This is a genomic window from Nannocystis pusilla (assembly GCF_020073745.1).
Lineage (GTDB): Bacteria > Myxococcota_A > Polyangia > Nannocystales > Nannocystaceae > Nannocystis > Nannocystis radixulma.
Genome location: NZ_JAIRAU010000013.1, coordinates 1 through 47,752, shown reverse-complemented (window position 1 = coordinate 47,752; position 47,752 = coordinate 1). Strand labels below are relative to the sequence as shown.

Annotated in this window: 35 protein-coding genes and 2 pseudogenes; 15 read left to right on the top strand and 22 right to left on the bottom strand. The window is 71.7% G+C overall.

Annotation, left to right across the window (positions count from 1 at the left end):
* The 4 genes and pseudogenes from K7C98_RS13260 to K7C98_RS13245 form a co-directional block, all read right to left on the bottom strand.
* Positions 1 to 3,113, bottom strand: a pseudogene (locus tag K7C98_RS13260) (hypothetical protein); the annotation flags it as partial.
* 11 nt (positions 3,114 to 3,124) lie between these two features.
* Positions 3,125 to 4,531 carry an MBOAT family O-acyltransferase gene (locus K7C98_RS13255; protein ID WP_224191999.1) on the bottom strand — a complete coding sequence of 469 codons (1,407 nt, stop codon included), beginning with the start codon at positions 4,529 to 4,531 and terminating at the stop codon, positions 3,125 to 3,127.
* A 7-nt stretch (positions 4,532 to 4,538) separates the two neighbouring features.
* Positions 4,539 to 5,036: a hypothetical protein gene (locus K7C98_RS13250; RefSeq protein WP_224191998.1), complete on the bottom strand. Its 498-nt coding sequence runs from the start codon at positions 5,034 to 5,036 to the stop codon at positions 4,539 to 4,541.
* A 357-nt stretch (positions 5,037 to 5,393) separates the two neighbouring features.
* A complete protein-coding gene (locus K7C98_RS13245) occupies positions 5,394 to 6,764 on the bottom strand; it encodes a hypothetical protein (protein WP_224191997.1) in 1,371 nt (456 codons plus the stop codon).
* A 77-nt stretch (positions 6,765 to 6,841) separates the two neighbouring features.
* Between K7C98_RS13245 and K7C98_RS13240 the strand changes: the two genes are divergently transcribed.
* The 3 genes from K7C98_RS13240 to K7C98_RS13230 all read left to right on the top strand — a co-directional run bounded on the left by K7C98_RS13240 (position 6,842) and on the right by K7C98_RS13230 (position 10,365).
* Positions 6,842 to 7,741 carry a LysR family transcriptional regulator gene (locus tag K7C98_RS13240; protein WP_224191996.1) on the top strand — a complete coding sequence of 300 codons (900 nt, stop codon included), beginning with the start codon at positions 6,842 to 6,844 and terminating at the stop codon, positions 7,739 to 7,741.
* Positions 7,742 to 7,950: 209 nt separating this feature from the next.
* Positions 7,951 to 8,595: a hypothetical protein gene (locus K7C98_RS13235; protein ID WP_224191995.1), complete on the top strand. Its 645-nt coding sequence runs from the start codon at positions 7,951 to 7,953 to the stop codon at positions 8,593 to 8,595.
* A gap of 150 nt (positions 8,596 to 8,745) precedes the next feature.
* Positions 8,746 to 10,365: a right-handed parallel beta-helix repeat-containing protein gene (locus K7C98_RS13230; protein ID WP_224191994.1), complete on the top strand. Its 1,620-nt coding sequence runs from the start codon at positions 8,746 to 8,748 to the stop codon at positions 10,363 to 10,365.
* Between the two features lie 153 nt (positions 10,366 to 10,518).
* On the opposite strand, the gene K7C98_RS13225 is transcribed toward K7C98_RS13230, so the two are convergent.
* From K7C98_RS13225 to K7C98_RS13175, 11 genes are all read right to left on the bottom strand, one after another.
* Positions 10,519 to 11,238, bottom strand: a complete 720-nt coding sequence (locus K7C98_RS13225) for a hypothetical protein (protein ID WP_224191993.1) — start codon at positions 11,236 to 11,238, stop codon at positions 10,519 to 10,521.
* A 219-nt stretch (positions 11,239 to 11,457) separates the two neighbouring features.
* Positions 11,458 to 12,228, bottom strand: a complete 771-nt coding sequence (locus K7C98_RS13220; protein WP_224191992.1) for an SDR family NAD(P)-dependent oxidoreductase — start codon at positions 12,226 to 12,228, stop codon at positions 11,458 to 11,460.
* A 14-nt stretch (positions 12,229 to 12,242) separates the two neighbouring features.
* Positions 12,243 to 13,541, bottom strand: a complete 1,299-nt coding sequence (locus K7C98_RS13215; RefSeq protein ID WP_346660281.1) for a family 1 glycosylhydrolase — start codon at positions 13,539 to 13,541, stop codon at positions 12,243 to 12,245.
* Positions 13,542 to 13,693: 152 nt separating this feature from the next.
* The gene (locus K7C98_RS13210) at positions 13,694 to 16,333 is read right to left on the bottom strand and encodes a DNA-directed RNA polymerase subunit alpha C-terminal domain-containing protein (RefSeq protein WP_224191990.1); all 2,640 of its coding nucleotides are present in this window, start codon (positions 16,331 to 16,333) and stop codon (positions 13,694 to 13,696) included.
* A gap of 62 nt (positions 16,334 to 16,395) precedes the next feature.
* The gene (locus K7C98_RS13205; protein WP_224191989.1) at positions 16,396 to 17,019 is read right to left on the bottom strand and encodes a class I SAM-dependent methyltransferase; all 624 of its coding nucleotides are present in this window, start codon (positions 17,017 to 17,019) and stop codon (positions 16,396 to 16,398) included.
* A gap of 98 nt (positions 17,020 to 17,117) precedes the next feature.
* Positions 17,118 to 18,419 (bottom strand): GON domain-containing protein, encoded by a 1,302-nt coding sequence (locus tag K7C98_RS13200; RefSeq protein WP_224191988.1) that lies wholly within the window; start codon positions 18,417 to 18,419, stop codon positions 17,118 to 17,120.
* Positions 18,420 to 18,581: 162 nt separating this feature from the next.
* Positions 18,582 to 18,932, bottom strand: coding sequence for a hypothetical protein (locus tag K7C98_RS13195; RefSeq protein WP_224191987.1), 351 nt, complete (start codon positions 18,930 to 18,932; stop codon positions 18,582 to 18,584).
* A gap of 149 nt (positions 18,933 to 19,081) precedes the next feature.
* The gene (locus tag K7C98_RS13190; RefSeq protein WP_224191986.1) at positions 19,082 to 19,495 is read right to left on the bottom strand and encodes a DoxX family protein; all 414 of its coding nucleotides are present in this window, start codon (positions 19,493 to 19,495) and stop codon (positions 19,082 to 19,084) included.
* Between the two features lie 408 nt (positions 19,496 to 19,903).
* Positions 19,904 to 20,572, bottom strand: a complete 669-nt coding sequence (locus K7C98_RS13185) for a nitroreductase (protein WP_263429466.1) — start codon at positions 20,570 to 20,572, stop codon at positions 19,904 to 19,906.
* Positions 20,573 to 20,875: 303 nt separating this feature from the next.
* Positions 20,876 to 21,628: an alpha/beta fold hydrolase gene (locus tag K7C98_RS13180; protein ID WP_224191985.1), complete on the bottom strand. Its 753-nt coding sequence runs from the start codon at positions 21,626 to 21,628 to the stop codon at positions 20,876 to 20,878.
* 662 nt (positions 21,629 to 22,290) lie between these two features.
* Positions 22,291 to 23,079 carry a hypothetical protein gene (locus K7C98_RS13175; RefSeq protein ID WP_224191984.1) on the bottom strand — a complete coding sequence of 263 codons (789 nt, stop codon included), beginning with the start codon at positions 23,077 to 23,079 and terminating at the stop codon, positions 22,291 to 22,293.
* A gap of 349 nt (positions 23,080 to 23,428) precedes the next feature.
* Here K7C98_RS13175 and K7C98_RS13170 point away from each other — a divergent pair, with 349 nt between their 5' ends.
* Positions 23,429 to 25,378 (top strand): CotH kinase family protein, encoded by a 1,950-nt coding sequence (locus tag K7C98_RS13170; protein WP_224191983.1) that lies wholly within the window; start codon positions 23,429 to 23,431, stop codon positions 25,376 to 25,378.
* A gap of 48 nt (positions 25,379 to 25,426) precedes the next feature.
* On the opposite strand, the gene K7C98_RS13165 is transcribed toward K7C98_RS13170, so the two are convergent.
* Positions 25,427 to 26,401, bottom strand: coding sequence for a hypothetical protein (locus tag K7C98_RS13165; protein WP_224191982.1), 975 nt, complete (start codon positions 26,399 to 26,401; stop codon positions 25,427 to 25,429).
* A gap of 305 nt (positions 26,402 to 26,706) precedes the next feature.
* Here K7C98_RS13165 and tgt point away from each other — a divergent pair, with 305 nt between their 5' ends.
* The 4 genes from tgt (at position 26,707) to K7C98_RS13145 (ending at position 31,450) form a co-directional block, all read left to right on the top strand.
* Entirely contained in the window at positions 26,707 to 27,852 is a 1,146-nt protein-coding gene (gene tgt, locus K7C98_RS13160) for a tRNA guanosine(34) transglycosylase Tgt (protein ID WP_224191981.1), read from the top strand.
* Complete coding sequence (locus K7C98_RS13155) at positions 27,849 to 28,652, top strand: MnmC family methyltransferase (RefSeq protein ID WP_224191980.1); 804 nt, start codon at positions 27,849 to 27,851, stop codon at positions 28,650 to 28,652. Before tgt ends, K7C98_RS13155 begins: the two co-directional genes overlap by 4 nt.
* A gap of 73 nt (positions 28,653 to 28,725) precedes the next feature.
* Positions 28,726 to 30,660 carry an IgGFc-binding protein gene (locus K7C98_RS13150; RefSeq protein WP_224191979.1) on the top strand — a complete coding sequence of 645 codons (1,935 nt, stop codon included), beginning with the start codon at positions 28,726 to 28,728 and terminating at the stop codon, positions 30,658 to 30,660.
* A gap of 175 nt (positions 30,661 to 30,835) precedes the next feature.
* Positions 30,836 to 31,450 (top strand): RNA polymerase sigma factor, encoded by a 615-nt coding sequence (locus tag K7C98_RS13145; protein ID WP_224191978.1) that lies wholly within the window; start codon positions 30,836 to 30,838, stop codon positions 31,448 to 31,450.
* 91 nt (positions 31,451 to 31,541) lie between these two features.
* Here K7C98_RS13145 and K7C98_RS13140 read toward each other — a convergent pair whose 3' ends face one another.
* Together K7C98_RS13140 and K7C98_RS13135 are read right to left on the bottom strand one after the other, a co-directional pair.
* Positions 31,542 to 32,507 carry an ADYC domain-containing protein gene (locus tag K7C98_RS13140; RefSeq protein WP_224191977.1) on the bottom strand — a complete coding sequence of 322 codons (966 nt, stop codon included), beginning with the start codon at positions 32,505 to 32,507 and terminating at the stop codon, positions 31,542 to 31,544.
* Between the two features lie 2 nt (positions 32,508 to 32,509).
* Positions 32,510 to 35,680, bottom strand: a complete 3,171-nt coding sequence (locus tag K7C98_RS13135; protein WP_224191976.1) for a serine/threonine-protein kinase — start codon at positions 35,678 to 35,680, stop codon at positions 32,510 to 32,512.
* A 659-nt stretch (positions 35,681 to 36,339) separates the two neighbouring features.
* Here K7C98_RS13135 and K7C98_RS13130 point away from each other — a divergent pair.
* A complete protein-coding gene (locus K7C98_RS13130; RefSeq protein ID WP_224191975.1) occupies positions 36,340 to 36,723 on the top strand; it encodes a four-helix bundle copper-binding protein in 384 nt (127 codons plus the stop codon).
* A gap of 73 nt (positions 36,724 to 36,796) precedes the next feature.
* Here K7C98_RS13130 and K7C98_RS13125 read toward each other — a convergent pair whose 3' ends face one another.
* On the bottom strand, positions 36,797 to 38,257 hold the full coding sequence (locus K7C98_RS13125) for a tetratricopeptide repeat protein (protein ID WP_224191974.1): 1,461 nt from the start codon (positions 38,255 to 38,257) through the stop codon (positions 36,797 to 36,799).
* Positions 38,258 to 38,540: 283 nt separating this feature from the next.
* Here K7C98_RS13125 and K7C98_RS13120 point away from each other — a divergent pair, with 283 nt between their 5' ends.
* From K7C98_RS13120 to K7C98_RS13105, 4 genes are all read left to right on the top strand, one after another.
* Positions 38,541 to 40,031 carry an FG-GAP-like repeat-containing protein gene (locus tag K7C98_RS13120; protein WP_224191973.1) on the top strand — a complete coding sequence of 497 codons (1,491 nt, stop codon included), beginning with the start codon at positions 38,541 to 38,543 and terminating at the stop codon, positions 40,029 to 40,031.
* A gap of 120 nt (positions 40,032 to 40,151) precedes the next feature.
* Positions 40,152 to 41,174 (top strand): MYXO-CTERM sorting domain-containing protein, encoded by a 1,023-nt coding sequence (locus K7C98_RS13115; RefSeq protein ID WP_224191972.1) that lies wholly within the window; start codon positions 40,152 to 40,154, stop codon positions 41,172 to 41,174.
* Between the two features lie 335 nt (positions 41,175 to 41,509).
* Entirely contained in the window at positions 41,510 to 42,958 is a 1,449-nt protein-coding gene (locus K7C98_RS13110) for an amidohydrolase family protein (protein ID WP_431312832.1), read from the top strand.
* Between the two features lie 469 nt (positions 42,959 to 43,427).
* A complete protein-coding gene (locus K7C98_RS13105; RefSeq protein ID WP_224191970.1) occupies positions 43,428 to 44,684 on the top strand; it encodes a DUF1552 domain-containing protein in 1,257 nt (418 codons plus the stop codon).
* 3 nt (positions 44,685 to 44,687) lie between these two features.
* Here the strand turns inward: K7C98_RS13105 and K7C98_RS13100 are convergent, their stop codons facing one another.
* Both K7C98_RS13100 and K7C98_RS13095 read right to left on the bottom strand, forming a co-directional pair.
* Positions 44,688 to 44,885, bottom strand: a complete 198-nt coding sequence (locus K7C98_RS13100) for a ferredoxin (protein ID WP_224191969.1) — start codon at positions 44,883 to 44,885, stop codon at positions 44,688 to 44,690.
* 36 nt (positions 44,886 to 44,921) lie between these two features.
* Positions 44,922 to 46,121 (bottom strand): cytochrome P450, encoded by a 1,200-nt coding sequence (locus tag K7C98_RS13095; protein WP_224191968.1) that lies wholly within the window; start codon positions 46,119 to 46,121, stop codon positions 44,922 to 44,924.
* A 157-nt stretch (positions 46,122 to 46,278) separates the two neighbouring features.
* On the opposite strand from K7C98_RS13095, the gene K7C98_RS13090 reads away from it, so the two are divergent.
* Positions 46,279 to 46,860 (top strand): TetR/AcrR family transcriptional regulator, encoded by a 582-nt coding sequence (locus tag K7C98_RS13090; RefSeq protein WP_224191967.1) that lies wholly within the window; start codon positions 46,279 to 46,281, stop codon positions 46,858 to 46,860.
* A 170-nt stretch (positions 46,861 to 47,030) separates the two neighbouring features.
* Complete coding sequence (locus K7C98_RS13085; RefSeq protein WP_224191966.1) at positions 47,031 to 47,330, top strand: hypothetical protein; 300 nt, start codon at positions 47,031 to 47,033, stop codon at positions 47,328 to 47,330.
* Between the two features lie 9 nt (positions 47,331 to 47,339).
* Here the strand turns inward: K7C98_RS13085 and K7C98_RS13080 are convergent.
* Positions 47,340 to 47,752 (bottom strand): annotated as a pseudogene (locus K7C98_RS13080) (hypothetical protein); the annotation flags it as partial.

Sequence of the window (47,752 nt, the reverse complement as noted above, 5' to 3'; positions counted from 1 at the left end):
CCGCTCGCGCCCGGCTTGCCGCGATCGACGAACAGGCGCAGGTGGCCGCGTTCGTACCGCACCTGCACCGTCTCGCGATCGATCGCCGGGAGGGCCGCGACGGCGAGCGGCCGGGCAGTGAACACGCCCGCCAGGAGCTGCGCCGCGGCCTGGTTTCCGGCCTTCTTCTTGCGGCGGCGGGCGTCGTCGCGGAGGTGCCGCGGGGTCGTCGCCTGGGCGTACGCGGCGACCATCGGGTACGCCATCGACGCCAGCGTCTCGCCGGTGAGGTCGATGCCCCAGGTCGAGCCGTGGTGCTGCCGGCGCTTGCGACTCCACGGCTGGTTGCCCCACGCGGAGTGGTCGAGGTGCTCGCGGAGCAGCCGGTCGCTCGGGCGCAGCACCGGGAAGCCGAGCCGCTGGGCCAGGGCGATGAACTGGGCCGCCTCGCGCGGCGCGGCCCGCATCGCGTCGCGGCGCCGCGAGCCGAGCGACGTGGTGTCGATGAACACGATCAGCATGCCGGTGTCGCGGCGGATGGCGTCGAGCTCGGCGAGCCGCGCGAGCTGCTCGGCCTCGGTCGGGGTGTCGCGGAGGAAGCGATCGGCGAGCCCGTAGACCTCGAGGAAGGCGACGTCGAACGGCAGCCCCTGCTCCTCGGACAGCGCGATGGTCTCGGCCATCTGCGCCAGCGATGCGCCGGGCGAGGTGCGTTGATAGAGGTCGAAGCCGACGCGGTCGCGATAGCCGAGCTCGGACACCAGCTCGTGCTCGATGCGGCGGCCGATCGAGTACTCGCCGAGGATGTCGTGGTACGCGCTCTTCGACGAGCCGATGATGACGCCGAGGTAGGGCCCGCGCCGCGGCTGGCGTTGCCACCGCGCGGGCAGGTGCTCGTGCGGCCGCATCCGCGCCTGCACCAGCGGAGCGAGCTTGGAGCCGATCCGGTCGCGCCCGGGCAGCTTGGCCGCGTTGCCGCCGAAGTGACTGACCTTGGTCACGCCGAGCAGGCCGTCGTCGATTCGATAGAGGCGCGAGCGGGCGTGCTCGACGTAGAACAGCGAGGCGCTGGCCTGATCGAGCGCCATGCTCCCCTGGTGATAGTTCGACACCAGCGAGTCGGAGCTCTCGTTGTACATCAGGTACGACTGGCCGTAGACCTCGGGCTTGATCCACGGATAGATCTTGCGCTTCTCGAGGTCGAGGAAGCGCAGGTGCACGTTCTCGGTCAGGCCGACCACCGGATGCCGCTGCGCCTCCTCGACCTGGACGAGGAGGCCGCGGTAGCGCTCGACGTAGGCGATGTCGGCGATCTTGTCGAAGCGGATGTCGTCGAACGCGTGGGGGAACCGCTTCTTCTTCTCCTTCGGCAGCAGGTCGGCGCCGCTGTTGGCGAACACGCGGTCGAGGGCGATCCGCCCCTCTTTCTTGGGGAGCCGGCCGGCGTAGATCTGGTTGTTGGCGGCGACGATGAAGACCCGCCCGTCCTTGGCGAGCGCGAAGGTCCGGCCGCGGACGACCTGGGTCTCGGCCGCGAGCGGGTAGGCCCGGGTCTTCCCGCTGCTGGGGTCGTAGGCGCGCAGCTCGTGGGCGGCCAGCAGCCACACGCGCCCGCCGTGGCAGCGCAGCGCGGCCGCTCCGCGCGCGGTCGGTGCGTCGATCGTGCGCACCGCCCCGCGCTCCAGCACCCGCAAGCGGCGCCGCGGACCGTCGAGGAAGTACACCGCGTCGCCGAGGATGCAGGGCTGGCGCGGCTGGTCGAGGCGAGCGTCGGCGGCGGGGCCGTCGTCCGCGCCGGCCTCGCCGGGCTTGCCCGCGAGCAGCTCGGTCGTCTCGAGCGCGCCGCGGAGCCGCCGCAGCACGTGGTTGCCGGTGTCGGCGACGATGATCTCGCGCGGGTCGTGGCGCACCGCGAGCCCGTCCGGGTGATCGAACAGCGCCTGCCAGCTCGCGCCCTCGGCGTAGCCGGTGTCGACGCGGCCGACGAGCGTCTCGTGCGGGCCCTCGGTGCGGATCATCTCGAGCGGGCTCGGACGGCTCGCCAGCGGCACGTCGAGCGCCTGCAGCAGGTTGAGCGCGAGCAGGCGATTGCCCGCGGGCCCCAGATGGCAGTGATCGAGGAACAGGTCGGGGACGAACAGCGGGTGGTCGAGCTGGACCAGCGACGCCGGCGCGCCCGAGTCGTGGATCCGCTCGGCGAGGGCCGCGTAGCGGCCGCCGATCTCCTCCTCGCCGGCGACATCGGCGACGAAGGTGTCGCGCAGCGGCGTGGTGAAGAACACGGCCCTGCGCCCGCGGGTCCGCAGGCGCGCGAGCACGCGGTCGAGCGCCTGGATCTGCAGCGAGGTCGCGTCGAGCTGGCTGACGCGGTAGTGCTCGGCGATCCGCGCCGCGCCCTCGTCGGCGCGAGGCTGCTGCTCGTCGTCGCTGCGCGGCACGATTACGCGCTCGCCGAGCCGCGCGAGCGCCCGATCGAGGTCGACATCCCGCTTGTGGCGCACGATCGGCAGCCACGGTCGCAGCTCGGCCGCGAGCCACGCGAGCGGCGAGACCGCCAGCCGCGTGACGTCGCCGCGCTGCGCGTCGGCGCCGCCGAGCTCGCACAGCCACGGCCGCGTGCAGTCGGCCTCGTCGGCGTAGTGGCGCGAGAAGTGGCGCAGGTTGAGCTCGATCACCAGCGGCACTTTGCCGCGCGGGTCCTCGCGATCGAGCTCGGCGACGATCCGCTCGACGTCGGCCGGCAGCAGGCCGTCGAGCGCGACCTGATGGAAGCGGACCGCGCCCTTCGGCCCGGCGGGGGCGGCCTGCTCGCTGCGCAGGTAGTCGAGGACGCGGTGGTGCTGCCAGTCGCCGACGCGGCCGGCCATGACGTCGCCGACGAGCACCGAGTCGCCGAGCAGCAACCACCCGGCGGGGTCGGCGGCGGCGTCGGCCACGATCCGCCGTGCGTCCGCCGCCGACAGCGGCGACGCGTCGTCCGGCTCGATGTCGCGGAGCGCGAGCGCCAGCACGCCATCGACGAGCGCGAGCAGCAGCGCCAGGGCCACGAGCACGTGCCGGGGTCGGGCGAGGCGAGGCGACGCGTCCGCGATCCTCCCGTCGATCCATGCTGCCGCGCGATCTTTGCCGGACACCTCGTGCTCCTCTAGAACTGGAAGTAGATGAAGTCGCCGCCGCCCTCCTTGCCGAGGAGGATGCAGGCGAGGATCACCGCGGCGTAGAAGACCAGGGACAGCGACGAGTCGCCGTGGATCCGGGCGAGCAGGGCGTGGCGGCGATCGAGCGCCTGCACGCCGACGAAGCCGAAGAACAGGGCGAGGAACCCGAGGTGCGCCGGCTGGAGCGCGCGCGGGTCGAGGTGGCCGATCGCGGCGAACATCCGCCCCGCGTCGGCCAGCGTGTGGGCGCGGAACAGGACCCAGCCGGCGATCACGAGGTGCAGGGTGCAGAACCACGCGAGCGGCCCCATGGCCCGGCCGAATCGCGGCAGGGCGGCGAGCCGGGCCAGGCGCGGGCGCGCCAGCGCGTGCACGAGCAGGAGCAGCCCGTGGTACAGCCCCCACACCACGAAGGCCCAGGCCGCGCCGTGCCACAGGCCGGACAGGAGCATCGTGATCGTCAGGTTGGCGAGCGCCCGCCCCCGCGAGCCGCGGTTGCCCCCGAGCGGGATATAGACATAGTCGCGGAACCACTCCGAGAGGGAGATGTGCCAGCGGCGCCAGAACTCGCTGATGTTGCGCGAGAGGTACGGCCGGTCGAAGTTCATCATCAGGTCGACGCCGAAGATCCGCGCCGACCCGCGGGCGATCTCCGAGTAGGCGGAGAAGTCGCAGTAGATCTGCAGCGTGAACGCGTAGGCGGCGATCAGGGCGCTCCAGCCGTCGTAGGCGTCGGGGGCGGCGAACACCCGATCCGAGATCGCCGCGCAGTGGTCGGCGATCACGACCTTCTTGAACATGCCCCAGCCGATCATCTGCAGGCCGGAGACGAGGTTGTCGACGCGGAACCGGCGGGTCGCGGCGTGATCGAACTGGGCCAGCAAATGGCCGGCGCGCTCGATCGGTCCTGCGATCAATTGCGGGAAGAACGAGACGAACAGGAAGAACCGCAGGAGCGACGCCGTCGGCTGGATCTGCCGGCGGTACACGTCGATCGTGTAGCTCATCGTCTGGAACGTGTAGAACGAGATCCCCGCCGGCAGCACGATGTCGAGGCGGAGGTCGGCGAAGTCGCGGCCCAGCAGCGCGCCGGCGCTGTCGAGGAAGAAGTTGGCGTACTTGAAGTAGCCGAGCAGCCCGAGGTTGGTGGCGAGGCTGAACAGCAGCCAGCGCCGGCGCGTCGCCGCGTCCTCGGTGCGGGCGATCTTCAGGGCCGCGGTGTAGTCGACCAGCGCCGAGAGGAAGATGAGCCCGAGCAGCGGGACGCTGAACGCGCCGTAGAACACCACGCTCGCCGCGACCAGGACCAGGAGGCGGCCGCGATACCCGAGCCCGAAGAACAGGATCGCGGTCGCCGCCAGGAGCAGCGCGTATTCGAGGGAGTTGAAGGCCATGGGGCGCTCAGGGCTCGGCCTTCGCCGGAGCGGGCCGCGCCGCCTCCGGCTCCACGATCACCGCGGTCCGCGGCGGCGGGCGGTCCGGCGGCGTCGGAGCCTCGTCGTCCTCGTCGACGTCCTCGTCGTCCTCGGTCCCCTCGCGATCGGAGTGCGCCGAGGGCGTCGCGGCGACGCGGGTCGGGTGGCCCTGGCTGCGCGTCGCGACCGACGGGCAGACCACCTGGGCCGCGTTGACGTCGAAGGCGATCCGCGCGACCCACAACGCGGGCAGCAACAGGGCCGCGACGACGACGACGACGCGCGTGGTCCCGCGGCGCTCGAACGGGCCGGGGGCGGCGGCGGCCGGCGGGGCCGCCGAGGGCGGGTGTTCGGCCAGCGTCGCGGTCATGCGCGCGTACGCGTCCGCCAGCTCCTCCGCGACCACCACGGTCTGCGAAGCCGGCTCGGTCAACACGAAATGTCCGGTGTCGGATCGTTGCAGGTGCAGCAGGGGAGGCGTCATGAGTAAGGCAGAGTCGTAAGTGAGGACCTCCCGGTAGTCGCGCCGACAACGCCGCGAGGGAGGTGTCGAACGCGTAACATATTTCCCTGCCGTCTGCGAAGTCGCGGCCAGGGCGACACGTGCGGGCCAGAGGACCCGCCGCGGCCGTTCCCGCCCGCAGAGGCGCGCCTGCCGTTCTCTCGGCCGCGTCATGCTTGTCTGTCTCTTGCGGTGCCTGCGCGATCGCGGGGTCTCTCACTCGAGATGGACACCGGGGGAGACCGGAGACGGAGACTTCGTCGAGCCGCGGAGGGCGAGGACGAGCAGGCTGACGCGGCGTCGCCGTCGCGCCGCCGATTCGTCTCCGCCGCGGGCCGCTCAGGGATCGGGGACGATGAACACGCCGGCCAGGCACATCTCGTTGTTCGTGCCCCAGCCCGGCAGCACCGGATCGGTCGCGCTGCGGGTGTCGTAATCGCAGGTGATCCGCAGCTTCGAATTCAGGGTGAGCGGGAGCGGCTCGTCGTAGAAGTAATAGAGCTGCCAGCCGAAGTCCCACCGCTGGACGTCGGCGGCGCACCGCGGGCCGGCGTCGCCCTCGATGAGCTCGACCCGCTGCTTTCGCCCGTATTGATGCATGTGCGGGAAGATCCCCAGCAGCTCGCCCGTCTGGGCGCCCGAGCCCAGCAGGATCTGGGCGGGCTCGAAGTCGAAGCTGTACTTCACCGACTCCTCGCCCGGCGCCAGCTGGACCGGGTCGCCGGTGGCGAGGCTGTTGAGCAGGTCGTCGGGCAAGTAGAAGTGACCCTCGCGCTCGACGCTGTCCTCGTAGCGGACGTGCACGGACGTCTTGTCCTCGACGCCGGCGAGCGCGTCGTCGGTGAGGTTGTAGTGGACCTGCACGATCATCCAGTCGCGGTCGGAGATCCGGTAGCCGGTGCCCTCGGGCAGGCGGCTGATGCCCTGGCCGGGGGCCCACGACACGGGGATCCCGCGCGGCTGCACGCCGTCGCCGGCGGCGCCGAAGCACGGCCAGCCGTCGCGATCGGGCGACTCGGCGTCGAGGGCCTCGATGAGCTCCTTGTTCTTCACGCCGCCGGCCCCGGGCGCCTCCGGATCGACGATCACGACCAGCACGTGATGGATCATCTCCGGCACGCCGGGCTCGACGCTGTAGCCGGTGAGGAAGCGATCGCCGGTCAGGCCGGTGTCGACGCGGAAGCAGCGATACTCGTCGAAGGCGGCGACGTCGGTGCCCTCGGCCTCCGGCACGAAGCTCGGGGTCTCGTAGGTGACGGCGTCCTGCAACACCTCGACCTCCGGGGCGGTGAGGTCGGTGCGCGGCTGGCCCTCGGGCGCGTCCGCGTCGGCCCACGCGCGGATCGTCTCGATCTCCTCCGGCGCGAGCGCGCGTGAGCCCTCGAAGCTGCCGCAGCTGCCGTCGTCGGTCACCAGCCACGGCGGCATCGTCCGCGCCGCGACGGCCGCCGCCGATGCGCCGGCCCACTGCTTCGCCTCGGCGTAATCGTCGAGCGCGAACGGGCCGATCCCGCCGGCTTGATGACAGGTGACGCAGCGCGAATAGAAGATCGGGGCGACGTCCTGCCAATAGGTGACGAGCGCGTCCTCGTCCGTATCGTCGGTCGTCGCGCCCTCGTCGCCCTCGCCCCCGCCGCAAGCGACGGCGAGGGTCAACAATGCAATGCACCACGGGGCCGCGCCGCCCCGACCGTTCACGCGTGATCTCATGGCCTGTGCTCCGCACAGAGCATGGCCGCAGGTCGGCTTCGCAGCGACGGACATTTATGCTAAACCGTTTTCCGCCGATGGACATCGACACGCCGACCTGGGACGACCTGCGCGTGCTGCTGGCGGTGCACCGCCACGGCAGCTTCCTCGCCGCCGGGCGGGTGCTCGGCGCGTCGACCTCGACCGTGGCCCGCCGCATCGAGGCGCTCGAGTCTGCGCTCGGGAGCACCCTGGTGCACCGCAGCAGCGCGGGGACGTCGATCGAGCCGGACGCGCTGAAGCTGGTGGCGCTGGCCGAGGAGCTCGAGCACGGGCTGCAGGCGGTGCGACGCGACGCGGGCGGGCGCGACTCGAAGCTCGCCGGCACGGTGCGGCTGTCGGTCGGCGACGGGTTCGTGCGCGCGGTGACCCAGGGGCTGGTGGAGTTCCGCCGCAAGCACCCCGAGACCTGCATCGAGCTGATGGCGGAGTCGCGTCTGGCCGACCTCGCCCGCCGCGAGGCCGACATCGGCCTGCGGACCACGCGGACCGAGTCGCAGGTGCTCGTCGAGCGCCGCCTCGGGGCGCTGCGCCTCGGGCTCTACGCGTCGCAGTCGTACGTCGAGCGCCGGCTCCGCGGGGCCCGGCTGCGCCCCGGCGACTTCGAACGCCACGACTTCGTCGGCCACAGCGGCCCGGCGCCGCGCCAGAGACAGACGGAGGAGTGGCTGGTCGCGCGCGGGGCGAAGCGCTTCCCGTTCCGCTCGAACTCGATGCTGGCGATCGTCGAGGCGACCGAGCGCGGGCAGGGGATCACGATGCTGGCGGAGGTCGTCGGCCGCGAGCTCGACCGCGTGGTCCGGATCGAGGTCGACGACCCATTGCCGTCGGTGGACGTATGGCTGGTGTATCACCGCGAGCTGCGCCAGGTGCCGCGGATCCGGGCGGTCGTGGCCGCCCTCGAGGCGCTGTTTCACGAGCGCGTCGGCGCCGGCTGAGCCGGGGCATGCGCCGATCACCATCGGCGAGTCGTCGGCGAGCCCGCGCGTCACGGGCGCGGCGAGGAGGACGGCTGAATGCTCGATTCGCGGTCATGGATGGATGAGGCGAAATCGCAGCGCCCAATTGGCAATTGGCATGACAGACGGAGCATGATCCTCCATCGCGGACCTCGCGGCACCTGCTGCGTGCGGTCACCATCGGGTCCATGCATTCGCGTCGATCTATCATCCTCACCCTCGCCCTCGCCGCCTGCGGCGATTCCGGGGGAGACTCCACCGGCGGCGTCGTCACCGCGAGCACGACCGAGCCCGGGACGACCGCGCCCGGGACGACGGGCCCCGGCACGACCGGCGCGAGCACCACCGACGAACCGACGACGACGGACGCGACGAGCACGACCGGCAGCGGCGAGGATCTCGACATGCGGCCCGAGGACTTCACGTGCATTCTCGAGTGGGACAAGGTCCGCAAGTTTCGCATCACCAATTTGCTCGGGCACCTCGACGAGGCGCTGGCGGTGGCCGAGAACCCCGCGGGCGGCGTCTATCCGGTCGGGACGGTGATCCAGCTGATCCCCGGCGAGGCGATGGTCAAGCGCGCCCCGGGCTTCGCGCCGGACAACGCCGACTGGGAGTTCTTCGCGCTCGAGACCGCGGCGGCCGGCACGACGATCATGGCCCGCGGCACGACCGACGTGGTCAACGGATTCGGCGGCAACTGCTTCGACTGTCACGCCAAGGCCGCGCCGCAGTGGGACCGGCTGTGCGAGGAGGGCCACGGCTGCGACCCGCTGCCGTTCACGCCAGAGCAGATCGAGATGGTTCAGCAGAGCGATCCGCGCTGCCCGTGACGGCCATCCTCGAGGGCCACGGTCGCGCACGCGGGGCGGCGCGCGGCCGCTCCCTCGCTCCGTCCGGCGTGAATCTCCGCCCGCGGCCTGGAGTATCGTGGTCGGGAGACCCTATCGAGATCCGCGGTCCTCGGGTGTAACGTCGCGAGAATGCGTGACAGATTACACCTGACGATCGCGCTCATCCTGCTCGGGCTCGCGCCGAAGAGCGCGCTCGCCGAGACGTTCGAGGTGGGCCCGGGAAAGCCGTACGCCACGATCCAGGACACGTTGGAGCTGCTGCAACCCGGCGATGTCGTCGAGGTCCAGGGCGATCACACGTACCCCGGGGACCTGTGGTTCCGCGAGGAGCACAGCGGCACGAGCGACGCCCCCGTGACCGTGCGCGGGATCCGGGTCAACGGCAAGCGGCCGATCATCGCGGGCGTGGGGACCGAGCAGTGGCACGACATGATCGTGCTGTTCCAGGTGAGCAACTTCGTGTTCGAGGGCTTCGAGATCGTGGGCGACGGCGATACGGCCCACACCGGCCTGGTCCACAAGGGCGACAACGTGACGCTGCGCGATCTGGTGGTGCACGGCGTCGGCAGCCACGGGCTCCTCGGCACCGACTTCGACTCCGGGTCGCTGCTGCTCGAGCGCAGCGAGTTCTACGACAACGGCTTCGAGCTCTACGATCACCAGATCTACATGGCGACCGACGAATCCGTGTACCCCGGCTCCGTCTTTCGCATGCAGTTCTGCTACGTGCACGACGGCGCCGGCGGCAACAACGTCAAGTCGCGGGCGGAGCGCAACGAGATCTACCACAACTGGATCGAGGGCGCGGTCTACCACGAGCTCGACCTGATCGGCCCGGACGGTCAGGACGAGGACCTGGCGCGCGAGGACTCCGACGTGGTGGGGAACGTGCTCATCAAGCGCTCGGAGTGGCGGATCGCCCGGATCGGCGGCGACGGCACGGGCAACACGAAGGGCCGCTATCGCTTCGTCAACAACACGATGGTCCTCGGCGAGTCGTCGGACGTGGCGATCGGGCTGCAATTCACGGTCGAGAGCCTCGAGCTGCACAACAACGTGATCGTGCGCCTGGGCGGGGCCGGGGGCGAGCTGTACAATCACAACGATCCGGAGGGGCCGGAGCCGCTGATCTTCGGCAGCAATAATTGGGTGCAAGAGGGGCTGACGGCCGTGCCCGCGACGCTCACCGGGACGATCGTGGGCGCAGATCCGGGGTTCGTCGACGCGGCGGGGTGGGACTTTCGTCCGCGCGACGATTCGCCGCTCCTCGAAGCGGGCGCGACCGCGACGGCCCTCGACGTGGCGCCGTTCGTCGATCCGCTGCTGTTGCCGGACCACGTTCCCCCCGCCCGCGCGCTCGGCACCGAGGGCCCACGCCCGCAGGACGCGACGCCGGACATCGGGGCGTACGAGCTCGGCTCGGGCGCGGAGCCGGGCGAGTCGACGTCCGACTCGGGCGAGGAGACGTCGGACTCGGGCGAGGGGCCGACGTCGGGCGATGAGCCGACGTCGGGGGATGAGCCGACGTCGGGCGAGGAGCCGACGTCGGGCCCGGGCGAGGAACCGACGTCGGACGGGGGGGAGGAGCCGGGGCCGAGCGAGACGGACGGCGTGTCCGCCGGCAGCGACGGCGCCACCGGCGGCGACGGCGGCGACGGCTGCAGCTGCGACACGGGCCGTTCGCCGACGGCGCCCGGCTTGCTGTTGATGGTGGGCGTCGGCGTGCTGGCGCGGCGGCGCCGCCGCTGAGGCCAATCATGCTCCCGTGGAGCGCCGCTTTCGCCCGAGGGCGGGGAAGGGGTCCACGGGGCGGATGCAGCTACAGCGCGCTCTCGACAAAATACGCGTACGGCCGTGCGGTGAATGTTCGGCGTCTGCGCGGAGGGCGGCGTGCCGCTCCGATCATTCGAATCCGCAGCAGCTGTTCATCTTGTCGAAGATCGCGTCGCCCTCGAGGCAGACGCCGTCGGCGGCGCACTGGGCGACCTGCACGTCGTCCTCGAAGCAGGTGCAGGTGTCGTCGATGCACTCGATGAATTGCGTCGGCGCGTCGTCGCAGATGAGGGTGAGCCCGCACGACGTGTCCCCTTCGTCGAGGCCCATCGTGCATGTGCCGCCGCCGCAGTCGAGCAGGGCCTCCAGCTCGTCGCCGCACGGGCCGTCCTTGGTCGGCTCCTCCATGTCGAGGCAGCTGAGCTCCGAGGCGCACTGGACGAGGGCCAGGTTGGCGGGGACGCACTCGGCCTCCATCTCCTGGAACTCCTCGGTGCAGCCGACGACGCACTCCGCCACGGTGACCGTGTCGTCGCACTCGGCCATGCGCTGGCACGCGGCCTCGCAGGCGCTCTGGTGCTCGGGGTCGACGGGTCCGGTGGTGCTCGAGGTGGTGTCGCCCTCGGTGTCCTCGCCGGAGGTCGCGACCGTCGGGTCGTCGTCCCCGCCTTCGGTGGCGGAGGCGCTCGTGGTCGGCTCGCCGGCGGTCGAATCGTCGGTGCTCGACCCGGTGGCGGCGTCGGTGGTCGACTCGGTGGTGGCGTCGGTGGTCTCGCCCTTGGAGGTGTCACAGGCGCCGATGAAGAGCAGGGATGTAAGAGTAAGGAAGTGAAGATTCGAACGCAGCATGATGAAGTTCTCGCGGTGAAGCGGCGAGCCGGCGGGGTCGCTCCCTGCGCCGTGCCGCTTGCTCGCGTGGAGTCGCCGGTGCCGGGACAAAAATTGCCCGCTGGCTGCAGCGCCCCGGGCGACTGCGCTCGCGCAATTCGCGGGAGGCGAGGGGTGGGACAGCGAAGGACCGCGAGCGAACCCGTGCGGGCGGTTCGCTCGCCGGCGCGTGTCGGACGCTCACAGGCGCGCCAGTCGGCCGCCGTCCACGATGACCGCGGTCCCCTGGAGGAACCTGGCCTCCGGGGCGGCGAGGAAGGCGATCGCGGCGGCGACGTCCTCGGGCTGGCCGACCTCGGAGCGGTCGATGCGCTCGACGCCGGACTTCACGTTGGGGTTCTCCCACAACATCGGCGTGTCGATCGCGCCCGGCAGCACGGCGTTGACGCGGATCCCCCGCGGCTTGCCCTCGATCGCGGCGCTGCGGGTCAACGAGACCAGAGCCGCCTTCGCGGCGGCATAAGGAGCGACGTGCGGCTCGGTCTCACGGGCGTGGATGCTCGAGACGTTGACGATCGCTCCGCCCGCGCGCATGTGCAAGAGGCCCTGGCGGATGAACAGGAAGGCGCCCATCAAGTCGACGCCGAGGACCCGGGCCCAGTCGGCGCCGGTGAGGTCGATGAACGGCTTGAAGGTCATGAGGCCGGCGTTGTTGACGATCACGTCGACGGCGCCGAAGCGTTCGAGGGCCCGGCCCATGCAAGCCTCGACCTGCTCGGCGCGACTCACGTCGCAGGTGACGCCGAGCGCCTCGGGGGCGCCCGCGGCGAGGAGCGCCCGCGCGGCCGACTCCGCGGCCTCTCCGTGCATGTCGGCGATCACCAGCCTGGCCCCCTCGGCGGCGAGGCGTCGGGCCGCTGCGAGGCCGATGCCGCTCGCGCCGCCGGTCACGATCGCCGTCTTGCCGGCGAAGCGGCGGCCCCCTGGGAGTGTCTCGGCTGTGTTCGGCATGGTCGGCCTCGGGCTCACGATTGGTCGTTCGACGGCGCCTCCTGGTAGCGCTGCTCGCGGCTGCGCGCGCCGGCGGCGACTCGCCGGGTCGCCGGGTCGCCGTGCCGGCTCGGCGGCTGCACGGGGAGACCGAGCACGACGCTCTGGGTCGGCAGGACCTCGCGCCACTCGGCGATCAGCTGGCGGTAGACCTCGCCGACCGGGCGAGGCTTGCGGTCGAGGTCGTAGAGGCCGAGCGGGTTGACGCGCCCGTTGTCCTCGCGCAGCGCGGTGTCCCAGTCGACCTGGTCGGTGAGCGAGTACCAGGTGAAGCCGACGATCGGCAGGCCGTCGTTGCGCACGCGCAGGACGTTGGCCCACTCCTTGCGAAGCCACCGGATCGCCTCGTTCTTGCCCGGGCCCTCCATCAGGTTGGTCTCGGTGTGCATGATCGGCAGGCGGTAGCGCGCGTAGTACTGATTGGTGATCACCGCGTAGCCGAAGATCTCGCCGGCCGCCTCGGTGCTGCCGTCGGGGTGGACGAGGTGCTCGTTGGTACAATAATAGTCGTTGCCCATCACGCAGTGGTGCTTGAGCCGGCCCGTGAGGAAGAAGTGGTATTCGTCGCGCGTCAGGCCGTTGTCGAGCAGGTACTCGTACATCGTCGAATTGACGCGGTGCCCGTAGTTGAGGTCGAGCGACAAAAACCGCACCGCGTTGAGCGTCTCGGCCCGGTGGATCGCGGCCGGGTTCTGCGCGTGGTAGTACTCGCTGGACTCGCTCTGGATGAAGATCGCGTCCGGCCGCACCTCGAGGATCCGGCCCATCGCCAGCACGTTGGCCTTGACGATGTACTTGAGCGCCGTCACGAACGCCCGGTCCGTCGTCAGCTGCTCGTTCCACCAGCCGTACTTGGCCGAGAACAGGGCGCAGATGTACATCTCGTTGACGGGCGTGTAGAGCTGGACCCACGGGAACCGCTCGGCGAAGGCGCGGGCGTAGTCGGCGAACAGCGCCGGAAATTCGGGGTTCTGGAAGTTCCCGAGCCAGTCGGGCACGCCGAAGTGGCAGAGGTCGGCGATCGGGACGATGTCTCGCCGGCGCAGGTCGGCGAACGTCTCGTCGGCGAACTCCCAGTCGTACCTGTCCGGCCCGAGCCAGGTGCGGTGGATCGGCGGGCCGTAGCGCAGGTAGCGGATCTCGCACTCCTCCACGAGCTCGAAGTCGCGGCGCCACTGCTCGTAATGGCGGCACTTGTCCATCTCGTCGACCCGCCGGCCGCCGACGCTCGGGCAGCTGTTCTCGATGCCTGTGGCGAACATGAAATAGATCATCGGGCGCGCCGCCTCGCCGTCCTTGGCCGAGATCGAGGCGCTCGCAACACCGGGGCGCGCTCGGCTGGACACATTCGCAGGAGAACGCGAATTGCACGACCGGCGCCGGCCGGGCCCGGCCGCCCGCGGCGCGAGTCCGCTGCCGCCGCCGATCAGCCGTGCATGCCGAGCGACAGGCCGAGGTCGGCGAGGATCTGCTTGACCTCGGCGAGCTGCTTGCCGCCGAAGCCCTGCATCTCGAGCAGCTCGGCCTCGGTTCGCCGGCACAGCTCGCCGAGCGTCCGCAGGCCGGCGCGGTCGAGCGCGCGAGCGGTGGCGACCGAGAGCTCGAGCTCGTCGATGCGGCGGTCGAGCAGCGGATGGCTCGCGGGGTCGACGGGCGGGGGCTTCAGCCGCTCCCACGCCTGTTCGCGTCGCTCGCGTTCGCGTTCGGCCCGGCGTTCGAGCGCGGCGGCGTCGATGGATTCGGGGGGACGGCCGAGCGCGAGGCGCACGACGGGGTCGTCGAGCCTGTCGCGCTCGCCGTGCAGCGCGGCGCGCCGGGCCGCCGCGATCAGCGAGCGCCGCCCGCGGCCCAGCCAGCCTCTCGCGCGGGGCTGTTCGGCGGCGGGGAAGTCCGCCAGCCGTTCGCACTGCAGCGCGGCCTGGTGCATCAACGGCACGTGCAGGGCGACGACGCGGCTCGCCATGCGCTCCGCGGTGGTCGGGTCGACGGCGACGCACGCCGCGTCCCAGCCGCGCACGCGGCGGGTGACGATCGCCGGGCCGGCCATCAGCAGCACCGGAGCGCCGTCGCTGACAGCCTCGACGACCGCGAGCGCCTCGGGCTGGTGGGTGTCGAGCATGTGTCTGGCCGACTTGATCGTGGCGACGAAACCGAGCGCCTCGAGCATGCCGTAGGCGTGCGGGCGGAACAGCTCGCGCAGCATCGCCTGCGGCACGCGGCACTCGTCCGGCGCCAGCGACGGATCGACGACGAGGTGCGCGACGCCGGAGAAGTCGACGGGCTTGGTGAACAGGCGGTCGGCGAACAGCCGGTCGACGCGCCCGGCGATCGACAGCGGCGCGTCGGCGGTCGAGCGGCGGGGCCGGCCGTCGAGCAGCAGCCGATCGAGGGCGTGTTGCAGCTGCTCCTGCGCGCGCGCGAGCCCGATCGGTGGGTCCGTTTCGCCGGCGCGCGCGACCCGGGCGTTGCAGTCGAGGAGGTCGCGGTACAGCCGGTCGAGGTCGCCGTACTCGTGGTCGAGGCGCAGATCGGGCGGCAGCACCGGCACGACGGCGAGCATCAGCGCGGTCGCGGGCCGTCCGAGCCGCGCGAGCGACGAGGCGAGCTCCGCCCGCGGGCCCGACTCGCCGGCCTCGATCGCGTCGAGGTCGAGCTGCGCCAGCGCGTCCCACAGCGCCTGGCCGCCGGCGACGGATTCGCCGGGCTCGCTGCGCCACGCAGCGCCGCCCGCGAACTCGAGGACGCGGCGACCGGCGACGACCTCGCACAATTCTTCCGCGTCGAGGCCGAGCAGCGCGGCCACGTCGCCGGCGAACAGCGGATGCAAGCAGGGCGCGGCGAGCTTCACGTGCCCGAAGCGCTCGCGGCGGACGCGTGACGAGACGACCTCGACGCCGCAGGTCTCGCAGACGACGCCGCGGTGCTTCATGCGCCGGTACTGGCCGCAGGCGCACTCGTAGTCCTTCGTCGGGCCGAAGATCTTCGGGCACCCGAGGCCGTCGACGCCGTCGGGCACGCGCACCTCGCCGTGCGAGCGTTCGACCAGCTCGCCGGGCGCGAGGATGCTGAGGCCGACCTCGGCCGCGCGCAGGTCGAGCTCGAGCCCCAGCCCGCGCAGGTGCGCGACGAGCAAGGTCACCGCCTCGGGCTCGAGCGCGGGCTCGCCGAGGACCGACTGCGGGCGGTCGAAGAACGAGAAGATGTCCCGCGTCGCGCCGCCGCCTGCGGGGGCCGGCTCGCCCCGCGTCGGCGCGACGTCGGGGTTCTCCTGCTTGACGATCGACTCGTAGGCGCGCGTCCGTCCGCTCACGCTGTCGGACTTGATCGTCAGCATCTCCCACAGCGCCCACGGGGCGTGGACCGCGAGGCGATCGAGGTGGTCGCGCTCGAGCGGCTGACCGCCGAAGCGCTCGCGCCCGATCGCGGGCTGCTGCGTGGTCGGATCGTACGGTCCGATGCTGCGCGCGTGGAGCACGTCGCGCGCCATCGCGGCCTTGGCCACCGATGCTTCGGTGACACCGCCGCTCCACGCCAGATCGGCGCCGAGCTCGCGGATCGCGGCGACCATGACGGGCTGTCCGTCGACGAGCAGGACGTCGCCGACCTCGAGCGGCCGCTCCCACGCCACCTCGACGCCGCTGAGCGCGGGGTCGTCCCCGATCCATGTCCGTGCGACGACGCCGAAGCATCCGGGCGGGGCGCGCAGCGAGGTGTCGCGCAGCTCGCCGGCCTGCTGGCCGAAGATCGCCCGCAGCAGCTTCTCCTCGGAAGACAGCGGCCCGCCGGCGATCGGCGTCACCTTGCCGGCGAGGATCGTCCCGGGCGCCACGGCGGTGCCGACCCGCGCGACCCCGTCGTCGTCGAGGTGCGCGAGCGCGTCCTCGCCGACGTTGGGCACGTCGGGCGTCAGCTGCTCGTCGCGCTCGGCGGTGACCTCGAAGCGCTGCGTGTGCTCGGTGCGCAGCCGACCGGCGAAGCCGGCGTCGACGACGACGAACCGCGGGGCGAGCGGACAGGGCTCCACGCGGGCGGTGAGGACGGCGCTGATCGGCGCGAGCTCGGACATCGCCGGCATTGTGCCCCATCGCGGCCGGACCGCGACCCGGGCGTTCTCCTATCCTCGCGCGCTCATGCGCCGGGCCGGCAGACCACCTGGAGGAACGGTCGCAGCGAGCCGTCCGGCATCGTCTCGTCGACGGAGAAGAATTCGACCAGGCCGTGCGCCCCGAACTCGCTGCGGACCGAGTCGGCGTCGTAGAAGAAGAGGCGCGCGCCGTGCTGCGTCGCGACGCGGTCCTCGCCGACCCTGGTGCCCTGAGCGAACATCGGGTCCGCCTTCGACACGACGGTGAAGATCATGGTGCCGCCGGGCGCCAGCTGGTTCGCGCAGTCGTGCAGCAGCTTCGCCCGCTCGTCGGCGTCGAGCAGGTAGACGAGTCCGAAGCAGAAGATGCCGTCGTAGCGGTGCTCGTCGAACGGCATGGCGGTGACGGAGCCGTGGAAGATCGGGATCTCGAGGCCCATCTTCGAGCGGGCCAGAGCGATGGCGGTCGTGGAGACCTCGATCCCCGTCACGCTCATCCCGAGCTCGAGGAACGGTACGGCGTTGCGGCCATAGCCGATGCCCGGGATGAGGACGTGCTTCACGCCGCGCGCGGCGAATTCGTCGCGGGCGAGCAGCGCGGCTCGCGTGGGCGTATCGCCCCACATCATCTGCCGGCGGACGAAGGCGTTCTCCCAGAACTCGCTCATGTCGCTGTTCGTACGCCCACCGCGCGTCGCGCGGTAGGGCGCCGTTTTCGCCGGCATCGGCGCATCTTTCGATCGCGCCGGCGGTCGCCGCCGATGCGTCACATGCAGACGACGTCCTCGGCCATGCGCTCGTCGGAGCAGTCACCGAACATCTGATCGTAGAGCGTCTTTGTCAGGTCGTCGCAGTCCTGCATCGCCACGCAGTGGTGGGTCACGGTGATGGCTGCGTCGCACTCGGGGGCGCCGGTCTTCACGCCCAGGCAGTCGGCCATGCACGTGGCGAGGTCGGGGAAGATGTCGCACGCGAGGGCGCTGTCGCAGACCGCCTGGCACGCCTGATCGTAGGGGTCGATGTACTCGAGGTCGAGCACGAAGCCGCTGCTCTTGTTCTGCGGGTTGTCTACGCAGCCGTTGTCCTTCGTCGGGCCGGTCCAGCCGCAGGAGCCGCCGCCGGTGAGGTCGGCGACCTGATCCGACATGCCGAGGACCGCGCCTCCGAGCGCCTCGAAGCCCGCCGAGCAGAACGACTCCTTGAGCTTGAAGGGCGTGCCGACGAGGTCGATGTTGGCGACGCCGTTCTCCGTCCCGCTGCAGCCCTCGGCGACCGCGTACGGCATCGACGTCACCGCGCCGTCCCCGTGCATCAGCTCGCCCGTGGAGCTGCTGAAGGTGACGTCGTCGATGTCGACGAGCAGCGTGACCGGATCGATCCGCAGGTGGGTGAATCGGGTGCGGACGTCGGTGCCCGGCGAGCTGGCGCCGGCGGTGTACTGCGAGAAGTTGCGGCCCTCCTGGACGTGGACGAGCGGGAGATACTCGACAGGGGCGGCGTCCATGTCCTTGCAGCGGGCCATCCACGGCTTGTTCGGGTCCTTGCCGATGTAGAGCGTGTAGTCGCCGTCGGTCGCGCCCGGCTGGTTCGCCTTGATCTCGGCGCAGGTCTCGGCGACGACGGGCGTCGAGCCGATCGTGACCTTGGCGGTGCCGGACAGCCCCTCGTCGACCCCGTCCGAGGGCGTGACAGTGCACTCCCACGCCTGTCCGACGGCGAGCTCGGTGGCCGGGACCGTCCCGCTCGCCAACCCGGCGTCGACGCCGTCGCGGGTCCAGGCGAAGGTGTAGGTGACGGCGTCGCCGTCTGGGTCGCTCGATTCGGTGGTGACGGAGCAGATCAGGTCGTCGACGGGGGTCGGGCTCGCAGGCGTGATGGCGACGACCGGGGCCGTCGGCGCGGTGTTGGCGGGCCCGGTCGTCGTCGGGTCGGTGGTCGGCTCGCCCGCGGTGCCCGGTTCGTCGGTGGTTTCGGTCGTGACCGGGTCGTCGGTGGTGGTGCCCGAGCTCGGCGGGCAGGCGGTGGTGGCGAACAGGGCGGCCAGAATGAAAGAGCTACGCAGGTACATGGCGTTTCACGGTGAAGAGCCAGGACCATCCCGTTGCGATCCAAAAAACTTCGAACTTTTTGTGCTCCTCGCAGGCGGCCATCGCGCCGAATCGGGGGGCAAGCTCGCCGCGCTGTCGGGAGGTCGTCTCGTACGACAATCGGTGACCGCCCGCGGCGGTCGTCACGGGTTTTCAGGCGGAGGCGGCGCCGACCCGCAGAGCCCGAGCACGGCGCTGTTCTCCTGCGCGCAGTCGTAGGGCCCGCCGCCAGGGCAGCCGTCGTCGCATGCGACCTCCTCGATGCACGCGTAGTAGTCGTGCATCGCGCGCCCGCAGCCCTGCGAGTGCGCGTTCGCCTGTTCGAGGTCGAACTGACAGTTCTGGCGCAGCGTGTCGTAGGACTCGTCGGGACAGCACATCGCGACGTCGTCGGCCCATGCGCCGCAGTACGTCCGGCGCCGCGGGGGCACGCAGGCGGTCACCAGCGCCAGCGCGAGCAGACCCAGGAGACGGGCGAAATGGCGCGTCCTCATGATTTCGACGGTAGCAGCGGCCGGTCGCCGTCACAACGGCGCGCGGGCAGTCGCCGCGAGCCGCCGCCGTGCGCCGGCGAGCGCTCGGCGCAGACGAGCCGTGGAGAGCGCGAGTCGGATGCTCGACCACGCGTCCCCGGCGAGCGCGCTCAGTCGTCGCGTCCGGCCCGCGCGTCCAGGCTGATCGGGCCGGCCCCGTGGTAGGCGATCAGCAGGGCGCCGCCGAGCATCGACAGGTTCTTCATGAACATGATCCGCTGGAGCTGCGCCGCCGCGGGGTCCGTCGCCGCCCAGAAGTCGTGCATCATGAACGTGACCGGGACGAGGAACAGGACGATGAGCCACGCGCCGAGCCGGGCGCGGTAGCCCAGGGCGACGCCGAGCCCGCCGAGGGCCGACATGAGCCCGGACAGCGGCACGGCGACCGTGGCGAGCGGTACTCCGTGGCCGGCGGCCTGGTCGATCGTCTCCGCCGTGAAGTGGCCCGGCGCCGCCACCAGGAAGACGAGGGCGAACAGGACGCGCCCGATGGGGACGATATATTTCAGGGGATCGCGGGTCATGTCGCCTCGGCCGTCGCTGCATGGCGTCGGAATCCGCGCCGCGCCAGTCGGTTCGCCGCAACACCCCTCTCGAACGCGTATGAACGCGACGCCGCGGCCGCTGAAGCGCCGGCCGTCCGGCGGGCGGAGCGAACGCCCGGACCTCCTGCGTCGGGTCGCTCGCGCGGTCGAGGCCGCTCCGCCCGTCCTTGCATTCGCGTCTGCCTGGCGAGTCGGGCGCCAGGCGATCGGCCGCGCGCCGTGTTGCGAGGGCCACGAATGACAGGAAATCGTCGCCATGGCCGAATTGTTGCGACGTCCGGGGCCGGACGGCGTATGTCCTCATGGCCCTGTTCCTTCGAACATCTCGCATCAACGCAGCCGAGGGCGCCGAGGCGTCGCGGCGATCGATCGACCGCTGCGACGGTCCTACGAACCGTCGACGAACGTGACTGTCTCGGCGAGCGGCGCCCGGCCCGTCCGGCGGTGACTGACCGTGGCGTCCTCGAACCCGATCGACATGCCACAGAAGAGGATGAGCTCGTCGGGCGGGGACAGGAGCTCCGCGACGGTCTTGCGATACACGGACCACGCCATCTGGGGGCAGCTGTGCAGCCCTTCGGCGCGGAGCAGCAGCATGACGGTCTGCAGATACATGCCGACGTCGGCCCATTGGGGCCGGCCCATGTCGCGGTCGATGTAACAGAACAGCGCCGCGGGCGCGCCGAAGCAGTCCCAGTTCGCGGCTGCCGCCCGCTGGCGCGCCTCCCAGTCCTCGCGCGTAATACCCAGCGCGCTGTAGCGCTCCTGGCCGAACGCGGCGCGGCGCTCGCGATAGGGGGATTTCAGCGCGGCCGGGTACATCTCGTACTCGCGCTCGTCCCAGGGGTCGCCGGCGGCCACGCGCTTGCCGGCGCGCTGCTTGAGCTCGGCCAGCGGCCCGCCGGTCAGCACGTAGATCCGCCACGGCTGGAGGTTCGATCCGGACGGCGACCAGGCCGCGGCCGACAGCACGCGCTCCAGCACCTCCCGCGGGACCTGCCGGTCGGTGAATCCACGCACCGCCCGGCGGCTCCGGACCGCCTCATACACGTCCAAGATCGCATGCTCCCCGTCTGCGCGGCACGCCCGCCTCCGTGACACCGAAGCCACCCTCGCGGATCGTCCTGAGCCTCGCGCTCTCCCGGGTGATGAGGTGACTCGAACGATCGCCCGGGAGCTCTACGCCTCCGTACCCCGCGTGCAAGCGAGCTGGTGCTGCTCGAGCGTGGCGCGACGGCTGGTGTCGCTCGCGGCGCGCGGGGTCTCGCCGGGCGCGCGGCAGACGCCGGTGTCGCCCGCGGCGAGCTGGTGTCGCCCGGGCGAGCGGGCGACCGTCGGGTCATGCGTGGCTGGCGTCGCTCAGGCTCGCGCGAGCTCGACGAGGACGTCGTCGAGGCGATCGGGCTGGGAGAAGAACGGCGAATGATCGGTGTAGAGCTCGTGGACCGCCTCGCAAGGCATCTCCGTGACCATCAATCGCTGGGTCGCGAGCGTGATCGCCCGGTCCTTGGCGCACGAGACGTAGAATCGCCGCACGCTGCCGTAGCTGGCGCGGGACAGGACGAGGGGGGTCGCCAGCGGCGCGAGCGGGTTCGGCTTGAGCAGCGTGCGCGCGTGGTCGACGACCTCGCGCCGGCAATCGGCGTAGAAGACCTCCCCGACGGCGTCGCGGTTGATGTCGACGACGCCCTCGTCGGGCCTGACGACCAGGTTCAGGGTCGCCATCGAATCGGCGTCGTGCAACGCGACGTCGAGCATGGATGTCCCGTTCGGCAGCAGGAACGCCGCGACATAGACGAGCTTCTCGATCTTGCTCGGCCGCGCCTCGGCGACCGTCGAGACGACGATGCCGCCCATGCTGTGGCCGACCAGCACGACCGGCCCGTCGATCGCGTCGAGCGCCGCGAGCACGCGCGCGGCGTAGTCGGCGAGCGTCACCGAGGCGGGCGAGGTCTCGTCGGCGCCGTGCGAGGGGAGGTCGAGCGTCGTCACGCGGTGCCCGCGGGCGACCAGCAGCCGCGCGGTCGTCGCCCAACACCACGCGCCGTGCCACGCCCCGTGTACCAGCACGAAGTGCTTCCCTCCTTCGTCACGCTCATTGGATCTCGTCACCTGGTGTTTCAGCATCGAGCGTTGGATCCTACGATTGGACGGTAGTTGTGGCGCTCGCTGGCTGTCAATCCTCGCAGATCGCGGAGCGTCGGCGCCGAAAATTTGCACGCGCTGCGCGCGGTCGGACGCTTGACCGAAGGCCCGGGCGGTCGCCATGTCGAGGTCCCACGAGACGTCGGCATGTCCCTCGTACGATGCCCTCGCGTGGCACGCTCCCACGCGACGGCCGGCGACTGCGCGACGATCGACGACTCCCGGACACCACGTGCCGACCCGCGACGGACCACGTCGTCCGCCGTCCGCGTGGGAGAGGTCGAGGACGGGCGATCTTGAGCGCGTCCAGACGTCCGTGAGTTCGAGCTGAATTTGACCTACTCCTGCGGCTCACGCAGGAACAGCACTTCGGGGAGACGCGGATCTCGGTCCGCCGCCGAGGGTGGATCCACGTGGGGGCGACGTCGGGGAGACGCACTGCCGAGCGGTCTCAGGTGCTCGGAATCTCGGCCTTGAATTTGAATTTCTCGTACTGCTCGAAACAGTCGATCCTGCGCGTCGACTCGCACCCCATCCACGGTCGACGGCGCCCCCGGGTCCGGTGGTAATCGACGGACTTGCTGAGGCCCTCGTCGCCGACGAGGCGAGGGCGCCGACGGCGAGGAGGATCACGACGCGGCGGTCCGGCGCACCAGAAAGTGCACGCGATCCGCCGGGTGGAGGTCGTTGCCGGAGGACTCGGCCAGATCGACGACGTATTGCTCTCCGTCGCCGAGGCCGAGCACGCCGCGGTGGCCGCTGACGAGCTCCAGGGTGTCCGAGATGCCGGGCAGGCCGAATCGCAGCAGGGTCGGGAGGGACTGGGCGGCTCCCATTTCGGGATCACAGACGAATTCGATGTCGATCGTCAGCGGCGCAGCCCAGACCTCGAGGGCGTCGCCGTCCGTCCAATCGAGCGCGAGGATCAGCACGTCGTCCTCGTCGTCGAGCGGACGCATGTGGAGGTACTTGATGAAGCCGTCGCCGTCGATATCGTCGTGGCGCAGGCGGACCGTCTGTCCGGCGGCCCACACGACCTCGCCCTCGGGCGCGGCATCGATGGTCACGACCACGGGTCGAGGGGCGCCCGCGACGTCGCAGGTCAATTTCGTCGTCACGCCGGCGGCGCCGGCGGTGACCTCGTCGATGTCACATACGACGAACTCGAACGTGGGCAGCGAGACGTCGGCCGGCCAGTCGGGAAGTTCGACGGCGAACCCGGCCGCGACCAGGGGATCGGCGCTCTCGCACTCGGGCGGCGGCGCCGGGCCCGTGGTGTCACTGGTCGTGGTGGGATCGTCAGCGGTGGTGGGTGCCGGCGAATCGCCGCTGCTGGACGCGGTGTCGGAGTCGGCGGCACCGGGACCGCAGGCGACGAACAGCACGAGGGCGAATACTCGAAGACAAGAGAAAGCCATGGCGAAGTGTGGGCGAGCGCGCGGCGCCTGGCAAGCGTACTCCTCGGACACGTCGCCAGTTCGGCGAGCGGCGCCGGCGCAGGTCGTCGTCGAATCATCGCACTCGGGACCTTTGCGAATCACCATCGTCTTCGCGCTCGCATCATGTCGTTGCCGGCGAAGCGGCCGTGAACGATCCGGGGTGGGTATGCGCCGCGCGCGACATCATGCGGACGTCGAGGTGCCGTGCGGGGGCGGACACGCGACATCCCCGGACCTCGCTCCTCGCACGCCAGCGCCCGTGCGCCCGCGCCTGACCGGCAAACGCCGACCCTGCTCCTCGAGGGCGGTCGGCGTACCGTCGCGGACCATGGCTCGAAACTTCGTCTATCGCACCGCCCCCCTCCTCGTCGCCGCCGCCTGCACCGGCTCCTCGGCGCAGACGACCGCCGACACCGACCCGACCACGGGCACCAGCGGCGGCGAGACCACGACCACCGGCGGGCCGACGACGACCGCGCCGACGACCGGCACGCCGACGACCACGGACGCCGCCACCACGGACGCGACGACGACCGACGGCACGACCACGGAGGCCGTCACCGCCACCACCAGCGAAACGACGACCACCGGCACGACGGGCACCGCGTCGACGGGCGACACCGACACCACCAGCGGCACCACCGGCGAGACCGACCCCTACCTCGAGGCCGAGCCGCTGTTCGCGTTCGGGGCCGTGGCCGAGTTCGACATCACCCTGTCGGACGAGGCGATCGCCGCCCTCAACGCCGACGGCAAGAAATACACCAAGGGCGACCTCGTGGCGACGATCGACGGCCAGACCTACGAGCTGCCGGAGATCGGCGTGCGCCTCAAGGGCAACTACGGCTCGTACCGCACCCTCGACCAGAAGGCCGCCTTCCTCCTCAACTTCGACCGGTACGTCGACGACCAGCTGCTCCTGGGCCTCGAGAAGCTGGCCGTCAACAACATGGTCCAGGACTGCAGCATGCAGCAGGAGATCCTCGGCTACATGCTGTTCCGCGACGTCGGGATCGCCGCGCCGCGGGCCGGCCACGTGATCGTACGCGTCAACGGCGAGCCCTACGGCCTCTACACGGCGGTCGAGTCGGTCGACAACGAGCCGTACCTCGACCACTGGTACGGCAGCGACAAGGGCAGCATCTACGAGGGCGCCTACGGCAGCGACATTCACGATCCGCTGGTGCCCTCGTTCGACCAGGACAACGGCGACGACATCGGCTTCGCCGACCTCTACGAATTCGCCGCCGCGCTCGACACGATGAACGACCCCGCGACGTTCGTCGTCGACGTCGCCGCGGTGCTCGACCTGGCGAACTACCTCGATTTCGCCGCCACCGAGCTGTACCTCGGCCACTGGGACGGCTACGCGTGGACGAAGAACAATTATTACGTCCACCGCCCGCAGGAGGACGGCGCGCTGTGGACGTTCATGCCGTGGGGGATCGACCAGATCTTGCGCGACCACCTCGATCCGTTCGGCGGCCAGGGGCGGCTGGCGCAGATGTGCGCGGCGTCGCTGCCCTGCCGCGAGCTGCTGGCCGACAGCTTCGACCACGTGCTCGCCCGCGTGGAGGCGCTCGACCTCGCCGGCGCGGCCGCCGAGCTCGGGGCGAGCATCGCCCCGGCGGTCGCCGCCGACCCGCGCAAGGAGTGCGACGACCACGTCAACGCGGTCGCCGCCAACGTCGATTTCTTCATGCAGCGCGCCGCCTCGGTCGAGGCCGGCCTCGCCTGCACGGTCCCCAGCGACGTCGATGTCGACGGCGACGGCTTCTCCGCCTGCACCGACGATTGCGACGACAACGACCCGGCCGTGCACCCCGGCGCGCAGGAGGTCTGCGACCTCGACGACGACAATTGCGACGGGATCTGGGACAACGATCCGCTGTGCCCCCATTGCGTCGAGAAGGACCTCCCGGGCCCCGGCACCGCCCAGCTCTGCTTCGTCGCCCTGCCGTTCGCCGAGGCCGAGGCCGACTGCGTGGCCCAGGGCGGTCACCTGCTGGCGATCCCGAGCCAGGAGATCCAGGACTGGGCCGTCGCCGAGGCGTTCGCCGTGGCCGGCAGCGACTGGTGGATCGGCCTCAACGACATCGACGCGGAGGACGACTTCGTGTGGACCGATGGCACGCCGCTCGGCTTCACCGCGTGGAACGAGGGCGAGCCCAACAACGTCGGCGAGGAGGACTGCGTCAACCTCCCGACGTGGTCCGCCGGGCTGTGGAACGACCTGGTCTGCGACACCCCGCTCCCGTACATCTGCCAGACGCCGTGAATGCGCGGACTCCGGCGGTGCGATGCCGTCGTGAGGCGTTCGACGCCCTCACTGCGGCACGGCGCAGACGCCGAGGTCTTCGTGGCCGGGCGGGGCCTCGCCGGGCGGGTACCACGGGAGGCACTGCTGCATCGCGCCCGGGCAGTTCGGCGGGAGGTCGAGGTCGCAGTAGGGGAGGCAGCAGCCGGCGGCGTTCGGGTCACACTCGAAGGCCGCGGCAGTCGCGGCGCAGGCCAGGCCGGGCTCGCACGCGTTGACGAACTCGCAGGGGTCGAAGACCTGGCCCTCGTCGCCGGAGGCGTCGGGGAGGCAGGTGAATTCGGAGCCGAGGGCGGCGCAGAGCTCGTCGGCGGCGCAGTCCGGCGCCAGCGGATCGCAGGCGGGCAGGCAGATGTTGAGCACGCCGTCGCCGCCGCCGGCGCAGGCGGTCGCCGGGTCGTCGCAGATCGGCTCGTCGGCGGAGCCCTCGCACAGGGCGACGCAGGTGCCCGACAGGGTGTCCGCGTCGACGTCCCAGCACACCGCGCCGAGGTCGCAGCTGTCGATGCCGGTGGCGCTGTTGCCCTCGACGGTGCACGGCTCGCCCGGCTGGCCGGGGTCGGGGAGGATGGGGACGCAGCGGCTGCTGTCCACGACAGGGTCGCCGTCGGCGGAGAAGGGGACGCACTTCTCGCCGCGCGGGCAGTTCTGCTGCCACAGGCTGCAGGGGAGCTGGCTGCAGCGCAGGTCGAGTTCGCCGCCCGACACGAGGGGGCACGGCTCGGGCGGGATGATGAACGTCGCGCCCTCGCTGGTACTGCCGGCGTCGTCCTCGCTGGTGGCCGTGGGCGGCGTGGTCGTGCCGGTGGTGGGCGTCGGCGCGGTGGTGGTGGGCCCCGTCGTGCTCGTGGTGGTCGTGGTACCGCTGGCGGGCTCGCCGGTGGACGCGGGCTCGTCGGTGGTCATGGGCGACTGCGGGCCGCAGGCGAGCGCGAGCAGCAGCGGGAGGAGCATGTGTCCGGGAGGGCAGGTGCGAAGGGACATGTCCATTCCTTTCACCGGGCGATCTCGCAGTGTTCTCACGTCGAGGCGGGGTCGGCTGGTGGTCGCGCCAGGAGAGTCGCCACCACGGAGCGCCCGCAGCGCGACGAAGGACCCGTGGCGGACCATCGCAGCGACGGTAGCACGAGACGAGCGCGCGCCGCGACGCGTCGCGGGCGGGGCGCGAGGGGCGGGCGAGGATGCCTGGTGACGGTCGTGGCGCCGGGGGCGAGCGAGGCGGCCCGACGCGGCCGCGGGGGCGCGGTCTCGGCGACGAGGCGGGGCTCGTCCGATACACTGCGCCGCCCATGCGCTTCCCCTTCCACGTCAGCGCCGTCGACCCGGGCTCACGCGCCCGTCGCGGCGCGCTCGAGACACCGCACGGCCGGATCGAGACGCCGGTGTTCATGGCCGTCGGCACGCGCGCGACGGTCACCGGCCTGTCGCCGGCGGACTTGCTCGAGGTCGGCGCGGAGGTCGTGCTCGGCAACACCTATCACTTGATGCTGCGACCGGGCCCCGACCTGTTCCGCAGGGTCGGCGGGATCCACCGATTCATGGGCTGGCACGGGCCGATGCTGACGGACTCGGGGGGCTATCAGATCTTCTCGCTGGCCGGCGATCGCGTGATCAGCGAGCGCGGGGCGCGGTTCCGCAGCTACACCAATCAACAGTTTCACATGCTCTCGCCCGAGGCGTCGATAGCGATGCAGGAGGCGATCGGGGCCGACATCATGATGGTGCTCGACGTCTGCGTCGACGCCCGCTCGGACGAGGCGACCACGCGGGCGGCGATGCAGCGGACCCACCGCTGGGCGCTGCGCAGCCTGGCCGCCCGCACCGACACGCCGCAGGCGCTGTTCGCCATCATGCAGGGCGGGATCTTCCCGGCGCTGCGGCGCGAGTCGGCGGCGTTCCTCACCGAGCATCCGTTCGACGGCTTCGCGATCGGCGGGCTCGCCGTCGGTGACACCCGGGCGGAGCGCGAGGAGGTCACCCACATGGCCGCCGAGCTGCTGCCGGCCGATCGCCCGCGCTATTTGATGGGGGTCGGCACGCCGCCGGATCTGCTGCACGCCATGCTCGCCGGGGTCGACATGTTCGATTGCATCCTGCCGACGCACCTGGCGTGGCAGGGCACCGCGTTCACCTCGACCGGGCGCGTCAAGCTGACGCGGGCGAGCACGACGAAGGAGGACCGGCCGCTCGACGCGGCGTGCACGTGCACGACCTGCAAGCTCTACACGCGGGCGTACCTGCATCACCTGTTCCGCTGCAGCGAGCCGCTCGGCCCGCGCCTCCTGTCGCTCCACAACCTGCATCATTATCACGCGCTGATGGCGGAGGCCCGCGCCGCGATCGCGGCCGGCCGCTTCGCCGCGTACGCGCGCGACAAGCTCGCGGCGATCGATCGCCACGAGCACAGCGATCGGCGCGTGGGAGCGACCGGGTGAGCGACGAGTGCGAGGTGGTGACGACGACCGGCGGCGCGCGGGCGATGCTCGACCGCCGCGTCGGTGAAGTGATGCACCCGGTGGTCGGGCCGGCGGTCGAGGCGCTCCGGCTCTACTGCGAGCCGGCGCGCCTGGGCGCGCGGCTGCTGCGGGGCGAGCCGCTGGTGCTGCTCGACGTCGGGCTCGGCGCCGGCTCCAACGCGATCGCGGCGTGGCGCCTGTCGGAGGCGCGGACAGCCGGTGCGCGGCTGACGATCGTCAGCTTCGAGCGCAGCCTCGACGCGCTGGCGCTCGCGCTGCGGCCCGATCACGCGGCGAGCTTCGGCCTCGAAGGGGCGGCGGGCGAGGCTGCGCGCGCGCTGCTGGACGCGGGGATTCACGAGACCGCGCGGACGTCGTGGCAGCTGGTCGCGGGCGAGCTGCCGGGGTCGCTCGCGCAGGGCCCGGCGGCCGATGTCGTGTTCTGGGATCCGTTCTCGCCGCGGGCCAACCCCGAGCTGTGGTCGGTCGGGGCGTTCACGGCGCTGCGCGGCCGCTGTCGCGCAGGGGCGACGGTGCACACGTACAGCGGAGCGACGGCGGTCCGCTCGGCGCTGCTGCTGGCCGGGTTCTTCGTCGGCGTCGGCGAGCCGACGGGCGCGCACAAGGCTGCGACCTGCGCGGCAGTGGACCTGGCCGATCTCGAGCGACCGCTCGACCGTCGCTGGCTGGCGCGGCTCGGTCGCTCGACGGCGGGCTTCGCCGCCGACGCGCCCGCCGACGCGTATCTGCGCGTCGTGAATCACCCGCAGTTCGCGTAGCCGCAATCCGCAAAGGCGGGGGCAGGGATTACCCGCGTTGACAGCGGGCGGACGGGCGGGCTCCATGGACCGCATGCGAACGACGGTTGGCGTGCTTTTTGGCGCATGTGCGGCGCTCCCCCTGGCGTGCGGCGACGACGGCGGACGTGGCACCGACACGATGGCGGCGACGCAGACGACGCAGCAGCCGGCGACGTCCGTGGACCCGACCGATTCGCCGACGTCGGCGCCGACGAGCACGTCGGACACGGCCGGGGGCTCGATGTCGGCGACGGACTCGGGGACGACGACCGAGGGCCCGAGCGAGCCGACGGGGACCACCGGCGAGTCGTCGACGACGGCGGTCAGCGCGAGCACGGACACGACGACCGGCGAGACCAGCGAGTCGACGACGGAGCCGACGTGCGCCAACCCGGTGTGCTCGCGCAACCTCGACGCGGTCGAGTGCGACGGGATGGTGGTCGAGTCGTGCAGCCCGGGGACGTACTGCGTCGACGCGGTGTGTACGCCGCTGGCGCCGTGCGAGGCGGCGGAGCTGCTCGAGGGCTCGCAGGGCTGCCGCTACTGGGCGGTGAAGACGGAGCTGTTGAACGAGGGCGACGGGGCGTGCTTCGCGGCGTTCATCGCCAACACGTGGAACACGCCGGTGAAGATCCAGGTCGAGTACAACGGCGCGCCGCTGCCGGTCGCCCAGTTCGCGCGGATCCCGAGCGGGCAGGGCGCCAACATCACGTACCAGCCCTACGACGAGAACATGGGGTTGCCGGTCGGGGAGGTGGCGCTGCTGTTCCTGTCGCGTAACCCGGCCGGCAGCCTGGTCGACTGCCCGGCGCCGGCGGGGGTGGCGGCCGAGACGCAGGTGATCGGGAACGGGTTCGGCCACGGGTTCCTCATCACCACCGACGTGCCGGTGTCGGCCTACCAGATGCAGCCGTACGGCGGCGGGGCGGCGGCGTTGACGGCGGCGACGCTGCTGCTGCCGACGAGCGTGTGGGACGTGAATTACATCGGCGCCAACGCCTACGCGCAGGGGCAGGCGGGCCAGCCGCTGCTGGCGATCATCGCCGACCAGGACGGGACGGAGGTGACGATCGACCCGAAGGCGGCGATCCAGGGCGGGAACGGGGTGCAAGGCGGGCCGGCGGGCGTGCCGATCGTGTACAACCTGAATCGCGGGCAGACCATGCAGATCGCGCAATCGGCCGAGATCACGGGCTCGGCGATCGCGGCGAACAAGCCGATCGGGGTGTTCGGCGGCGCGAGCTGCATGAACGTGCCGACCAACGCGCTGTACTGCGAGGGGGCGCACCAGCAGCTGCCGCCGATCAAGGCGCTCGGCAGCGAGTACGTGGCGGTCCGCTACCGCAACCGCGTCGACGGCGTCGAGGAGTCGCCGCCGTGGCGGCTGATCGGGGCGGTCGACGGGACGACGCTGACGTGGGAGCCGGCGGCTCCGCCGGGAGCGCCGGCGATGATCGGGCTCGGGCAGGTGGCGGAGTTCAACGCGCCGGGGCCGTTCATCGTGCGCAGCCAGGACAAGGACCACCCGTTCTACTTCGCGAGCTACATGACCGGCGGGCTGGCCTACCAGAGCCGCGGCGATCCGGAGTGGGTCAACGTGATCCCTCCGGCCCAGTACCTCGACAAATACGTGTTCTTCACCGATCCGACGTACCCGGAGACGGAGCTGGTCGTGGTGCGCAACCGGGTCGACGGGGTATTCGCCGACGTGACGCTCGGTTGCGCGGGGGTGCTCGGCGGGTGGCAGCCGATCGGCGCGAACCAGGAGTGGACGCGGATCGACCTCGTGACCGGGAACTTCATGGACATCGGGGCGTGCTCGAACGGCCGCCACGAGATGTCGAGCAGCAACCCGTTCGGCGTGACGGTGTGGGGCTGGGGCTCGATGGCCACCGGTCAGAACCCGTTCAGCCAGCACGTGTCGTACGCATACCCCGGCGGGGCGGCGATCCGGGCGATCAACGAGGTCGTGGTGCAGCCGCAGTAGCGCGCCGGCGTGGGCTGTCGCCGCGCGACCGGAGCGCGGCGCGCCGGCCACGAAGGTCACGCGTGATGGCGGCCAAATCGCGCGCGGGCCTCGACTGGCTCCGCGCGCAGGTGTTCTTCTCGTCGAGCACGCAGAGTCGCCGCGGGGCGGGCGAGCGGGTACCATGAGGGCGACGATGCTCGACGATCACGCGTTGCTCACGGCCTGGCAGGGAGGCGACGAACGGGCCGGGCGGACCCTCGTGGAGCGCCACTACGAGGCCGTCGCTCGCTTCTTCGTCACCAAGGATCGCGCCGGCGCGCCCGACCTCATCCAACAGACGCTGGTCAAGCTGGTCGAGGCCGCCCCGCGGATCCCGGGCGACTGCAACGTCCGCGCGTACGTCCTCGGCATCGCCCGCCACGTGCTCTACGACCACTTCCGGGCGGCGTACCAGGTCGGGGCGCGGCTCGAGTTCGGCGAACGCTCGGTCGCCGACCTGCAGCCGGGCCCGAGCAGCGTCATCGCCCGCGAGCAGCAGACCCGACTCCTGCTGCTCGCGCTGCGCCAGATCCCGCTCGAGAGCCAGGTGCTGGTCGAGCTCTACTACTGGGAGGAACTGACGGCCCGCGAGGTCGCCGATATCTTCGAGATCCCCGAGGGCACGGTGCGTACGCGCCTGCGGCGGGCCCGGCACCTGCTCGAGCAGGCGATGACGCGGCTCGCCGAGACCCCCGATGTCCTGACGAGCACGCTGGCCGACCTCGACGCCTGGGCGCTGCGCGTCCGCGACGAGCTGCGCTCGGCGTGAGACCTGGTGCCGCGACCGGGCCGTTTCGACCCTGCCTCGCGCCTTGCCGGCCTGTCTGCTGCCGGCGCGAGGCAGGATCGAAAGGACCGGGTCACGGCATGAGCGGGGGGATCGCCGTCCAGAACCGGCCCGACGCCAGGTAGGTGGCCGCGGCGGTGGCGTCGCTGCACTTGGGCGGCTTGGTCCCCGACGGACACTCGATGTCGTCGTACGTGAAACCGGCGCGCAGCTCCGAACCGATGCACAGCGCCCCGTTCAGGCCCCACACCGCGTCGGTGTGGCCGAGCTGTACGCCGCCGCCGATGCCCCACTTGTCGGCGTAGGAGATGGGCTGGCCGTACTCCGTCCAGGACTTGCCGTCGTCGCAGTAGTTGGCCCGCAGGAAGTCCATGGCCGCCTCGAAAGCGGCGAGCCCGACCTCGAACGGGCGGAAGCCGTAACCGAGCGGCCCGTAGGCGATCTCACCGGCGGCGCCGCGCAGGCACGCGATGTACACGGTGTCCGGGCGCGAGGTCACGTCGCCCGTGGCCCCGTCGATGACGAGGTCGGCGTGCACCACGGCCCGCAGATCGCCGGTCGGCTCGGTCGGGAGGCACACCGGGTTGTCGCTGCCGTTGTCGTCGGTCCATTCGAACTGGTACAGCCAGAACACCTCGACGCCCGGGGGCGGCGTCACCTGCGTGATGAGCAGGGCGAGGTCCTCGCCCCACGCGGTCAGCTCGAAGCGCGCGCCCAGGAAGTTGATGCCCGAGAAGGTGACCGTGCCCTTGCGCCCGAAGAGCTGGCCGTCTTCGGCCCAGAACTCGTCGAGGACGATCGAGTTGAACAGGATGACGTCGTGGACCTGGATGTTCTCGTAGAGGTTGCCCTGGGTGTCGAGGGGCGAGATGTTGAGGGCGCCGGTGAAGGGGGTGTTGCTGATCGGACCGCAGGTGCCCTTGAGCGGGTCGCAGCGGAACGTGACCTCGTCGTCCACGACGGGTGCGTCGAGCGCGGGGTCGCAGGCGGCGACGAGGGCGAGGGTGGTGGTGGCGAGGGCGAAGCGGCGGGCGGTCATCATCATGGTAAGGCCTGTGGTGTGCCCTCTTTCATCGGAGCTCCGGCGCTTTCAATTGGGCCCGAGGGACGATTTTCGAGCCGGTCGCGAAGAAAGCGCTCCACGGCCTCCGTCTCGCGGCGGAAGCCGGGGCCGTAGCCGCGCAGCGAGGCGAGGGCTCCGCGGGCGAGCGCCGTGGCGCGCTCGCGCTCCGCGGGAGACAGGTGGTGTAGCGCGCGCGCGACTCCGAACTCGAGCCGCGCGAGCGTGGGGTTGTCCGGCTCGGCGATCGCCGCGAGGTCGAGACGCGCGGTCTCGAGGTGCTCGAGCGCCTCGGCCGGGCGACCGGCGTCGAGGAGGATGTCGCCGAGCCCGAGGCGGAGCTCCGCGAGCACCCACGTGAATTGGCGCTGCGGCGAGTCGAGGAAGCGCGCCAGGGCCGTCGTGGCCAGGGTGGCGGCGACGTCGACCTCGTTCGCGGCGTGCAGCGCCGTGGCGACCCGGAACTCGGCGAAGGCGAGCAGCGCCGGCGAGCTGTCGGGCGCCTGTTGCCGGACGGTCAGCGCGAGGCGGTGGGCGGCGAGCGCCGCGCCGGCGTCGCCGCGCGCGAGCGCGATCCGGCCGCGGGCGTCGTGGACGTCGGCCGGGTCGTGCATCGAGCTCTGCGCAGCCTCGACGAGCGCCATGCCGAGGTCGAGCTCGGCGGACGCGTCGGCGTGCCGCCCGAGGCCGGCGAGGGCGACGGCGCGGTGGACGTGGATGTACAGGAGATTGCGGTGGGCCGCGAGGTCGTGCGCGGCCCGGACGGCAGACGCTCGCTCGAGGAACTCCAGCGTGTCCGCGAAGGCCCGCCGGTCGTTGCTCAGCGCCGCGAGCTGCAGGTAGCTGTCGAACAGCCCCTCGGCGTGCCGGCCGTAGGCCCGCGCCATCACCTCGGTGGCCGCATTCATGCGCGCCTGCGCGGCGCGGAGCCGGCCGCTGTAGTGGTCGATCCGGGCCAGGCCGTAGCTCATCAGCGCGGTGGCCGGGTGCTCGGGCCCCAACACCCGCTCGGCGACGGCGAGGCTGCGCTGCTGGTACGTCCAGGCCGAGCGGATGTCGCCGCGCGCCGTCTCGGCGCTCCCGAGGTTGCCGAGCGTCAACGCGTACTCCATGTCGTGCTCGTCGCCGAGCCGCTCCTTCGTCGCCAGCGCGGCGAGCCAGTGCTCCCTGGCCTCCGGCAACCGGCGCAGCATGAATTGCACCGCGCCGATGTTGTTCTGCAGCAACCACCGCAGCTGCTCGTCCCGCGAGCGGTCGACCAGGGCGCGGGCCAGGGGCACGTCGTGGAGGGCCTCCTGCGTGGCGCCCGTCTGGCCCTGGGTGAAGATCCGGCGGGCCAGGGCCTCCGCGGCGACGTCGAGCTGGCCCGCCCGCAGCGCCGCCTCGAGCGCCTGCGACAGCGCCGCCGTGCCGGCCTCGAAGCGGGTCGCGCTCAACTCGACGGCGCCCAGCGCGAGCGCGGCCTCCGCCGCCAGCGGCGTGTACGCGCGCGCCTCCGCCGACGCGAGCACCGGCGCGATCCAGGCGCGGGCCTCGTCGTAGCGCCCGAGGGCCTCGTACTCGCGCGCCTGCGCCAGCGTGCCGCGGTGCTCGTCGACCGCGCGCGCGACCGCGGGGTCCTCGGGCGGCGGGAGGGCGGCGGCTAGCGCCTCGGTGTCGGCGCAGGCGGCCAGCGAGGGCAGCTCGGACACCGCCCGGGCGGCGTTCTCGACGTCCGCGTCCGTCGCCTGGGCGAGCAGCGAGGTCAGCGCGTCGACGGCGGCGCGTCGGCGGGCGAGGCAGGCGGTCCGGAGGTCGTAGTGGCGATCGGACTCGAGCGCGTCGGCGTGGGCCTGGCACGACTGGGCGCGCATCTCGACCCAGTCGCGCGCGTAGGCGTCGAGCGCCGCCTCGACGCGCGTCCACGTCGCCTCGGCGTAGGACAGGCCGGTCGCCCGGATCGCCGCAGCCACGGCGTCGCGGCGCGGGTCGTTCCACACCGCCGCGAACTCGTCGGCGACCCCCGAGCAGGGCGGCGGCTGCTCGCCCGCGCCGCGAGGCGCCAGCGCGTAGGTGGCGATCGAGGCCGCGACCACGAGGCCGCCGGCCGCCCACCAGCGCCTGCGCGTCGCCGCCGGGTCGTACGCCAGCGCGGTGAGCAGCTCGGCGAGCGAGGGGTGGCGGTCCTCCGGGCGCACGGCGAGGCCGCGGACGAGGAGGCGGCGGAGCCGGGCGGGGACCGGAGAATTGGCCGGCCACGGGCGCACCCGCCCGGCCAGGACCGAGGCCTGAAGCGCGACGAAGGTCGACCCTTCGAAGGGGTGCTGGCCGTGGAGCGCCTCCCACAGCGCGACGCAGAAGCTGAACTGGTCGCTGCGTTCGTCGGTGGCCTGACCGAGGTGTTGCTCGGGGGACATGTACGCGGGCGTGCCCAGCACCGCGCCGGTCTGGGTCAGCGGGGCGACGGGAGCGGGGGGCGGCAGCTCGCGATCCCGGGCGTCCTCGCTCGAGCGGCGGGCCTCGTCCAGCGGCGACGCGCAGGCGAGGCCGAAGTCGAGGACCTTCACGCCGCCGTCGTCGCGGACGATGACGTTCTGCGGCTTGAAGTCGCGGTGGACCAGGCCCGCCCGGTGGGCGGCGACGAGGCCGGCTCCCGCCTGGGCGAACACCGCGATCACGCTGCGCCAGTCGGGCCGGCGCGGGTCTGCTTGCAGCAGCCAGCGGTCCAGCGGCTGTCCGCGCACGAATTCCATGGCGATGAAGATCTGCCCGGCGTGCTCGCCGACCTCGTGGACCGTGATGACGTTGGGATGGGACAGCTGGGCCGTCAACTTGGCCTCGCGCAGCATCCGCGCGCGCGAGCGGTCGGGTTGCGGCGTCGACCCGGCGCGGACCAGCTTGATCGCGACCTTGCGATCGAGGTCCTCGTCGTACGCGGCGTAGACGGTGCCCATCCCGCCCTCGCCGAGCAGACGCAGGAGCGTGAAGCGGCCGATCTGCGGCGGGCTCGCCTCGCTCGCGAACAGCCGCGAGAGGATCAGCTCCTTGAGCTGCGGCCCGCCCGGCCCCGGCTCGGCGGGCGGGCCGGGCGGTCGTTCGAGGGTGCTCTCGACGGCCCACGCTGCTCGTCCGGCGAGGTCGGGTCCCGAGCTGCCGAGCGTGGGGTGTGACATCCCCGGGGAGCATATCTCGCGCCGAGAGCGATGGCGAGGCCACGTCCGTGCGCGTGCACGACAGTATTTGCGGCCGTCCTGCGCGCTCGAATGCCACGAGCGCGCGCGCCGAGGCCTGCGCGACCCGTGCCCCCGCGCTGCACCCGGAGCGCTCGAGCTGGCCGTCGCATCGTCACGAGGCCGTCGCGGACCGACGATCACGTGCGTCGATTCGCTGCGCCCCGGCGCTGCCTGTATTGCTGTCACGTCCATGCCGAACGCGCACCGTCGGCGCTCGTGCTGCCGGTGCTGGAGGGCTGAGCTCGCGGGAGCTCCGCGACTCACCGGGTCGTACGACGCGATCGCGGCGCGCAGCGCCTCGTCGAGCGCGGCCGGCGAGAAGCTCAACTTCGGAATGTGTCGCGTCGCCGCTGGGGCCCGCCGTGCGGCGGTGCGCGCTGCGAGCCCGGCCGGCGACGGCGCGAGCTTCGCTGCCGGCGCGTGCGCGAGGGGAGCGCATCGCCGGCGGAAAGGGCAGGGGTGCGGATCGCCGCCGCCAGGTCCTGCGGGCGGAGGCGGGTGTGGCGATCGCTGGCGCGACGTGACCGCGAAGTCGGCGGTGACATGTTCGTGGGCGTCCCGCTCCGCGTTCCACCCGACCCATCCGAAAGGAGCTCATCATGGCGACTCGGCAGTCTCATCAGGGCCAGCAGCAAGCCCCGCAATTCCAGGCGTGCATCGACGCGTGCATGGCCTGCGCCGCGGCGTGCGAGATGTGCGGGTCCGCGTGCCTCGCAGAGACGAACGTGGCCGAGATGGCGCGCTGCATCCGCATGAATCAGGACTGCGCAGACTTCTGCTTCATGACGGCGGCGTTGCTGTCGCGCTGCAGCGAGCACGCGCAGCGACTGTGCCAGCTCTGCGCCGACGTCTGCGAGGCGTGCGGGACCGAGTGCGCGAAGTACCAGGTGCCGCATTGTCAGCAGTGCGCCCGCGCGTGCAAGTCGTGCGCGGACGAGTGCCGCAAGCTGGCGCGCGGTCCGTCGCAGCAAAAGGCGGCCTGACCCGCCGCGGATCTCACCGGCGAACGGTCGCGTGAATGGGCGACGGCCGCCGCGGAGCCGCCCGGCCTTCGCGTCAGTTGCCCGGGGCGGCGAGGCCGGCCAGGGCCGCCTCGGCCTGCTTGCTCGGCCGCAGCGCCTGCGACTTCTCGAAGGCCGTCCGCGCCGCCTTCGTGTCGTTCTCCTGGACCGCCAGAGTGCCCATGTTGAACCAAACGGCCGCCTGGAGCTTCGCCTCGTCGCTCTTGCGCAGCGCGGTCTTGAAGTCGGCGCGGGCCCGTTCGCGGTCGCCGGCCAGCAGGTGCGCGTAGCCGCGGCCCGCGTACGCCGACGCCAGATCGGCGTCGAGCTCGAGCGCCGCGTCGAAGGCGGCGATCGCCTCCGCGTAGCTCTTCTCGCGCGTCTTCTTGCGGCCCTCGTCGACCTTCGCCTGCCCGGCGCTGCCGCCCGCGCCCCGCGCCCTCGTCGACAGGGCCGGCCACGGCCGCTCGCTCGCGGCGGTGAAGGCCGCGAGCCTGGCCGCGCGCTCCGGGTCGGGCAGCGTCAGGCGCGAGAACCCGAGCGACTCGGCGTCGCCGATCGACGTCAGCGCCGCGCTCAGGCCGGCCGGCAGCGGACCCGCCAGACCCAGCGGGGCCGCCTCGGCGACGAGCCCCGAGGTCGACGTTCCCGTCAAGGCGTAGTCCGACGAGCAGACGTACATCACCTCGGCCGCGAGCTTCCACGTGATCGTCGGCGCCCCGCGCACGAGCGCCAGCGCGGCCCCGGCGAAGCGGACGTACTCGTTCATGAGCTGGTCCGTCGACAGATCGGCGCCCTGGCAGCCGTTGTATTCCTTCTCGATGCTCTGCACCGCCGCGCGCCGGATCGGCTCCGGCAGCTGCTTCCACCAGTCCGCCGGCAGCTCGAGCTTCCGCCCTGCCGCCACGTCGAACACGGTGTCGGCGACGTCGTACGAGCCGTGCGCGCCGCAGAAGTAGCCGCCCTCGCTGGACTCGACGATGAGCCGCGCCTGCGCGCCGCCGACGACCTGCAGGCCGAACTCCATGTCGTCGCCTTGCAGCGGCTCGGCCCTGGCCTCGTGGATCGTCACCGTCGCGTCGCCCCCGAGCTCGCGCGCGCGCAGGCCCAACATCGTGACCTTGCCGTCGTCGGGGCAACGCTTCAGGTCGTCGTGCGCGCACTGGCACGACTTCACCGCGACCTCGGTGTCGGCGCGCTCGATCTGCCACAGACGTGCGGCGTCGCCGACGATCAGCGCCTCACGTTGGCCGACCACGCTCGCGGCCTCGCCCTCGACGCGCAGCCAGCGGGTGCGCCAGGTGTCGTCGTGAAACCACCACACCAGCCAGTCCTCGCCGGCGCCCGCGCTCGCGCCTGCCGGCGATGGGGCGCCCGAAGCGACCTTCGTCGGCACGTCCGCGGCCACCGGCGTCGCCTTCGTCGGGGCCGTCGGGCTGCCCGGGTTCAGATCCGGCGCGCCGCCAGTACAGCCGGCGATCATCACAGCCCACGCTCCGGTCCACGCCCTGATCATGCGCGGACCTTCGCAGACTCACGCGGCGCTGTCGAGGTCGGCCTGTGCGACGCTCCGCGAGATCGGCCTTCGAGTGCTCGCCGCGAGCATCGTGCCCCCGCGAGCGCCCGGCGGCGACACCAATGATGCGACACGGACGAATCGGAGCGGGCGGCTCGATCGTGCGCGGGCGCTTCGACGAGCTTCGACTGCCCGGGGCTGCCGACTCGAGGTCTGCAGCCCGCGACGAGATTGGAGCCGCTCCGAGGCGACGGCGGGCCGCCGGACGTGCGACGATGCCACCATGAGTATTCGTTTGCGCGGCCGACTGGCCGTCACCCTTGCCGCCGGGGTCGCTTGCGGGCCTGGTACCCCGAGCGACACGACCGGCGACTCTCCTTCGACTTCGACCAGTGACTCGCCCGCGACGGACGGCTCGCCCTCGCCGAGCGAGCCCACGAGCGGCGAGCCGGGCGATCCCACCGGCGAGCCGGGCGATCCCACCGGCGAGCCGGGCGATCCCACCGGCGCGCCGACGACCGACACGACCGGCCCGATCGACCCGACCGATCGGCCGCCCGAGCCGGAGTGCGACCCCGACGACTGCGGCCCCTGCTCCTATTGCGGCGACGGCGGCTACTGCGTCCCCGGCGACGGCTGCTACCACGACAACGAATGCTACGACGACGAGGGCTGCGCCTACGGCGAGGTCTGCGAGGAGGACTTCGACCTGGTCTGCCAGGAGGTCGCCGTCATCCCGCTCTGCGACCGTCAGGCCCTCGAGCTCAGCTTCGTCGATCTGGCCGGTCCGGCCGACGCCCTCGTCGTCGCCGACCTCGACGGCGACGACGACCTCGACGTCGCCGTGGCCCGCCCCGGCGAGGTCGAGGTCTTGCTGGGCGACGGTCTGGGCGGCCTCGCCCCCGGCGGCGTCTTCCCGACCGGCCTCGCCGGCGACGAGCCCGTGCAGATCGCGGCCGCCGACTTCGACGGCGACGGCGAGCTCGACCTCGCCGTCCTGCGCCCCCTCGCGGTCGGCGAGCTCGCGTTGCTGTTCGGACAGGACGCCGAGTTCACGGCCCCCGTCCCCGGCCAGCTCGGTCACCTGCCGCTCGCCCTGTTCGCCGGCGACGTCGACGGCGACGGCGCGGTCGATCTCGCCGCGCACAGCGGCGAGCTCCACGACCTCGTCGTCCGCCTCGGCGACGGCCTCGGCGGCTTCGGCACCGAGCAGGTCGCCCTCGCCGGCTCGTTCCCTGCCGCTGCGATGGGCGACATGGACAACGACGGCGCCCTCGACCTCGCGGCGCGCAGCACCTTCGGCCCCGACGTCGCGGTCCACCGATTCGAGGGCGGCGCCTACAACGAGCTCCTCATCCTCGACGCCCTCGGCACCACCGAGCACTCCGCGTTGATGACCGCCGACTTCGAGGGCGACCAGACGGACGAGGTCATCGGCCACCGGATCGTCCAGAACGTCGAGATCGTCACCACCTGGATCTCCGGCTGGCCCGTCGATCGGGTCGTCGAGGCCGGTGCGCGCCCGGCCGCGGCCGGCGACGTCGACGGCGACGGCTGCAAGGACGTCATCTCGCTCGAGCCGACCTCCGCCGGCTTCTCGGTCCAGTTCACCGACTCGACGATGTGCTGGCTCGAGTGCACACAGAGCTACTTCGCCGGCTCGCAGCTGTCGCCGAGGGCGCTCGCCGCCGGCGACCTCGACGGCGACGGCAAGGCCGAGATCGTCGCCGGCAACGCGACCCATCAACTCGCCCTCGTGCGCGCCGGTCCGTAGCTGATCGCAAGTCACCTCGGGGGGCTCACGACGTCGAGGTCGTCCATGGGCCGACGTGGCTTCGCGACCTCGAGCCGGGCGAGCACGTCCGGGTGGGCGAGGCGGCGTAGACTCCGTCGCATGTTCAGCGCTGACCTCGAGAGCTCCCCCAAGTCCCACGGTCCTCGCTCGCGCTCACGACGTCCGCCTCGTACCCGGCGCGCCCGGTGTCACGGCACCGGCGGCGCGCAGCGGCTCGCCGATCGCCTCGCGCGCGAGCAGGCCCGCCTGCAGGCCCACTTCCGCGAGGTCCTGCTCGAGCTGCGCAGCCGCGACGTCACGCACCTCGGCGCATCGCAGCGAGCGGCGCGCGAGCGGCTGATCGAGGAGCTGGCGCGCTACGCTCGCGCGGGCCGCTTCCCGCGCAACCATGTGTCGCGCGAGCGGATCCCGATCTTCATCGATCCTCACGGCACGCGCTGCGCGATGGCGCGGCTGATCGAGTCGACCGGGCACACGGCGCTGGTGGCCGAGGTCGCGGCGCGCCGCAACTTCGCGTGGATCCGCGAGCTGGCGGGCGACGCGGCGCTGCTGGCGTGGCTCGACGAATCCGGGCTCACGGCCGCGGAGGCGGGGCGGATCCAGCCGTCCTACTGCTTCGTCACGAAGGCCCTGGATTGCTTCTGCGGCCAGTTCAACGACCCCGACAATCGTGCAGTCCTGGAGGGCGTCGTCGTCGAGGGGACGGACGCCGCTCTCGAGGTCCGGGTCGACGCCATCCACGGCACGACGGAGTGGAAAGTGGATGACACTGTCACGCCCAACTCTGTCGAGTACGACCGGACGCTGTCGCTCGGTGACTCCGTGCTCGTCACGCAGGCAGGCGACTACCTCACCGCCGCAGTGCTCGAGCCGAATCAAACGTACGAGGCCACCTGCAGCTCGGATGTGCCGGCGATCTCGAAGGAGACCGCGATCGCCGGCATGCTCGCGGCGGACAGCGAGAAGTGCGGCGAGATCCTGGAGGAGCAGTCGTCGGTGTGGGGAAAGTCGATCTGCCGAGACGGCTGCGGCTGCGTCACCCACGATTCGGGGGCGGGCGGGCCGCTGCTGGTGTCGACGGCGCTGCTCTGGGTGCTGGCCCGGCGACGGCGCCGTCGGTGATGCGCGTGGCGCAGGTCCGAGGCGCACGGCGGCGTGCGCTCGTGATCTGTCCCCGAGGACAGCCGGTGACGACCCCGACCCCGCGGCTCGCGTCGGCCTGCGCGTCGCGCCGGCCCCGCCGTGCCTGGGCTCGTGCCGCGCTGCTCGCTCGCTCGCGGTGAGCCCGTCCCGCCGGGGCGTGGCGCAGGCTGCGGGTGACGCAGCCGCCCGCTCTTCCACGGCGGGGCGCGCTTGCCGGGGTACGGCCGTCGTCCACGCTGCGGGCCGTCGGCGATGCTCCGCGCAGAGCAACGCAGCGACGAGGCGCACGCGTCGACGATGGAGGAGCACGCACCATGAACTCGAGCCACGCGTCGGACGCGTCACCCGGTCGCTCCGCCCGTCCGTCGCGCTCGCGCACGCCGCTGAAGCTCGGCGTCGTGGCGCTGCTCGCCTTCGCCGCGACCCAGCCGGGCCTGGCACATTCGCCGGCGCCGAAGCCCGGGCCCGGCGAGGCCGCTGCGAAGGCCCCGGCGCGGCTCACCCTGTTCGAGGACGTGCGGATCTTCGACGGCCGGCGCGCCACGCTCTCTGCGCCCTCGCACGTGCTGGTGCGCGGCAACGTCATCGAACGGATCTCCACCGAGCCCATCGCCGCCGAGCCCGACGCGATTGTCATCCCCGCGGCGGGCCGCGTGCTCATGCCGGGCCTGACCGACATGCACTGGCACGCGATGTTGGTCCGCTCCACGCCGGCGGCGCTCCTGGTCGACGACGCGGGTTACACCAATCTGCAGGCCGGGGTCGAAGCCACGGCGACGCTCATGCGCGGATTCACCAGCGTGCGCGACATGGGCGGCCCGAGCTTCGCCCTGAAGCGCGCCATCGACGAGGGGCTGCTGCCCGGGCCGCGGATCTATCCGTCCGGGGCGGTGATCACGGTCACCAGCGGCCACGGCGATTTCCGCCAGCTCTCCGAGCTGCCGCGGACCCTGGGCGGCCGGCCGTCGCGGGTCGAGCAGCTCGGCGGCGCCGCGATCGCCGACAGTCCGGACGAGGTGCGGCTACGCGTGCGCGAGCAGCTCATGCGCGGCGCGACGCAGATCAAGCTCACGGCCGGCGGCGGCGTGGCTTCGCCGTTCAGCCCGCTCGACGTGTCGACGTTCACGCAGGAGGAGCTCCACGCCGCGGTCGAGGCGGCGGACAACTGGGGCACCTATGTCTGCACGCACGCCTATACGTCGGCGTCGATCCGGCGCTCGATCGCGGCCGGGGTGAAATGCATCGAGCACGGGCACCTGATGGATGACAGCACCGCGCGGCTGATGGCGCAAAGAGGCGTCTGGCTGAGCACCCAGCCGTTCCTGGACCAGGGCGGCGCCGCGGCGCTGGGGCCGGCGGAGCAGGCGAAGATGCGGCAGGTGGTGAGCGGCACCGCCAGGGTCTACGCGCTGGCGAAGAAGTACGGCATCAAGACCGCGTTCGGCACCGATATCCTGTTCTCCGCGGCGCTGGCGGAGCGGCAGGGGGCGATGCTGGCCGATCTTACCCACTGGTACACGCCCGCCGAGGCGCTGATCATGGCCACATCGACCAATGCCGAGCTGCTCGCCCTGTCCGGGCCGCGCAACCCTTACCCGGGAAAATTGGGGGTGGTCGAACAGGGCGCGCTGGCCGATCTGCTGGTGGTCGACGGCGATCCGCTGCGAGAGATCCGGCTGCTGGCGGACCCCGGCAAGAACCTCCTGGTCATCATGAAGGACGGCGTGATCTACAAGAACACGCCGCCGGGATTCGGGCGATAGGACGGCCACGGCCGCCGCGAGTCGGTCGAGGTGGGCGGCACGGACGTCGGGGGAATGGCGAATCTCGCGGCAGGGCGGGCCCCCGCTCTGCCATGATTGCGACGGGGAGCACAGGCGCTCGCCGCGCGGTCCATTGCATGCAGCCGTGGACGGGCCGGGCAGGGCCACGTCCCGCCGGCATGCCGCGGCTCATGAGCGACGGCCGCTGTCCATGCTTGCGAACACATCTCGCCCGCGAGGGTGTCGTTCAGTCCTTGGCATACGGAGCGTCCCGGGCCGCGTTGCCGGGCGGAGCCGCGCCCGGCGAGCATCCAGGCATGAACACGATTCCGATCGCAATGGAAACAAATGTTCACAGCCGCGCCCGCGCGGGCGAAGGAGCAATCGTATGAGAAAATCCACACTCTCTCGACGTACCCTGCTCAGGGGAGCCGCCGGCGCGTGCGTGGCGCTACCCTTCCTCGAAGCCATGGCGAGCACCGGTGGGCCCGACCCGCGCTCCGCCGCGCCGAAGCGCTTTATCGTCTTCTATACGCCGAATGGCACGGTCCTGAAGCACTGGCGGCCCACGGGCAGCCAGGCCGCGTTCAAGTTGGGCCGGATCCTCCAGCCGCTCGAGCCGCACAGGCAGGACATCGTCGTGCTCGACGGCGTCGACGCGCTGTCGGCCTACCACGGGCCGGGAGACGCCCACCAGAAAGGGACGGGGCAGGCGCTGACCGGCACCGAGCTGCAAGAGGGCAACTTCAAGGGCAGCACCGACTTCACGGCCGGCTGGGCCGACGGGATCTCGATCGACCAGAAGATCGCCGACGCCATCTCGAACTCGACGAAGTTTCGCTCGCTCGAGTTCGGGGTGCGGATCAAGGGCGCGACCGTCAGCTCGCGGCTGTCGTACCGCGGGCCGGCGCAGCCGCTCCCGCCGGAGGTCGATCCGGCGGCCGCGTTCGCCCGCATCTTCGGCGACCTGCACCTGCCGGCGACGGAGAGCGCCCGCAGGGTCGCCGAGCGCCGGAGGGTCCTCGACGCCGTCGCGGCCGACTACGGGCGGCTCCTGCCGCGGCTCGGCGCGTCCGACCGGATCAAGCTCGAGGCCCATCTGGCGGCGGTCCGCGACATCGAGATGCGGCTCGAGTCCGGCAGCAGCGCCGGGGGTGTGTGCAAGCCGCCCGAGTTCGCCGTCGAGTCCGACCTGCAGGCGCTGGTGAACGTCCCCAAGCTCGGCAAGCTGCAGATGGATCTCCTGGCCATGGCGATCGCCTGCGACCTGACGCGGGTGGCGTCGATCATGTGGGCCAATTCGTCGAACATCGACCCGTTCCCGTGGTTGTCGATCCCCGAGGCGCACCACGAGCTGTCCCACCGCGGCGACAACAACGAGGAGGCGCAGGAGAAGCTGATCCGGATCAACACCTGGTACGCGGAGCAGTTCGCCTACCTGGTCGCCAAGTTGAAGGCGATCCCCGAGGGCGACGGCACGGTCCTCGACAACACCTTGCTCGTGTGGGTCAACGAGCACCAGAAGGGCAACAACCACGATCGCAACCAGATGCCGTACGTCCTCGCCGGAAGGGCGGGCGGCGCGGTCAAGACGGGGCGCTGGCTGCAGGTCGCCGGCGAGGTGCCGCACAACAACCTGTGGGTCGGGTGCATGCACGTGATGGGGATCGAGGAGATGAGCTTCGGCAACCCCGAGTACTGCACCGGCGCGCTCGATCTGGGCTGAGGGTCACTCCCGCTCTTCGAGCGCGATCGCGGCGCCGGGGCACACGCACGCCGCCTCGCGGACGGCGGCGTGGAGCTCCTTCGGGGGCGCCTGGTCGAGCAGGATCACGATGCCGTCGTCGCGCTGGTCGAACACTCTGGGCGCGATCAGCACGCACTGGCCGGCCCCGCAGCACTTGTTCTCGTCAATCAAGACTCGCATGGTCGTTCTTCCTCGTCGAAGAGAGATGTTCGTCGCTCACCACGTGACCGGGAACTCGCGGATGCCGTAGACGGTGGCGTCGACCTTGAACGAGAGCTCGTCCTCGGGCACGGCGGGCCGCAGCCCGGGGATGCGCCGGAACAGGGTGTCGATGACGATCTGCAGCTCGAGGCGGGCCAGGTTCTGACCCAGGCACTGGTGCGGGCCGAAGCCGAACGCGAGGTGATTCCGCGAGCCGCGCTCGAGGTCGAGCTCGTCCGCGTCGGTGAACACCTCCGGATCGCGGTTGCCCGTGTTGGCCAGCAGGAGCACGCCTTCTCCGGCCCGGATCAGCACCCCGCCGATCTCCACGTCCGCGATGGCGACGCGGCCCAGCGCCTGCTCGGCGATGGTGAAGTACCGCAGCAATTCCTCGACCGCGGCCAGGGTCTTCGCCGGAGCGCGCTGGAGGGCGGCCAGCTTGTCCGGCTGCTGCAGCAGCACCAGCGTGGTCAGCGAGATCATGTTCGCGGTGGTCTCGTGCCCGGCGATCAGCAGGAGGAACGCCATGCTGACGAGGTCCTGGTAATCGACCTCGCCGCTCTCGCGCTGCCTGGCGATCTGGCGGCCCAGCAGATCGTCGGTGGGGTTCTGCGCCTTGGCGGCCACCAGGTTGCCGAGGTACGTCATGAGCTCGCCGACGACCCGGCCGACCTCCTCGGGCGCCGCGTTCTGATTGACGAGCGTCGCGGAGCGCGTCTGGAAGAACTCGTGGTCGGCGTACGGCACGCCGAGCAGCTCGCAGATCACCAGCGAGGGCACCGGCAGCGAGAATGCCTGCACCAGATCGACCGGGCGCGGGCCGGCCAGCATGGCGTCGATGTGCTCGTCCACGATCTGCTGGATCCGCGGCCCGAGCGCGCGGATCCGCTGCAGCGTGAACTCGCCGAGCACGCTCCGGCGCGCCTGCCCGTGCTCGGGCGGATCGAGCTCGAGCAGCATCCGCTTGAGGTCGCTCGAGGGCGGGCGCTCGCGGGTCAGGTAGGGGAAGCCGGGATCCCGCCGATTCGAGCTGAACCGCGGATCGGAGAGAATGGTGCGAATGTGCTCGTGGGCGGTCACGGCCCATACGGTGAGGCCATTGGGCAGCTTCACCCTGGCGACCGGCGCCTCGGCGCGGAGCCGGCGGTGCTCCGCCGGCGGCGCGTGCGGGCAGGTTCGAGTCATGGTGAGCGGGGCAATGAGATCGGCTGACATGGGTTTCACCTCGATGCAGGACATGACGCGAGAGCCCTTCCCGCGAGCCCGCGGCAAGCTAGCCGATCGGCTAGCAGCCTGCAAGCCGATCGGCTAGCGCGCGACTTGGAGCCCGGCGAGGAGCGAGGTAGTGTGTCGTGCCCCGCGAGGAGGGCAGATGACCGCCAGCACCGCGCCCACCGACACCCGAACGCGACTGCTCGACACCGCGCTGAAGCTGTTCAGCGCACACGGCGTGGAGGCCACGTCGCTGCAGATGATCGCCGATGAGCTCGGTGTGACGAAGGCGGCGGTGTACTACTGGTTCAAGACGAAGGACGAGATCGCCGAGGCGGTGGCCGCGCCGACGTTGCTCGAGCTCGAGCAGATCATCGAGGCGGCGCGCACGAAGCGGACCCGCGGCGCGCAGATCGATCACGTGCTGCGCGGGTTCGTCGAGCTCATCATGCGCCAGCGCTCGCTGCTCGGCCTCTACAACAGCGACCCCGGGATGCAGCGCGTGGTGACGAGGACGTTCCAGGCGCCGCGCGGCGAGGACCTCAGGACGAGGATGCGAGCGGTGCTCGCCGGCGACGAGCCCGGGCTCGGCGACGCGATCACGGTGCACGTGGTGTTCACGGGGCTCGCCATGGCGGGCGGCGCTCCCGAGTATGCGGGCGTCGACGACGAGACCCTGCGCGAGAACCTCCTCGAGGTCGGCAGCCGATTGCTCGGCCGTCCCCGCCCGAAGCGCCGGTAGGTGCGCGAGCGCCGTCGCGTGCGCCGCGAGCGATCGACGCGGAGCTCTCGGCGGCCTCGGCCTGGCGGACGAGGACACGCGAGTGCGAGGGTCGAGATCCACGATCGGGGGGCGCGCGACCTCGCAGCGCCGCGACTGACAAGGGCGGCCGGGCGGCGTAGAGTGACGCGATGAACGTCGCGACCGTCCTCGTCCTCGCAGCGCTGTCGGCGTCGATCTTGCTGTTCCTGCGCACGCGGCCGCGCCTGCTGCCGATCCTCGCGCTGGTCGGCAGCGGCGTGCAGGCGCTGATGCTGTTCAAGGTGGTGTCGCTCGCGGGCACGGGGCTGCCGCTCGCGCTGCTGCTCGGCGGGCTCCTGGCGGTCAGCGGCGTGCTGCTGTACCTGCGCGTCGGCAGCAAGCCGCTGATCGCGGCGGCGACGGTGGTGGCGATGGTCGGCGCGATCCAGGTGCTGTCGGCGGTGCTGTGAGCCGCGGCGTCAATGGATGCACTGTTGCGGGGCCGTCAGCGTCAGGGCCGGCTGGTGCAGCGGCCGCGCCGGCAGCGAATGGACGAACCCGGCGAGGCCGAGATCTGCGGCGAGGTCGGGGCTCGTGATCGACTGTCCCTGGTATCGCAGCTCCAGCGCGGAGCGTCGTTGCCGCGCCGCCTCGAAGCGCCGGCGGAATTCCTCGGGCGTGTAGACGCCGGGCGCGAGGACGAGCTCGTTCTTGTTGCTGCGGGGGATCGGCGGCTGGACCCGGAGCACATGGACGAATGGGTCGTGGCGGGTCAGGCGGATCCACCGCGGCATGATCAAGCTGTTCCACCGGGCGTCGTCGACGCGGAGGTTGCTCAGCATGGCGAAGCTGTAGCGATATTTCAGGCCGAGGTACGGCGAGAGCCCGAGCA

What these genes read in the sequence shown, in the direction of transcription:
- K7C98_RS13100 (WP_224191969.1), bottom strand. Translation starts at nt 44,885, where the DNA reads ATGCGAGTCTTGATTGACGAGAACAAGTGCTGCGGGGCCGGCCAGTGC.
- K7C98_RS13230 (WP_224191994.1), top strand. Translation starts at nt 8,746, where the DNA reads ATGCGTGACAGATTACACCTGACGATCGCGCTCATCCTGCTCGGGCTC.
- K7C98_RS13095 (WP_224191968.1), bottom strand. Translation starts at nt 46,121, where the DNA reads ATGTCAGCCGATCTCATTGCCCCGCTCACCATGACTCGAACCTGCCCG.
- K7C98_RS13145 (WP_224191978.1), top strand. Translation starts at nt 30,836, where the DNA reads ATGCTCGACGATCACGCGTTGCTCACGGCCTGGCAGGGAGGCGACGAA.
- K7C98_RS13220 (WP_224191992.1), bottom strand. Translation starts at nt 12,228, where the DNA reads ATGCCGAACACAGCCGAGACACTCCCAGGGGGCCGCCGCTTCGCCGGC.
- K7C98_RS13210 (WP_224191990.1), bottom strand. Translation starts at nt 16,333, where the DNA reads ATGTCCGAGCTCGCGCCGATCAGCGCCGTCCTCACCGCCCGCGTGGAG.
- K7C98_RS13130 (WP_224191975.1), top strand. Translation starts at nt 36,340, where the DNA reads ATGGCGACTCGGCAGTCTCATCAGGGCCAGCAGCAAGCCCCGCAATTC.
- K7C98_RS13225 (WP_224191993.1), bottom strand. Translation starts at nt 11,238, where the DNA reads ATGCTGCGTTCGAATCTTCACTTCCTTACTCTTACATCCCTGCTCTTC.
- K7C98_RS13240 (WP_224191996.1), top strand. Translation starts at nt 6,842, where the DNA reads ATGGACATCGACACGCCGACCTGGGACGACCTGCGCGTGCTGCTGGCG.
- K7C98_RS13140 (WP_224191977.1), bottom strand. Translation starts at nt 32,507, where the DNA reads ATGACCGCCCGCCGCTTCGCCCTCGCCACCACCACCCTCGCCCTCGTC.
- K7C98_RS13120 (WP_224191973.1), top strand. Translation starts at nt 38,541, where the DNA reads ATGAGTATTCGTTTGCGCGGCCGACTGGCCGTCACCCTTGCCGCCGGG.
- K7C98_RS13215 (WP_346660281.1), bottom strand. Translation starts at nt 13,541, where the DNA reads ATGATCTATTTCATGTTCGCCACAGGCATCGAGAACAGCTGCCCGAGC.
- K7C98_RS13255 (WP_224191999.1), bottom strand. Translation starts at nt 4,531, where the DNA reads ATGGCCTTCAACTCCCTCGAATACGCGCTGCTCCTGGCGGCGACCGCG.
- K7C98_RS13110 (WP_431312832.1), top strand. Translation starts at nt 41,510, where the DNA reads ATGAACTCGAGCCACGCGTCGGACGCGTCACCCGGTCGCTCCGCCCGT.
- K7C98_RS13200 (WP_224191988.1), bottom strand. Translation starts at nt 18,419, where the DNA reads ATGTACCTGCGTAGCTCTTTCATTCTGGCCGCCCTGTTCGCCACCACC.
- K7C98_RS13135 (WP_224191976.1), bottom strand. Translation starts at nt 35,680, where the DNA reads ATGTCACACCCCACGCTCGGCAGCTCGGGACCCGACCTCGCCGGACGA.
- K7C98_RS13165 (WP_224191982.1), bottom strand. Translation starts at nt 26,401, where the DNA reads ATGTCCCTTCGCACCTGCCCTCCCGGACACATGCTCCTCCCGCTGCTG.
- K7C98_RS13245 (WP_224191997.1), bottom strand. Translation starts at nt 6,764, where the DNA reads ATGAGATCACGCGTGAACGGTCGGGGCGGCGCGGCCCCGTGGTGCATT.
- K7C98_RS13115 (WP_224191972.1), top strand. Translation starts at nt 40,152, where the DNA reads ATGTTCAGCGCTGACCTCGAGAGCTCCCCCAAGTCCCACGGTCCTCGC.
- K7C98_RS13125 (WP_224191974.1), bottom strand. Translation starts at nt 38,257, where the DNA reads ATGATCAGGGCGTGGACCGGAGCGTGGGCTGTGATGATCGCCGGCTGT.
- K7C98_RS13195 (WP_224191987.1), bottom strand. Translation starts at nt 18,932, where the DNA reads ATGAGGACGCGCCATTTCGCCCGTCTCCTGGGTCTGCTCGCGCTGGCG.
- K7C98_RS13105 (WP_224191970.1), top strand. Translation starts at nt 43,428, where the DNA reads ATGGCGAGCACCGGTGGGCCCGACCCGCGCTCCGCCGCGCCGAAGCGC.
- K7C98_RS13090 (WP_224191967.1), top strand. Translation starts at nt 46,279, where the DNA reads ATGACCGCCAGCACCGCGCCCACCGACACCCGAACGCGACTGCTCGAC.
- K7C98_RS13250 (WP_224191998.1), bottom strand. Translation starts at nt 5,036, where the DNA reads ATGACGCCTCCCCTGCTGCACCTGCAACGATCCGACACCGGACATTTC.
- K7C98_RS13170 (WP_224191983.1), top strand. Translation starts at nt 23,429, where the DNA reads ATGGCTCGAAACTTCGTCTATCGCACCGCCCCCCTCCTCGTCGCCGCC.
- K7C98_RS13085 (WP_224191966.1), top strand. Translation starts at nt 47,031, where the DNA reads ATGAACGTCGCGACCGTCCTCGTCCTCGCAGCGCTGTCGGCGTCGATC.
- K7C98_RS13175 (WP_224191984.1), bottom strand. Translation starts at nt 23,079, where the DNA reads ATGGCTTTCTCTTGTCTTCGAGTATTCGCCCTCGTGCTGTTCGTCGCC.
- K7C98_RS13190 (WP_224191986.1), bottom strand. Translation starts at nt 19,495, where the DNA reads ATGACCCGCGATCCCCTGAAATATATCGTCCCCATCGGGCGCGTCCTG.
- K7C98_RS13205 (WP_224191989.1), bottom strand. Translation starts at nt 17,019, where the DNA reads ATGAGCGAGTTCTGGGAGAACGCCTTCGTCCGCCGGCAGATGATGTGG.
- tgt (WP_224191981.1), top strand. Translation starts at nt 26,707, where the DNA reads ATGCGCTTCCCCTTCCACGTCAGCGCCGTCGACCCGGGCTCACGCGCC.
- K7C98_RS13150 (WP_224191979.1), top strand. Translation starts at nt 28,726, where the DNA reads ATGCGAACGACGGTTGGCGTGCTTTTTGGCGCATGTGCGGCGCTCCCC.
- K7C98_RS13235 (WP_224191995.1), top strand. Translation starts at nt 7,951, where the DNA reads ATGCATTCGCGTCGATCTATCATCCTCACCCTCGCCCTCGCCGCCTGC.